The sequence below is a fragment of the Clostridioides sp. ES-S-0123-01 genome (genome assembly GCF_020658415.1).
Lineage (GTDB): Bacteria > Bacillota > Clostridia > Peptostreptococcales > Peptostreptococcaceae > Clostridioides.
On record NZ_JACVWD010000004.1, the window covers coordinates 461,370 to 519,040 of the forward strand.

The window sequence follows — 57,671 nt, forward strand, 5'->3', positions numbered from 1 at the left end:
ATTTCCTTCTGGTGTATCAATATTTTTTATTATGTATGGTTTTGTATAGCTATCCCCATTTTTCTTATAAGTATTAGCTGATAATACATCTATTTTTTGTTTTTCAAAATCAGATATCATATTGTCTAAATGAAATTTATTAAGAGATATAAATTCATGATTACCAAGAACTACAGCATCATAACCGACTTCTTTCATGTCCTTTGAAATAGGAGTTTCAATATAGCTTTCAGTTTTGTTGTTGTTATCTTTAAGCATAGCATTAGAATAATCATCCATACTACTTCCTAAAGCTACTCCACGGTCAAAGAAGTCTCCAGCATCTACTAAAGTTATATTTTTATCTTTTTCTCTTTGTTCCCTTACATAAGAAGTTAACTCATAAGGGATGTTACCATGTAAATCGGTAGTGGCTAGTACATTTATTTCTGTTGTATGTTTTGAAGTACACCCAGACATTAGCAATATAAATAAACAAGTAATGCCTATAATTATTTTGTTTTTCATAAAACCTCCATTTTACTTTTTCTGAATATTTGTTTTAGTGTCATTAACTACATAATCCCCCTGTAATATCAATAGTAATATATTACTATACAAAAATCAACTATATATTTCATAGACATATAAATTGATAGAGATAAAAATAAAGTTCATTAAATAAAAATCAATTAAAAGTAATCTCAAAAGAATTTTAAAGCATTCTATAAGATTGGTTAACTATAGTATCTTTGAGAAAATGATAAACAAATAATATATAGTCTTGCATTTATTTTTTTATATTATTTATAATAAATAAACCCTATGATGGAAAAACTATTCTTATTTAACATGTAAAGGAGTATTTAAAATGAATGAATCGTATTGGATTTTAAATTCAAGTCCCAAAGAATATGAAAAATTAGGCGAGAATATAAAAGTAGAATGTCTAGTCGTAGGAGGAGGAATAACTGGTTTAACAACTGCATATCTATTAGCAAAAGAAGGTAAAAAAGTAGCACTTGTTGAAGCTGATAAAGTAGGATATGGAACTTCAGGCAGAAATACTGGTAAAGTAACTTGTCAACATGATATAGTATATTCTAAAATAGAGAAAAAATATGGATTAGATAAAGCTAAATCATATTATAATGCAAATAATGAAGCTTTAAAATTGATTGAGAAAATAATCAGTGAAAATAATATAAAATGTGATTTTCAAAGGATTCCATCTTTTGTCTTTACAGAAAAGGAAGAATCTATAAAGGATATTAAAGATGAATACCGTACATGTAAAAAAATAGGCATAGATTGCGAATATTATGAAACTATAAATGATATTCCATTAGATGTAAAAGGAGCTATTCATTTTTCTAATCAAGGTCAATTTAATCCAAAACAATATGTTGATGGTTTGGCAGAAGTAGCAGTAAATTTAGGGCTAAAAATATATGAAAACACGCCGATAGTAGACCTAGAAAAAGGAGCTATATGTAGAGTTAAGACTGGAGATAATAATATAATAGAAGCTGAAAATGTTATAATCTCATCTCACAGTCCATGGTATGATGGGTTGAATTTTTATTTTGCAAAGGAATATGCTGAACGTGCCTATTTAATGGTTGCAGTCCTACAAAATGAATTGCCAAAGGGTATATTTATAAGTATAGATGACCCATCAATAACTTTTAGACAATGTAATGATGAAAATAATAACCTATTAATCTTTGGAGGAGGAGACCACAAAGTTGGTCAAGGTGGAACTGAAGAAGAAATATTTGATGATTTAGAGCATTATGGTAAAGAAGTATTTAAGATAAAAGACTTTAAATGTAAATGGTCTGCTCAAGACAATATGAGTTTTGACAATGTTCCTTATATAGGTTATATCAATAAAAGGGAGAATAATATTTATGTAGCTACAGGATTTTCTAAATGGGGAATGACTAATGGAACTGCTGCAGGAATAATAATAAAAGATTTAATAATAAATAAAACTTCTGACTATAAGGACACTTTCAATCCATCGAGATTAGGTAGTTATTTTTCAATGGATTTTATAAAGGAAAATGCAAATGTAGCGATGAATTATGTAACTGGAAAATTAAAAATAGGTAGTGGAGATATGCCTAAAAGTAGTGGTGAAGGAAAGATTGTTAATATTGATGGAAAAAGATATGGTGTTTATAAAGATGATAGAGGAGATTTTTATATTGTAGATACTACATGTACTCATTTAGGATGTGAACTTAATTTTAATAGTGAAGAAAAAACATGGGATTGTCCATGCCATGGTTCAAGATTTGACTATAAAGGAAACATACTTGAAGGCCCAGCACTTAAGCCATTAAAACTTTATGGTTATGGTGATAATGATGTTAATCCTAAGTTATTATAGAATATAGAATGTTTTGGAAAGGTAAATTATTTATGAATAAACTTTTAAAGCCAATAACCATTTTACTTTATATAGTATATGTTTTATGTGCCATATTTTTTGCTACAAATAGAGCTTTTGGAAATGTAGGTTTAGTAGCAATCAGTTTAATTGGTACTTTTATATTAAGTATTTTAAATAGGCAAAATAAAAGACTTTTGAGCAATGAATTATATATTGTACTTGTATTATTTATAATGTTTGCATCATTATTAGGTACTTGTTTTAATTTTTATGACATAAATTATTATGATGATTTTTTACATTTATGGTCGGGTATAATATCATGTATTGTAGCATTTTCTACAATTAAATATTTTTATATACAAAAAGATATAAGTAAGATGAGTAAAATATTTTTAGTTATATTTGTATTTATGTTTAGTATGGGAGTGGCTAGTTTGTGGGAAATAGGTGAATTTCTAATGGATACTTTTATTGGGACTACTACACAAGCTGGAGGACTAGAAGATACTATGATTGATATGGTAGATGCTTTAATAGGTACAATTATAACCATTCCTTTTATAATAAAAAAATCAAATGCATAGTTTAAAGTTGATTGCAATGGATTTAATTAGTCATATGAAGTCTAAGAAATTATATGACAAATTAAATCCATTTTTTATTGTATATACTTGTATAAGAGATTATATAATTTCTTATATCGTGAAAATAAATTTAAAATATTTAAAAGTGTATATGATTATAAAGACAATATTTTTTATTAAATACAGATATTCTACAAAAAGCATAATATAAATTTTATTTTTTTGTTACAAAATGGAGAAATGTATAGGTATATATATAGATAATAAATATTCTTTGACTTTTGCCAAAACAGAGTCTTTTACTACTATAATTTGAAACTCGTATTTAATGATGTAAATTTGAATCAATTAAATAGTGTAGTAGGTAGAATATTTTTTATACAATACTAATTTTAATGGTACAAAAATTAGTCATTGTATACATATATAAAAATAAATATAAGAAGTAAACTTAATAGGGGGGAACAATGTTAAAAAAAATTAATTTAGAGAGCTGTTTTAAACATGCTATGGAAAAGGGATATAATTATTTAGGTGTGGTTGTAAAAATAGATGAAAATCACAAGGAGCTAATAGTAAATACCAAAAATAATTTTCAAAACAAACTTAAGTATTATAAATTAGCTTATGATGAAAATTTGAATCATAATGTAGCAAATGATATGAGTATAACTGATTTTACATATGGAAATACATTAGCAGATATTGAAAGTAAATTACAAAAAAATTTTATATAAAACAAAAAATATGCTTTTTAGTTTAACAAAGTATATCTTATAGAGGGTATATTACATAGTGAATAAGCAAATATGACCCCTCAAAAAATCCGCGTAATACCAACAAATCTAAGAATCCCAAATAAGCTTGTTAGCATTTAAATAATGCTAACAAGCTTAGATATACTAGTCTAAGATATCTCAACTAAGGAAGGAATAATATGGATAAAAGTATAAAGGAAGAGAATATATTGAGTTACAATCCTAATTTAGAAGTAGGGAGATTTGAAAATTTTGAATATACATCAATAGTAAATGAACCTATAACAATTGAGGATTATAAGACTAATATTTTGAAGTCATTTGAAAAGTATCATCCATCAAAAGTAGTATCAAAATTAAATGAACTTATATCATTAATCAAATCCTATTTGAGTTTGATAGAAAATGATGCATATCAAGGTAAGATTACAAAGCAGTATTGTTTTTCTATTACAGAATCTGAACAATATATACTAAAAGAGGAAAATTTTAAAAATTTATATGGAGATTCTAAGTTTGAAAGTTACTTAGAGATATTAAATATAAAAAACGAATTATTAAATATAAGAAAAATCTTTGTAATGGGGATATACACAACTAAAAAAAATGATTATTTATTTGATGATATAGATTCTTCATTTATTAATAAATTGAACCAGTATGAATATGAAAAGAGTAATCATAATATAAATTACTTTTCATTATTTTATGATATTCAAGTTACATTTATTTTATTAGAATACTGTAAGAAAATAGAAAAAATAATTAAAGAATTATTTTTGATTGAAAATAGAAAAAAAGGACAACCAATAAATTCAGAAACACATTTTATTCTAAACAAAAAGTTTAACCTTATAAATAAAACTATGAAAAATGACTTATTTAATGAAAAAAGTATACATGGAAATATAGAGGATTCTTTACATAATCTATTTTTAGCTAAACATGATGTAAATACATTTATAAATAATTTTATTAATTTAAGAGATGAATTTAACTTACTTAATGAGATAAAGGAAGATAATCTAAATGATGTAGAAATTTGCATTGATGAGTTAATAAATGCTTGCATGATGTCTGTAATTTATAAAAAAGATGTTTATAATTCACTATTGAATAAGTCAAAGATAAGAGAATTTTTTACTAAATAATTTACAATAGAGAAAAATGGTTGGTATATTCAGAAAATGAAAAGTATTAATAAGGAGGGTGAATATATGGCTGTTAAGCAAAAAAATATTAAGAAGAAAGATAAAGAGGAGCTTTACTCAAAAGCAGTAAAAATAAAATGCTGTTATTGTAGTAAAAAAGAAGATTGTTTATATCAAGCAAGAAAAGAGTTTAGTGAAAGTATAGGTCATATAACCTATTGTACATTAACTCCAAATATTCCTAAAAAACAACGTAAAAAAATAAAACGTTAGTAAAAGGAGAGCATATATGAAGAACTATTTAAAAAAGAGAGTAGGAAATAGAGGGTTTTGGGTTTCTCTAGCAGCAATGATTCCACTTACAATACAATCTTTTGGATATATTGATATACTACCAAAAAATTATTCTGATATAGTAAATTGTCTTTTAGCCTTACTCACAACACTTGGAATATTGAATGACAATTCTACTGAAAACAAGTGGTATTTAGATGATAAGTAATAGATTTTATTGAATAGCTAACATATTTACATTCTAAAAAAACTTTTCAAAAATATTTATAACAAAAATAAAAAATAAAGGAGATAGTATTATGATTTTTAATGATTTGAAGATACCTAGAGGAAGTTCTTTTGACCCAATGCAAGGAGTTAGATCTGTAGATAATATAGATGGGGATGTCACAGAACTTGTTACAGTTGAAGGTGAAGTCGATGTGAATGCAATTGGGGAATATACTTTGAAATATTCAGCTCCAGATAGATCTGGAAATATAACAACAGCAACTAGAATAATAACAGTTATAGATACAGGTGCTCCTGTAATAAGTGGTGCTGATGATAAGACTATAAATTTATTGGAAGAACTAGATTTAAAAGCTGGAGTTACAGCAATGGATGATATAGATGGAGATTTAACTGATTCGATAGTTATAGAAGGCTCAGTGGATAATACTATACCTGGAGACAATAAGATTGTTTATACTGTGGAAGATAAATCTAAAAATAAAAGTACAGTAAATAGAGTAATAACAGTTGTTGATAATGTAGCTCCTATATTATCTGGTGTTGAAGATTGTACTGTAGAATATGGCTCATCATTTGATTCAAAAGCTGGGGTTACTGCTAATGACAATATAGATGGAGATTTAACTTCTAAGATAGTAATAGAAGGAATAGTTAATACTTCTGTTTTAGGAGAACAAACATTAACATATAGAGTTTCAGATGTTGCAAATAACGAAGCAAGTGTTGTGAGAAAAGTTACTGTTGTTGATACTGTTAAGCCAGTATTTTCAGGCGTAGACAATTTAACATTAAATTTAAATGACACATTCAATGCTTTAGAAGGTGTAACAGCTGTAGATGAAGTTGATGGAGATTTAACAGATTTAATAACTGTTGAAGGTGGAGATTTAGTTGATACATCTGTTGTAAAAGAATATCAAGTTACTTATAAAGTATCTGATAAATCATCAAATGAAGCTGTAGTAGTTAGATTAGTATCTGTAATAGATAATATACCTCCTGTATTAACTGGGGTTGAAGATAAAGAGATAGAAGTAGAGCCAATACCTAAAGAAGAAGTTTAATAAATGATGTAGTAGAGGTGAAATTATGAGTAACTTTAATGTCACTTATAGTGCTGGTGGAAACATAGATAAAATAAAAAAAGTTGGAAATATTGAAGAAATAAATAATATAGAAAACATAGAAAAAATAGATAGTCTATCTGAAGTAGAAAACATAGAAACTCTTAAAAACATTGAAAATTTAGAGCAAGTCAAAAATGTGGCAAAACTTGAATCTGTTTCTAATATAGAGAACCTTAATGAAGTTAATACAGTCAATGAAATAAAAGAGATAGGTAGTATAAGGGGATTTGCATCAAAAACACAACCATATAATTATATGAGATTAATAGAAGTTCCAGCACTTAGAGGAGTGTTTGAAGAAGAAATAGTTTTGTCTCCATCTGAAGTTGAGATTCTTGCTATATCTGTTACATGTAGTGGATATGGAGAAAATGACCACTACAATTTATATTTTAATGAACAATTATGGTTTAAAGATTGGTACTTGGGAGAAGTAAAAGAGGGACTTTTCTTAGGTTCATCAACATATGTATATTCAGCACCTCCAAATTCAAGAGTAATTTTAAAATTTCATAATGATAGCGGAACTTCTAAAAAATTATGGTTTGGTATAAGAATGTTAAAAGACCCAGAACCAATTTAGAGATGGAAAGGAAAATTAAATATGTTAAGTAATGAAATAAAAGACTTTGTCTTCCATGAATTTAAAACAGATGCAGACAGTTTTGTAAAAGATTTAGCAAATGTTTTGGCTTTAGGGAATTATACTAAAGAAGTAAAAGATGTATCTGGAAACTTAATGAGAAAATCATTACCTTCAAAAGAAGATTGTTGGAATATAGTGTATCCTAACCCAAATTTTAAACTTATAAAAGGTAGAGAAGTTTCTTCTTTTGATGAGATAAATGCAAGTGAATATGAAATAATAACTAAGGACCAAATTTCTAAAATAACTGATTCTGTTGTTGTGAGAGCTGTAACAAGACCATCTGATAGAATTACTCAGCAAACAACAAAAGTTGGCTCTGATGAAATTTTAAAATATGGACTTCTGGATAATGATATAGAAGAAAATACAGTTATGTATTTGGAAGTGTATTTTCCAAAATATTTATGTGATACAGAATTGGATGACCCTACTCAACAACGAGATGGAAAAACTGTACCAAAAGTTGTAAATCTAAAAACTGGTGTAAAAGATGCGCAAGCTAGAAACTATCATAACTGCTATATGAGAATTTTTGATAATCCAAATAAGGACTATTCTGGTCCAGCAGAAAATGTTATAGATATGGTAACTGGTGATATAGCTGAATTTAATTCTGCTTCATCTGAATGGTGTAAATTATCTTGGTTTACAGATTTTGATGAAAAGTTTAAATCAGAACTTGGTATAACTGGTTCAGATGCTCTTTTAAGAATACCTATTACATCTTCTTTAAATAATAAGACTAAAATAAGAGTACTTGCTAATATACATCCAAATAGAGTGCTTATAAATGTTACAGGTAATCCAAATGTAGATTATGAGGACAATAGATATTTAGTTGGTCAAGCCTATATAGGTTCTATTGATAGTTTTGATTTTGCTAAGAAAGACATAACTGGTAATTTTGGTATATTTACAACTTCTTCATCTGTACCTTCTATACCAAAGTTTAATATTAAATATAGTGAGCCTTTTAATGGAGTCAATACGCTTGGAACTGATGGAGTAAAAACAACTGGAAAAAATGTTATATCAAATGCAGGAGCTAAGTCAGCTTGGGTAAATATAGGTACATTTCCTTGGTTAAATAATTCATTATTTAATACTAGACCTGCAGATACAATAGTAAAATATACATATAATAGAAGAGATATTCCAAGAGATTTTGGTTCAAATATTGCTGGTGGAAAAACAACTATATATGAACCTAGTTTGCAAGTTACAATAGGAGCTTCTGTAAATAATGAATTTGTGGCTGAGTTTGGATTAATGAATCCAAATATAAAATATAACTCATATGGAGTATCTTATATTACACCTAATGCAAGAACTTCTATATCAAGAGAAAAAGTTACTTTTCCATCTGAGCTACCAATAACTATAGATAAACCAATAGTAAAAGACATGACAGTAGAAGTTCAAGTGACTTATAATGAACAAGATTTATATAACTATATTAGAAAGTATGTAGCACAAAATGATGGAAAAGAGCTTTTAAATGACCTAAGTTATTATATATATGGAGCACAAGATGGAACAGTTGAAAGACCAATTTATTTTTATCTAGGTTTTGATGAAGTTGAAGAAAGAACTACTCAAGAAGGTGGTTCGAATAGAGATAAATACGGAAATCTTGTAGATATAAAATACCATCAAACTTATGGTGTGCATACAGCAAATGGAACAACGGACTTTGCAATGTACAAAACAGACTCTGCTGACTATTTTCAAAGTCACTATTTTATGTTCTCATCAACAGAGCAATTCATGAAAAAACATATGTATGGTAAATCAGTATATACAAACGAATACTTTGCAGATAGGATAAAAATTGTCCATAGTGCAGAAGGTGTTCGTGGAGCTTTATCAGGTATGATAGTGATAGATGCTGAATCACTTTTCCCATTTGATGAATTAATAGTAAACAAATCTTTTGAAAAATATGAAGATAAACCAGAAGAAACATATATATACCTTCCATTAACTACACCTTATACTCCTTTTGCAAATTCTCCAAATGAAAGATATGGTGTTGGAGTATTAAAAGAGCTTAAATATAATGAAAGCAATGATGATTCTAGATGTGAAACTGCATTAAGAGAAATACAAGATATGTATAAAGATATCTATTCTTGTACAAATAATGCTGAATCAGTTTATTTTGCTGATAAAACAGACAATGGATTAGAGATAACATGGCATTCTTCTGATACGAATATAGTAAGTTTTTCTAAAGGAGCAGATGTTGAAGAACCTACAATAGAATTAAAAATATCTCCTGAAAATCCAATTTTAAAAGTTGGAGAAAAAAAAGTTCTTTCTTTACTTGAAGGAGAAGAAATAGTAGAGGATGATAACATAATTTGGATTTCATCAAATGAAAATATAGTTACTGTTTCTCAAAAAGGAGAATTGACAGGGATTAAAATAGGTGGGGCAGTTATAACTGCTAGATATAAAAGTAGAAAAGTTCAAACTGAAGTAAATGTAAATTCTACAGATGAATTGGATGAATCAAATTCACAAGAAGACCCTGTTATATAAAATATAATGAGAAATAGAAAGGATGAATATTAATGTTAGGTATAATTAATAGACCAGATTTCTATGAAGGAGATAAAGAAGTATACTTATCTGCTACTGTAAAGTCTGGAGAAGTCTCTAAAACTAAAAAATTTAAGGTACTTGTAAAAGCATCGAAGCGAACTGATTTACAAAGTGTACTAGAGGATATAGGAAATATATCTATACCAAATATAGTCACAGAAAATCTGACTTTTATACAAAAAGGTAGTTGTGGTTCAACTATAGTATGGTCATCTTCTAGTCCAAATATAATAGGTCAATTAGGAAAAGTAACAAGACCTGTATTTGGTGAACAAGATGCAAAAGTTACTATAAACATTATTGTGTCAAAGGGAAGTGTAAGTAGAAGTAAAGAATTTAAAGTTACAGTACCAGCATGGACTCAAGAAGGTGAAGTTGAATCTGCTGCTAATGCAATAACTTGGGAACTTATTAGAAATAAAAATACTGATATAAATAAGGTTACAAGTGATTTAGTACTTCCAACAACTATAGGAAATGAAATATCAATAACATGGACTACAAGTAATTCTACATGCTTGAGTGATAAAGGGGTAGTTACTAGACCAGCATATAAAGACGGTGATAGCATCGTATCTGTTACAGCAACACTTACTAAAGGTGAACTTATATCTACAAAAACTATAACTAATATTAGAATACTTAAGCAAGAGCCTACTAATCAAGAGAAGGTTGATGATTTTGTAAAAACTTTTGACTTTGTTTCATATATTGCACCAAATAAATCATTAACAGAACTTAGTGATAACTTTACATTGCCTGCTAAAGTTGAAAATATGTCATTGACTTTTTCGGCACTTGATAATGAAGGTGAAGACTTAACATCAACAAATATAAAATTAGAACTTGATAATCAGGCTCTTTCTTATAAAGCCACAATAGTGAGACCTAGTTCTAGCATTGGTGATTTTAGTTTTAATTTAAAAATTGAAGCTAAAATTACTGTCTTGTCAGAAGGAGAAACATCAGAAGAAATTAAGGCTTCTAAGATATATCCAGCTAAAATATTAGCTATGATTGAAGAATAGATGATTGCAACTTTTAAGTTTAGCACTGGCGTTTTCGTCAGTGCTAATTTTAAATATAATCTTTCTGGGGATGAAAACTCTATAGCTTTATTTTATAAGATAGAATGTGAACACACAGAAAGTAATATAGACAATACTTTGTTGATGTTAAAAAATGACAAAAAGTCAATGTATATTAGAGAAAAACAGGTATTTTTTATAAAAAGTAAGAAATCTTTGCAACCAATATCCATAAGTAATATCTATATAAATAAAGTATATAAAAAATTATATGATAAAAACATTAGTGAATATATAAGTAGCTATAAAGATTTTAAGAAATTTAGAAATTTTAATAATATATTAAACTATCTAAGTAGAGAGGAACAATATTTAGATAAATCAATTATAGAACATATGCTGTTCGTAGAATATAGAAATACTAGAGACAAAATACAAATAAATGATAACTACAATACTTTTAAGACCAATCAAAATACTTTGTTCTTTCAAGATAATACAATAGAAGTAAGTAATATTGATAAATATCTAAAAATTTATGACTATGAGGATATGATAGGTCTTCCAAGTAAACAAATTTTTGTAGACTGTAAAAGTACAAATATAAGTGAGACAGAAAATGATACATATATATTTGATTTTGAAAAAAATATTAAAGACTTAGATAAAAAAATAAATGAAAATGATTCTATAGCTGTCAAAAACTCTATAAACAATAAAATATCTATAGAAAAACCAAAATTTGCTGAAAATCATATTAAAAACTTATCTATAAATTTACAAAAAATTATAAAGAATGGAGATTTAAGAAAAGTTTTTGTAGAAGAAAATAAAATGTCTACATCAGATTCATCAGTTAATGTAGATATTAATTTACCTTATTTGATTGATATACCAAATATACCAGAGGTTTTAATCAATAATAATATAAACTTAAGAAACGGTTTTAATAAGCAAATACTTATAGAAGATAAAAAACGTTTAGCAAAGGGATACTCAGATAAAATACAAACATTTTTAGAATCTAAATATAAACTATATAAAGCTAAAAATTATATTGAGTTATACCATTCACTAGATAATATTGAAAAAAACATAGATAGTAGTCTTCATATTGTAGATGATATTAAAGATTTTACACATGAAGGTTCAAATATTCAAATGAATGATATCCTCACTGGATATGATTTTTCAAAAGGGAAACCCACATTTAATTTATATAATCTAAATATAGATGTAGGAAAGGCTGACAATCAAAAAATTTATATTTCTAGTATAGATTTATTCTCAAAATACTATAATCCAAAGTTTGATTTTAAAAATGATGAATATAACTTATTAATATCAAAGTCTAATAATAAGGAAACATCTATAATTGAGCATAAGTTATTTGGAGAATATTATAAAGGGAATCTATCTCTTATTGACTCAACTATATATCCTGATTATCTTTCAAAACCTTCATTATATACCTTTGAATGCTATATATATAAACGACTAGAAAATAGCAAATACAGACTTCTAATAAATAAAGAACTTGAAAAAGGGACAATACAAAAAAATGACTTTAAAACATCTTATGGTTATAGTCTGATAAATTTTTATAAAGAAGGTAGTTTATTAAATATTTCAGACCATATGGATGAGTTATATAAGTACAGTAATAATCTTTATAATATGTATCAAATTCAATTTGGAATCATGAAAAAAATCAAGGATACATCATCTGATGAATCACCAATTAAATTAAAGTTTTCAAAATTACCTACATATAAAAATGATGATGGTTACTTTGGAGTTGCGACAGAATATTTTCCTGACTTTGTGGTGATTGATGGAAGTAAAGATGAATTGATTCTTCCCAAAAGTGGTTTTGATTATAATATATATAAAGATAAGATATTTGGTGACAATCTTATAATAACAGATAAGGATAAGTATGTAAAAAAATACACACAAGCTGGAAATCAAATAATTGAATTACCTATAGAAAATCCAGTTGATTATTTTGCAAATATAGCGATAGATGTTATAAATATTGATGTTTCTGTTATGAAGTATGTTCTTGATACACTATACAATCAATGGAGACATAATATTTATAGATATGCTGGTATAGAGCCTGAAAAAGCTATAAAAGATTTGATAGACTCAACAATGAAGTATATAGGTGGAAAATATTATTGGGATAGATGCAAAATACCACATCTTGAGAGAACCTTAAAACTTTTTTTATGGTATGCAGAAATGAGTATATTGTGTAATTCAGAGTATGAAGTTGTATATATAAGAGAAGATTGTAAGATTGATTATTCTAATAAAACATTAGGAAATTTAGAAAAAAATATATTACATATTGACAATTTAGAATTGACAGATGATTTTGTTCTATCAAGTAAGAAAAAGGGTGTAAGTTCCAAGTTAAAATTTAAAGTCAATCAAGAATTTGATTTACAACTAAAATTTAAAGCATATATGGAAAACCGTGGTGTTTTAGAAATACATATAGGAGAAGAAATTTATACGTTCTTAGGAGATGAAAAACCTTCTTATAATATAGATTTAAGAATTCCAAAAGAAGTTAAAGAAGTAGAGATTTTATTTTTTTATGATAATGAGGAATCTTTTATAGATATAGCTGCTTTTAGAATAAAAGATATGTTCAATAAATCAGTTAAGATAAAATATATTGGAAAACTTGGAAAAACAAATAAAACTGTAGAATATTTGATAAATATGTTAAATATTGCAGGTGAGTCTATAGAAGATACACAAGTTAAGTTAGGAATTCAAAATTCAGTACAAGTTGCATATGCACTTGATACATTTAAAGATTATATGTTTAAACATCATAATAATAAAGAAAAAGGTAAGCGAAGAGTAATTAAAAAATAAAAATTATTTAAAATACTATCAAAGATAATCGAAGGGAAGAAATGTTATGGTAAATTATCAAATTCAATATAAAGAAAAAGTAAATCAAAATGAACTATCTGGACCACCAAATGAAGCAAATGAATTTTGGAGAGTTGTATGTGACATGCCAACTTTACAATCAGCAATATCAACTACCAAATCACTAGTGAAGAAATATGGGTATGAAAATTTTCAGATATGTAAAGTGACTAGTATAAGGGTTGAAGTTCATGCAGAGTAAAAAAAAATTAAATAAAATATCTACAGGATATATATTTAGTGAGGAATTTAATGGTACCATGAATCCTCTGTGGGATGTATTTCCAAGTGATAACAATAGAATCACCTTTACAGGTGATTCTATTAAAATACTTGAAAATGATGATGAAACAGAATTATTGATACCATGTCCCAAAGAATCTGGATATGTATTTCAAACATATATAAGGTATGAACCAAAAGAATCTAATGGTAATGGTGGTTGTATAATAAAGTCTATTACTGAAAATTATGTAGAATGTGAATTATCATCAGAAATCGAATCAATATATTATTCATATTTAAAAGTAATATATTCTGATAATTTTGTATTAAACCTTAGAGCATCAAAAGATGGATTAAATTGGGAAGATTTTGGAAGTACAAAATTGTTAGATTCTAACTCAATAGGATATTATCTAAATGACAGTAAAGATACATTAGAAATATTTAATTGTGAAATGTATAAGAATAACTTTATAACATTTATAGGAATTGATAAAACACAAAATATCAAAATATATGACGAAAATAATAAAGAAATAGTGACAGATGTAGATATGAAATATACTGAAGATTCAGTTATTGTTGATTTATCATCAAAACTTTTTCCAATAAATCATGTAAAGGTAGAAGTTGAAAGTGGAGGAAGATTATCTGATACTATAACTATAGACAAGTTGTATGGTGGAGATGTATATTCATTTGAACCAGAAATTAGATTTATTGTCAATGAAGCTAATATGGATAATGGTGACTTTGATTTAGGACTAGTACAAGGTAAAGATAGAGTTTATGAGTTACAAGTAGTAAATGCAGGTGATTTTACTAAAACTGGAACCTTAAAAATAGTTGGAGTTTCTAGTTATGATAGGGGAGATAGTATGGCTTACTTGATGCCATATGGGGATTCAAGTGGAAGTTCTGAATTATTTAAAGAGTTGGACATTACTTTATTGCCTGGAACTACAAGTAAATTTTTGATTAAGATAATAAAGGACTCTAGTTGTATAACAATTGATGATAAATATAGTTTTAATATTATATTTATGTAAGGTGGTATGGTAGATGGGTGTAAGAATAAAAAGATATGGAAAAACAGAATATTTAAATGACCATAACCAATTAAAGAATACTGATATAGAGGACCAACATCCAATAAAAGCTATTACTGGATTGAATGAAAAACTAGATGATATAGATAACAATATAAGTATTAATATAGATGATATAAGAAATAACAGAAATGATATAGATATTATTAATAAAATGATAGAAAATGGTGAGATTGGTGGGGGTTCTGGTGGTGTATCTGATATAACTCCATTAGTTGAAAGAGTAAAAGTATTAGAGCAAAATGTAGTTATACTAAATAACAATAATTTAGAACTAAAAGAATTTGTGATTAGTGTATTGAATGAAGTAAATCGTTTAGAAGATGAACTTGTGAAAACAAAGCTTATTGTAGACGAATATCATAAAAATACTAATTTAAGTAAAAATAGTTTCACTGATACTTTGATAAATGACGATTACATACAAAATCTAATTGATTGTAAGATTGATATAAATAATGATAATGTTACATAAAGTGAGGTGATGATATGCAAGGAATAGATTTAGGAGAAAAAAAAATAGATGGAAATGAGATATCTTTTCCAAATGCGATAGCCATTTTTGATGGTAATGCATGTGTAAAAATAGAGTATTTAAATGCAAATAACATTGGTGTAACTACAGAATATGAGATAAACAATAACAAAATAAGTAGTAAAGATAAGATAATTTATATAGAAGAGCATAATGAAAGTGTAATAAATGATATACTAAAAACTATAAAAATAAAAATATATAAAAAAATTGAGATTAAAATAACACTAATTAAGAATCTTACTAATTATATGCCTTTAGGTACAGTAGCTACTGCAAATAAGAGTTATCTTGATAATACTCCAGACAAAGCAATAGATACTAATCTAGAAACACATTGGGGAGCTCCAGATTATAAAGGGACATTAATCCTAACATTCAAAGAATCTACAAATATAAATAAAGTACAAGTAAAAGTAGTAGTAAAACCAACTGCAAAAAATACTTATATAATAAAATCTAACGGAAATGAAATAGGTCAAAAAACTTTAGTAATAAAAGAAAGTCTAAATCCTATTATAGTTGATATAGATGTAATAAATGGAAATTATAATGAAATAGAAATAGAATGCAAAAGTGAAGGTGTAGAAGGAAGTATTTCTCCAAATGGGTCTTGGATTAGTATACATGAAGTTCTTTTAAGTGGTAAAGAAGAAGTAGTAGCGTCAGATACTTGTATCATAACTAATTTAGGGGATCATATACAGGTAATAGATGAACATACTTTATTGTACTTAAAAGGAGATTCTTTTAATGATTTAAGTTTAAACCCAAAAACAGTAACTGCTACAGGTGTATCAATTGTTGATGATGATTTATTTGGCAAATCATTTAAATCTAATACGGGGGTAATTTATGTTCCAACAAAAGAAATAACTTTAGATGGGGATACAAGTTTTACAATAGAATGGTTTGAAAATTTAACATCAGGCTATGAGGCTGGTATATTTAGCACCAATGAAAAAATACATCATGGATTGCTTTTAGGATATTACGAATTAGATAATTCAACTATTTATTGTAGCAGTGATGGAAATTCATGGAATGTAATTCATAGAGAGGTTTGTGGAGGAAAAACATTTAATGAATGGATACACAAAGCTTTTTGTTATTCAAAAGAAAATCTAACTTTGTATTGTTTTGAGAATGGCATAAAGACATATGAAAAAAAATTACAGCAAAAACTGTCTATTTACTGTGGAGAAAGACTTTTATTTTTTGACGCTTGGACAAATAAAGTTGATGCATATATATCTAATATTAGAATTTCTAATGTAGCAAGATGGACAGAAAATTTTGAAGTGCCAACAGAACCATATGATTATTTTCCTAATATTGAGATAATAGAACAAACAGAACATCATATAAATTTTAGAGTTTTGATAAATACAACTACTGTAAATAAAGTTAAAGTATATGTAAATAATGAAATAGAAAAAGAGTATATTGATACTTTTGAAAATCTAGTTTTTAATATTATATATGATGAAAAATATATAATAGGAAAAAATGAAATAAAGTTTGTTGTTGAATACAATGAAAATAAAAATATAGAAGAAAAAGTATATCATTATAGGCATAGAATTGATGAAAATACAATGTTCTTTCTAAACGGAACAGACATTGTTGATAGTAGCTATAATCCAAAGGTTATAAATAACAATGGAGTAACAATGTCTGAGGGTGGTAAATTTGGTAAGTTTTATAATATGAAAACTGGATATTTACAAATACAAAATTTTAATCCTCATTTTAGAAACTTTTCAATAGAGTTTTATTTGAAATTTAATGATAATAGTACACAAGATATATTATTTGATACTAGAGTTTCTTCTTATAACAAAGGATATTTAATTTATACAGAATCTAAAAAATTAAGATTCTATCTTAGTGAATATTCATATTCTTCTATAGATTATTCAAACTTCGATAAAAGTGTTTACCATCACTTTGCTTTTGAAATTAAAGACTATAAATATATAAAGATATACCATAATGGTATACTTAAAAAAACAGATACTTTGTCTGAAATACCACAAGAACATGCAAGTAACAACATATATATGTCAAAAAGATGTGATGGAGGTAATTATCGTTTTACCAATGAATTAAGTATGTTTAGAATCTCTAATATGAATATATACAATGAAAATTTTACACCAACAAATATTCTATATTGTTACGAACCTATATTGAAGGCAAACCAAGCATCTGAAAATCAATTAATATTATCAATAAATGATAAATCGAATGTAATGAATAAGCTTGAAATTTTTATAAATGATTCATTAAAAGAAACCATAGTAGATAATTTCAATAATATTTCTTTCAATTTATTGTTAGATAATTATAATGATGGCTTTAATGAATTTGAATTATTAATGACATTTAACAACGTTAGGCGTATTATAAAAAGATTTAAAATTTATAAAGCTGATCAAAGGTTAATACTTGCAAGTAAATGTTTTGAGGTAAATAATATTTTATTTGATAAAATATATACTCATTTTAAACCTTTCTTTTTGGGTCACGGTAGTATTAATATTTTGTACTCAACAGATGATAATGAATTTACCTACTGCGATATCAATACTTTTACACAAATAAATTCAAATAACATAAGATTAATGTTTTTAATGGATTCAGATGCTGTAATTGAAGCTTATAAAATTTATGTAAAGGATTGCATTGATACAACTAATATTAACTTTAATGAAGTTTTACCTCCACCAAATAACATAGATAAATTTCCAGTGACTGGTGGTGAAGGACTTAGTGAAGAATTATTTGATGCAATAAAAAGTAATTTTGATATTTTAAACAATAAAATACTAGAAGAACAAAAATATATAAAATATATAAATGATAGAATTATCTCAGTAGAAGATAAAGTGTATGATATTGAATTTGATGTTGATGAATATCATAAAAATACTAACTTAAAACATAATCAATTAACTGATACTCTTATTAATGATAAGTATATAAAACAGTTAATAGATTGTGAGTTAGATATTAATAATGATAATGTCAAGTAAAAAAAGAAGGTGAATAAATGGCTATAGTTGGTGAACAGTTGTTACAGCCAGAAGCTGGATGGCAAAGAATTGATAACATTGATAATAATTTTAAATATATAGGATTATGGAAAAAAGATACAAGTTCAGGGCTTTATAATAACACAGGTATGTTTATACAAGAAAATGCAACAATAGAAGAAGTAAATTCTAGTTATATTACATTTGCTTTTTATGGTTCAAAAATAAGGATATTCCATACTAGATATGCTAGTCATTCTTCTAATATGAAATGTATTATAGACGATATTGAGTATGAAAATTATAATATTCATGGAGAAACTATAAGACAATATCTTGCCTTTGATAAAATAAATTTAGAAAAGAAGATTCATTTGGTAAAAATTAAAAGTGATGATGGTGTCAGATTTGATTTTGATTGTATAGATATAGATGAAGATGGATATATGATAGATTTAATTGAAACCAAACTAACAAAAAAATCTACATTAGATTCTATGAAAATAGGAGATATAATTCCTTGCAGATATACAGTTCCTATTTCTGGGAAAGTAGGATATTTTTCAGAACTTGGAAGCTGTAATTGTGAAGGAATAGATGTAGATACTTCATCAGATACACCAGATGGAAAGTTTTATTTTATAAAAGTTGATGATAATAAATTTATATCTGATAGAAATGTTCAAGCATCTATTTCATGGAATGAATTAAACAAAAACAAATTAACTTGTAAAATGCTTTCTCCAACTTCTTTAGTATTTAATGGTAAGTCATCATATGTAAGTATACCTATAGAAAAAATTAGGACTACTAAAGAGATAACAATAAAAATAAGAGTATATTTAGAAGACTGGACAGTTGGAGCAGAACATAGGTTTTTTAGTTGCACACAACTTGGAGGTTATGCATGTTGTTATGTTCCAAAAGATAGATATTTTAGAATAGAGATTGCTACAAATCATCCTAATTCTCCAACTTTATATTTTATTTCTGGATTTAATATTGATTCATCTAACAATGGATGGAAGACTTTTTACATACTATATAATGGAGAATCAGTTAAAATATATGATGAAATAACTTTAAAATTGAATGAAAAACGAAATGGTACTATCATATATGGAAGTACAAATCATTTGGTATTAGGTGGAGAAGCAGGAGGAGGTTTTTCTGTAGAGTCAGGTACTCGTTTAACTGGAAAAATATCAGAGTTTGCAATATGGGATAAAGCAATAGAACCAGCAACTATAGAAAATAATCTAACAGGGAATGAAGAAAATCTAATTTGTCTATTTAAATCTACTAATGCAATTGGGGATACACTTTATGATTTATCACCAACTAAAAATAATGCAACTATTTTTAATTGTATAAAAGAATATGACAATAGTAATAAATATCATTACACTATTCCAAGTGGAGGAATAGCATATAATGACGATATAACAATATCTTTTCCAAAGAAAGCTTTAAAGTCAAATGAAGATTATAACTACATTATAAAAGAAAGTGGAGTATTAAATGCAAAATATTTTGGATACTTAGCATTTAATAAAACAACTGTAAATGAAGATGATTGTTGGCATAGTCCTATGGATAATAACCCATATATTACAATATCATCAAAAAAAGAAAAAATAATTTCAAGTGGTTTTAGATTAACTAATAGAAATTGCCCTTCATCTATTATGCCTCCAGCTACTTGCATTGTGTATGGAAGCAATGACAATGAAGAATTTGAAAAAATACATGAGACATCAAGTTTTCCAACAACTAATAGAGCAACTTCTTATCATTATTTTGATTCACAAGTGGAATATTTACACTATAAATTTAGCTTTATTGGTGTAGGAACTTCGGTAGCTATAGGTGAATTAGAACTGTTTAAGGAATATGAATATAAAAATACATCTTCAAGTTTAATTAATAAAAATCAAGGCGGTTGGCCAATAGAAAATGATTGGGATAAATATATAAGAAATAGTGATTTAAAAGGAAAGATAATAGTGGGAGACAATGATATATGGAACTATCGTAATATGATTTCTTTATGTAAAGAGAAAGTTATTACAGGATTAAAAGATATTAACAATGAAAACTTGGATACTCCAAGTGGAAATGTATTAATACCAGTTCGTGGCAAAATTGAAGCTATTGACGATTTGTCAGCAAAAAGATTTAATATATGTTTATCTTCATCTGTTGCTAAAAATATTGGTTTCAGACCTATGTTAATCACAGAGGTAGGTGAACAACATGGCTAATATAGGTAGTACTTTACCACAGCCAGAACAAGGTTGGAAAAGATATGACAACACAGACAGTAGAATAAAATATGTCAATAAGTGGACTATAAATAATAATACTATAACTGCTTATAACAATACAGGATGTATTACAAATTATAGACATGGTGAAAATGGGATATTAGAATTTAGATTTACTGGTACTAAAATAAGATTAATAGTTCCTGGTTCTGATGCTTCTCATACAGATAAGTGTACAGTAGAGATAGATGGTGAAAAATTTATAACTAGTCAATGTACACCAAATTTTATACATCCTAATTATATTTATCAAATGTTATTTTTTGAAAAGCTTGATTTAACAGATAGTGTTCATACTGTTAAGCTATATATAGAAATTGGAACACCGCCACCTTCGAATGCTCCTTATGGAGATAATTATTTAGCCTTAGATGCAATTGATGTAGATGTAAACGAATCTCTATTGCATCATACACTAGAAGAAAATAACTTAATACAAAATATTCAAGTTGGAGAATATATATCTTGTGATTACATCTATGAAGATGGATTTTCAAATTTTGGCGATGGAAAAACATTAAACTTTATCTGTGTTAAAAATAATTTTAATCAACATGTCTTAATTTCTAATACAGTAATCCCAAATTTAAGTTTTGATGAAATAAATGATAAAGGTTTTATTTATGGAAAAGAATTGGATAATCATCCCTATAAAGGTTACTCGTGCACTGTAAAATCAATTACAGACAGCCCATATAATGACAGTTACTTACATTCAGAATACGATAAATATATTTTAAATAGCACTTTAAATCACTTAATTATTGCTGGAGATAAAGATATATGGCATCATAATTTAGCATCTATAACTGATACTTTTTCTGATTCAGATAATACTAAAGTAACAATTAGAGGTGGTACAAGCTCAAATTCATATAATGTAGTAAGGACATCTACTAAAAGTGACACAAGCGGGTTTAGACCAGTTTTAATTATCAATACTATATATTTATATCCAGAGTTTAATATTGATTATACTTTTGGGGAATGGGATGGGATTATAAGTTTAACAGATATATTATTAGATAAAACAATAGAAGTAACAAAAATAAAAGTAAAAGTAACAAATAAAAATAATACAGAAATATTATATACAGATTTATTAAGTGTAAGTGAAGGTAATTTAAATTTAGATATAAGTAATGTCGACTTATCAAATGGATTAAATTTCTTAGAAATAATTATAGAAGATGAAAATGGCTATGTTTCAAATCCTAAAATTATAAATGTCTTTAAACACAATGAAGGACTTATTCAATATTCTAAAATAATCTTGACTGAAAATATATCATTTGATAAAACATATAAAAATATGAAAGTTAAATTAAAATCTACAGGTTCAATTATTGGAATTTATACTATAGATAATATTAATTACAACGTTTTTGACATAAATTCTATTTTTAACATAAATTCTAATAATATTAATTTGTTATTATTAATGGACAAAGATACTATTTTAGATGCATATAAGCTAATTTGTGAAGATATTGAAACCATTAATTTTGATAATATTGAATTAAAGCCACTACCTCCATATAGCGAAGGAGACTCAGAGTCTGTAAACAAAGAAGAGATAGTAAAAATAGTAAATGAAATTATAAATCCGAAGATTGATTTAATAAATAAAAATCTAAATATATCTGATTTAAAAATTCAACTAAAATATGATAAGGAATTAAATCTTCCAGCTAATTATACATCTAATTATTATATAGATGCCAAGCTTGATACAGTAGAAAGAGAAGGTGAATAGTATGACTAGAGTTGGAGATTCACTTCCTCAACCAGAAGCAGGTTGGAGAAGATATGACGATAATTATAAGGATATAATATATTCTGAAAAATATAATAAAATGAGAATACTTACATGTTATGGTGGTGAATGTTCATATGTTGACAATATACCTTATGATGAAACTAGTATTAAATTTGCATTTGTAGGTACAAAAATAAGAATAATATGTGTTAATTATATTGATAGGTCTGATATAGTTGATATTGATATTGATGGAGTAGTTGAACAATTTAGTACAAAAGAAAATATACAAAATACTTCTAAAGTAGATTATGAAAAATTAAATCTAGAAAATAAGATACATAATGTTAAAATATCAGTAAATAAAAACAGTCAAGGTGTTCATTTATTGTTTGATTGTATAGACATAGATGAAGATGGATATATATTATCACCTATAGAAGGGACATTGTTACAACGAACTTCAATAGAAGATATGGAAATTGGAGATATAATATCTTGTAGATATACTGCTTCTACTACTGGTAAAATAGGGGGTTTTTCAGAACTAGGAAAGTGTAACTGTGAGGAAATTCCAAGGGATGTATCAAGTTCAACTCCAGATGGCAAATTCTTTTTTGTTAAAGTAGATGATAATAAATTAATAGCAGATAGAAATATACAAAATAATATTTCTTGGAATGAGATTAATGGTAATTTAGACATGTTTTATAAAGAAAAAATATTTCCTCTAAATATTTGTGAAAGTGATGAAACAGATGAATATGTTTTAAAAGCTAGTAGTGTGTACAATGAGAGATATGCATACAAAGCTTTTGGGAGTAAACTAGGATGGCATAGTAAAGGTGTTGGCTACCCACACACTTTACAAGTTACTTTCAAAACTCAACCTCAAAGAATAAATTTTTATAAATTTCATTTTGGAAATAGTGAACAATTCCCACAATCTGCAACTGAATGGACTATAGAAGCTAGTAATGATGAATTAAATTGGGTTATTTTACATACAGTTAAAGAAAATCCAGCTCCAAAACATGATCAAATTAAAAATTATATATTTAAAAATGAAAACTTTTATGCACATTATAGGATAAAAATAACAAACTCAAATTCAGTTGATAAAAGTGTAGCTATAAAATGTTTAGATTTTTTTTATAAAAAATTCTCTATGTGTTTACCAGATGGTGGAGTGGCTTACAATAATGATATAACAGTATCTTTTCCTAAAAAAGCTTTAAATGCAAATGAGACTGATGAATATATTTTAGAACAAAGTTCAACATACAGTACAGGATTTCTTGCGTATTTAGCTTTCAATAAAACAAACATAGATTCTAATGACTGTTGGCATAGTAATTCTGAACCTAACCCATATATTAAAGTGTCATCAAAAAAAGATAAAATACAAGTTTCTGGATTTAGGCTAACTAACAGAAATTGTCCTGGTTCTATCCAACCTCCATCCTCTTGTACTGTATATGGAAGCAATGATAATACAGTTTTCGAAAAGATATATGAAACATCAAATTTACCTTCAGGAAATAAAGCTACTTCTTATCATTATTTTAATTCACAAGTAGAATATTTACATTATAAATTCAATTTTCAGCATGCAGATTTATATATAGCTGTAGGTGAATTAGAACTGTTTAAAGAATATGAATATAAAGACTCTCCTTCAAGTTTAGTTAACAAAAATCAAGGCGGTTGGCCAACTAATAATGACTGGGATAAATATATATGGAAAAACAACTTAAATGGAAAGATAGATGCAGGCGATAATAACATATGGAATTATAAATATCTTGTATCTTTCACCAAAAATATTGCAATTTTATCAATTCAATCTATATATGGAAATATTCCAGATGGAAATAGAATTGTTGTTAGAGGGTATAATGACCAATATGTAAATGATAATAGTCCCAAAAGACTTGATATATCAATTACAACACATAAATCTTCTACTTTTGGGTTTAGACCTATGTTGATTATAAGAGGTGAAGAATAATGGCTGTTATAGGGGAACAATTACTTCAACCAGAATCAGGATGGAAAAGATATGATGAAGCAAATATACAAGCTATAATAAAAGGAACATTTTGGGGAAAAGAGAATTTCAATGGATTTTATGGAGGGTCAAGTATTTGGCTTAAAAGTATTGATAGTAGCTATAAATTTAAATTTTATGGAAATAAGTTAAGACTTATATCAGATAGAAATACAAATAGACCTCAAAATAATACTAAATTAGTAATAGATGGAGTTGAATACATTTGTAATACATATGGTCAAACAAATGGTCAAATACTTGCCATTGATGTAGGTAATTTAGAAGATTCTATACATGATGTTGTAATATCTCCAGTTAAAGAGGGTCTTGCAACTATTGACTGTATAGATATAAATTCAGATGGATATATTCTTGATTTAGCTTTAGAACGAAACAAAACTATTAATAAGTTAGAAGTTGGAGAATATATTCCATGTAATTACAGTTACTATGATGGATTTTCAAGCTTTTATACTGGTAAAGATATAAATTTTATTTGTGTTAGCCACACTGATAGACAGTCTATATTAATCTGTGACAAAGTTATTCCAGATTTATCATTTGATGAGATAAATCAAAAAGGTTTCATATATGGTAATGAGCTAGAAAATCAATCTTATGAGCATAATATTTTAAAAATACAATCCTTAACTGGAGGTTCCAATAATAATGGTTTATCTGAATATGATAAGTATATTGTAAATTCAGACTTAAATGGACTAATAACACCAGGAGACAAAACTATTTGGAATTGGGATATTTGTAGTATTACAAGTTCTATATCAGCATCTGATAATTCTAAAATAATAACTAGAGGATACTCTAGCCTTACAAACTATTCAACAAACAATACTTTCAACAATAAAGGTCCAACTTTTGGGTTTAGACCAGTATTGATTATTAAACATTTATATGTTTCTCCATCATTTGAAATAAATCAATTTGGAAATTTTGATAATTGTTTTAGTATAGCGAATATAAATTTAGATATATCAATAAAAATTCCTAAAGTAAGTGTTAGTATAATAAATACAACTAATTCCAAAACTTTTATTTCTACTGAATTAATAAATGTTGTAGATAATTATTTAAATATAGATTATACATTTAATAAAGACGATTTTGAATTAAATAAAGTAAATGTACTAAAGATTACTTTAACCGATGAAAATGAGTTTGAAACATCTATAGAAATAAATACATTCCCTATCGAAGATAAGCTGCTTATTTTTAACAATTCAATAACCTCTACTATCATTGAAAACAAACATAATAAAGATAGAATGATTGTCTGCGCTAATATAAAGGATAATTGTATTGTATTATACTTAAATAATAATAATTACATTGAAGCAAACCTTGAAGATTATGTCAGTGTAAATAAAAATACGAAATTAAAATTTTTATTAGATAAAAATTCTGATTTAATATCTTATGGATTATCATTTATATAAAAAATAATTAATACTAAAGCGAATGAAGTATAAAAAAGGAAATCTAAAGTAAAAAATAATTATCGTGATTTGCAAATAAAATATAAATTAAAATCTACAAAATAAATATAAGTGGTAGTATATTAAATAATGTCAAGATATATAGTGTATTTAATTAATCTTGAAGAATTATAAAAAATAAAGATGATTAGAAGGAAAGAAATAATCATGAACATATCAAAAAATTTGCTTAATGAACAAGAATTCTATGGCAAAAATATCTATCTATTGGGAACTTCAGAATTTGGACCAGTAAACACTCCAATAAAAATAAATTCAATTTCTCACATGAATTCAAACTTTGGGAAAAAAGGTTCTTTAGTTGAAGCATATAAAATTATAAAAGAATCCAAATTAGACTGTAAAGTTTATCTATGTAAAGTTACAGGAGCACATGCAGAAATTTATCTGGATGTAAAATGTGCTAATGGAGAAATAATAAAAAACAGTATACACATTAAATCAAAGTATGCAAATGAAATATATAATGATATTGAAATAATGATAAATCAAGATGACTTACGGGTAGTCTATCCAAAAAATTTAGGGGATTATGTATTAAAATATCCATATAAAAATTATCCTACTTTGTATGATTTATCAGAAGCTATAAATAAAGATTCTCAAAAGCTAAAAGGGATGATAATTTGTAGTATTTATTGTGATTCTTATATAGAAACAAAGGATTCTATAATTGAAGTAAATCAAAGTACATATAAACTTAGTGGAGGATATAATGGATTAGATTGCAACAAAAATATAATGTACAATAATTTAGACAGTACATACACTATTTTAGAAGGACTTGATGTAGATATTATTATGCCTTTAGGAGTATATTATGATGATACATTTACAGATGACAGAGAAAAAATAGATAAATATTATGACCTAACAAGAGACTATCTAACTATTAAAAATGGAGAACGATACTTGACTTTTTATGAACAATTGCTTAATTTTTGTAAAGTTCAAATGAAAACAGGTATCATAACTCATGGTGTTATTGGACTTAATCTAACTAATGAGATTTGGATAGATGAGAAAAAATATATTGATATACTGGAATATTTTAAAAAAGTAAATGAAGTATCAAAATTTGATAAAAATTATGAACAATTGGTAAGTGTAGTAGCTGGAGATGTATATACCACATATGGTACTAACATTGTAAATGCAAGTATAGTATATGCTCCACTTGTAGCAAGTTTAGATATTATAGCAAATACTACAAATAAGGAAATTCCAGAATCATTTTCACTATTTAATACCTTTGATACTTCAACAATAGAAAAAATGAATGAACTTGGATATGTATCATTTAGATTTAGTCAGTTACATAGAAGGGTAGTAGTATCAAATGGAATTACAATGAGTGAGCATACAGAATATAAGTATTTATGTAATGTAAGAATGATTCAGTTGACCATGTGTTACATAAAAAAGATGTTATATTCATATATAGGTGAAAATATAGATGCTTTGTTATCATCTGGATATTTAAAAGAAAACTTAACACAATTGTTAGATGAATTAAGGGAGAGAGAACTTATAAGTGAATATATAATAAATGAACTATCTAAACGTAAATCAGGAGAATTATTTTTAGACTTAAGTTTAAAGACAGTATATATGCTAGAGTATGTTAAAACATATAGTGGTTTGAGTATAGGTAGGTGAAAAAGTGAATACAGAATCTATTCAAAATAATAAAAATATATTTATAACTAAAGAATACATTAACAACTTTGAAAAGATAGAAGAAATACTAGAATATATTTTAAAAACAGAATTAGAAGATAATTGGGGAGTAATTTCCTTTGAAACAATAAAAAAAGATGAGACAGATAAAATTATACTGCCACAAATAAATTACTGTGTAAAATTAAGAGAAATATCTAAAGGGAAAAGTTATAAGCCAATGTTGACTGATATAATTGATGAATTAGATGAAAATAAAGAAAAAACAGGTAAAGTAATTAAAGTGTATAGACAAAGTTTTGATTGCATACTAGAATTTAGATTTATAGCTAAAACACAAAAAGAATGTAGAAGACTTATGGAAGCTTTTGAGGACATAATAACATCTTACACAGGATTTCTAAAGAAAAAAGGTCTTGGGGATATTTTCTTTTTAAAAGAAATCTCAACTGAAGATAACATAAGTTTTGATGAAAATACTTCAGTTAAAACATCTGAATATTTTATACGATTAGAAAAAGTAAAAACTTTAAATGTAAATAAACTTAAAAATATAGAAATGAAATTTTCTGTAAAGGATAGAATTTAGCCAAGAATAGTATAAATTCCACTTGGTATAAAGTCTATAATATCTACAAAATTTAAAGGGGGAAAAACCTTTATGGCAAACTTAGGAAATATGTATCCTAATCTTCCAGGAATGTTAGTCGAATTTAAAGATGGTGGTTCTGCACTTAGATTTGGTTTGGATGAATATAACACTGATAGTATGTTGTTACTTGGGACAGCAGTTGATGGCCCAGTAATGGAGCCTGTAGCGATAGATGATTCTTCTATAGAATTACTATTTGGTTCAGACACTAATTTAAATGGAATTCCAAATGGTTCAACATTAGTTCAATCATATAAGCAAGCTAGAGATGCTGGATGTCAAGATATAAGAGTAATGAGAATCTCTGGTACATGCGCAACGTCAAATATAAGTGCACCATCTCAAGTTGTTGAAAAAAATAAAAAGATAGATGAGGACTTATCAGTTACTCAAGGATGTGAGAAAACTGATATAAAACTAAGTGGAAAAGGGATTATTGCAAGTTCAATTAGAGTTTATGTAAAAGGAAAAGAACTACTCTCTGGATTTGTATATAATGAATTTCTTAAAAGCATATCAATAGAAAAAAATGCTTGTGATGCAGGTGTACCTGTTTCAATAGCTTATAATTATAGATATTGGGTTGAACAGAAACCAGAATATTTAACTTTGAATCGTGATAAAAAGATTTTTTTATCTAATATTCCAAATGGCGCTGCTATAGTAGTTACTTATGATGGGAAATCTATAGATGAGTATATTGAAATGAATGATAATGTCATAACAATACCATCTTTAGATGAAGGAGAAAGAGTAGTTGTAAGTTATAGGGTAGAAGTTGTAGGAGAAGAAATAGAAACTCAAGTAGATGGAAATATTTTTATGACTGCAACATCAAATCAAAAGCTACTTTTAAGTAATACTCCAGTAGATGGAACACTTACATTATATATTGGAGGAAGTAAAGTATTAGATTCAAATTCTTTTTCAATAGATAAAAAGTCAAAAACTATAACTCTTAAAAAAGAATGTTTTCAAATGGGACAAGTAGTATCCGTAAGTTATTATATGCCAGTTAAAGAGAAGATAGAAAGAAAGATAAGATTAAAATCTAAGTTTGCTGGAGATATGTATAATTTAGGTCAAGTAAAAGTAGAAGATTTGAGAGACACTTTTGGCAATTATATAGGAAAATATGTAAAAATCATTAAGCCAGAATCTAAAATGAGTATTGGTGAAGAACCTTTAATATTATCAACTCTTGACTACTTAACTTTTGGAGCATTAGTAGATGCAATAAACAATTTACAGACAACATATTTTGCAGAAACGGATACACCAGAAGAACTTACAAAAGATTTAATAAAATCAGCTACATATTTTATAGGCGGTTCTAATGGTTTAGATATGAATAAAGAAGATATGTTTAAGGCATTATCAGGAGAAAGAGATAGAAATGGATACATAGTAAAACAAGGTGCTTATCAATTGCTTGAAAATTATAATGTAGATTGGATAGTTCCTTTAGGTGTTTATGCTGATGATAAACTATTTGACAGACATCAAGATTTTGCATATGAACTTGCTTTATTCTGTGCAGTGTTATCCTATAGAAATAAATCTACATATGGTGTAATAGCAATGAATCCATTAAAAGATACATCTCTATCAGGTGTCCAATCACACTCTAAATATTTAACACAATACAGTAATGAATTTTTAATGAAGGATGATAAAGGTACTATAATTACTGATGGTCAGGGGAACTTTATAGACCTTGGAAAGTTTATATCAGTAGTTGCAGGTCCTACACCTATAGTGGAACATAAGGTAAGTTCGCTTAGAGAAGGAAATCCAGCAGTACTTTATGCTGCGTTCAATACAAGTATTTTACCACATTCATCTCCAACAAATAAGATATTAAGTGGTGTGAAATCACTAAAATATTCTTTTTCAAATGCACAATTGAATGATATAACAGGGAACAAATTGGTTTCATTCAACTCTAAAAAATTAAAGGGTAGAACTTGCTTAAATAAGGTTTTTGTAGTAGATGCTCCAACATCTGCGAAGAAAGATAGTGTATATTCAAAATTATCTACATTAAAAGTTATGAGAGTAGTAACTGATAATATAAGGGAAGTGGCAGACCCATTTATAGGGGAAGCAAATACAATAGAACAGAGAAATGCACTAAGTGCAACAATTGCAAAAAGACTAGATGCATTATTATTACAAGGAGTTATATTAGATTATAGTTTCAATCTAATAGCAACACAACAAGATTTAATATTAGGACAAGCTAAGTTGGAAGTTGGTATAGTAGCACCACAAGAACTTAGAAAAATAACTACTATAGTAGGTCTAAAAAAATAAAAACGGAAGAAAACCATTCGTTTATATTTAATAGTTAGGAGATATCGTTATGTCAAGTCCGAATATAAACACACTAACATCATTTTCTGGTGCTGATTTGGTTGTAAGCTTTGCAAATCAAGTTATTGGAGAATTACAAAAAATATCGTGGAGTATAGAACGTGAAAAAAAACCAGTATACACATTAGGAAGCCCAGATGCAAGAAGTTTTTCAAGAGGTAAAAGAGAGATTAAAGGTTCCTTAGTATTTGCTATGTTTGACCAAGATTCTCTAATTAAATCTATGAAAAGCGTTTTAAAATCATCAGAATCTACAATATTTACAACATCAGGAAAATTAGCTATAACAGAAGAAGAAAACTTTATAAATGCAGTAGAGATGTTGAAGTGGAATATAACAGCACAAGATGCTATAAATTTAAGTAGAAACATGGATAGTAAATCTAAGTATAATGAAAGTAATCCTAAAGTAAGTGACGAAAATTTTGAAATACCTAATGGCTTTAGCCCAATAAGGGATAATAGAATAATTTATTTAGATTCTTTACCACCATTTGATATAACAATGACCTTTGGAAATGAGCAAGGTCAATGTGCATTTCAAAAGATATATGATGTTGATATAATAGATGAATCTAGTGAGGTCTCTATTGATACAATTGTTTTAGAGAAAAAGTTAAATTATAGAGCTAGAAAAATATCACCACTTATACAAGGTGTATATTCAAAAGAAGAAAATTAAAATAAAACATAAAATAAAAGATGTAAATAGATAAAAGAAAAAAATTATAAGGCCTCATGTAGTAAATATTTACAGGTGTATTTTATGTATTTAAAAGCTACATGTGGTTTTTCTAAATATAAATCACAAAAGAGAGGTAAAGTAAAATGGATTTAGATAATACTTTTTACAAAGCATTTTCAAGTACAGATTCTCTCGCATTTGTTTTATTTCCAGAATCTAAGCCCATTCTTTTAGGTAGTTTAACAAGTATATCATACTCAATTCAAAGAAATAAAAAGCCAGTAACATCAATAGGAAATACAAAAGTATCTGGATATACTAGAGGACCTAAGGTGATTTCTGGAAAAATGGAATTTACTTTAATAAATCAGAATCTAATAAGTGATTTGACAAATAAGATTTCAGCTTTATCCAATAAAAAGAAGATTAGTTCAGACGAATTGCCTCTATTTGATGTAATGATAGTATCTCTAAATGAATATAAATATGTCACACAAATGATGATATATGGCATAGATATTATCAATGATAGTCAGATTATTTCTATAAATGATATTTTTATAAAAAATACAATTCACTTTGTAGCAACAGATTTAAATGATTTTATGAGTTTATCAAGTGATAAAACAGTATCAAATAATACAAGTAGTTCAAATGTATTCTCGAATTCAGTGTTTTCTTATGATTTTACTATTGAGGGATATGAATATTCTAAAAAAAGTAATTTGAAAGGCGTTAAATATGACAAATTTAAACTTTGATACTATAAATAAAAAAGAAGTAAATAAGAGAGATTATAGTACATATAAAGAAGAGTTTTATGGAAGTTCTGATGTATTAATTTATATAAATAGAAAACATAATAAACAGATATCTGCAATAAAATTTTATGTCAAAGAGCAAAGTAAACCTATTTATGGATATACATCTAGGGTATTTGATGATATAGCTGTAGGAAATAGAATAGTATTAGGATATATAAAAGTTCCTGTTAGTAATGCTCTCTCAGATACATCTAATTGTTTAGAACAAAATATAAGTATCTGTGATGACTTTATTTTAAATAAAGAAGAAAAAAAAAATATACCAGATTGGATATATGGATATGATTTAAGAAATCTAAATGATAATTATATATGTAAATATGATGATAACTTCTTATATAAAAATAAATGTAATTTAGATGACAATAATGTATCATTTCTTTATGATAAGTCACTATTTTATGTTGATTTTGGAAGTAAATACGATATTAGAGTACACTCTGTACAAACAGCTCTAGTGTATATGGGATATATGTATAAGGAGCTAAGCTTTAGTGAATTAAAATACGGTCATTATTGTGTATGTACATTTGATATGGTTAAGGCTTTTCAAAAAGAAAGTGGAATTATACCCACAGGAAGGTTATGTAAAAAGACTTGGAATTTAATATTTAAAAAATTATATTCTAATTATAACATCATTATTTTGAAGAATAATGAAAAAGAAATCTGTATTAAAGATATGCAAGAAGAAAATCAGTATAAATCAGATTGTAATTTAAAAGCTATAAATTCTTTTGTTTATGATGAATTAGAATGTGATTACAACTTGATAGATAATTTAATAGATGATTACAATTACAAAGAAAATAAGCTGAAATATGACTTAGAAAATTCAGACTATCAACCTTCCTTTAATCCTAATAATATAAATACGCTTAGAAAAAATAATTTTTCGATAAGTCTTATATATGGAGATAAAAAAGAAAAATATAGAAAAATAATAGGAGTATCACCTGTATCAGTAAGTCAAGAAATAGATACAACAGGAAATCCTATATACGATATATACGAATTCATAGCAAAGGATGTAATTGAAACTAATAATTAAATAGTACTTGGAGGTGAGTAAATGAATTATGATGAAAAAGAAATAGAATTATTAGCAAAACAGGCCAAGCTGGACTTAGAATCTCAATATGGAAAAAATATAGACGAAATTGATTTATATGCAGATGTTTTTAGTGAGGACAGTAAAAATGAAGAATTTCAAGGTTTAGGGCTAGAAGACACTCCATTATTTGAAGGAGGACCAGGAACAATTCAAGTACAAGCATGGAAAAAGAAGTGGTCTGGTTATGATATTTATATGATTGATATTTTAAATAAAAGGTTTATATTTAGAACGATTAACAGATTTGAATATAAGCAGTTATTATCTATTCAAAATATTGACACTTTAGAACGTGAAGAAATTATATGTCAAACAGTTACATTATGGCCAGAAGAGTATAATTGGAAAGATACTACTAAGTCCTTAGCAGGTTTACCAACTTCATATTCTGAAGTAATTATGGAAAAATCAGGATTTACAAAAGAATTTACAATAGAGGTAATATAGTATGCTTTTAATAAAAGATATTATAAATATAAAAGAAAAAACAGGATATAAAAAGTTAATTCATATTAAGTTTAGTACACATGAATATATATTTAAATTAATTAATTTAAATATATACATAAAAGCTGGTATTATTTCTGATACATATGAAGAGTTTAATGATTTTATATGCCAATCTGCATTAATATATCCTGATAAATTTGTTTTTTCAAAAAGTCCAATAGCAGGATTGGCAGATGAAATATCTAAAAGAATAGTTTATGAATCTCATATTTTAGATGAAAGTTCAATAATAGATTGTTTTGAGGAAAGTAGAAGTAAGCTTAATTCTTTTTTAGAACAGAGTAAATTATTTGTAAAAGCAGCATTTCCAGAAATTTCTCTTAAAGAAATACGAGACTGGGATTATGAAAAGCTTATGGAAATGACAGCTAAGTCTGAATATATTCTTAAATTAAGAGGCGTAGATGTGAACCTTGAATATGACAAAGATTATCCAAATAATAAGTCTAATAAAGAGTATATGAATAATCAGAATGACATAAATAATTTAAATAAGGAAAACCTAGAAAATAATTACATAAAATCTAAAAATTATCGTTTGGATTCTAATAAATTCTCAAATACAAGATGGGATAATCCAGAAAAGCTAAAAGTATTAAGGTGTAGAAATGTACAAAAATTAAATATAGGAACTAAATATGCAAATTTAGATTTTTTTAAAATAGAGAATAAAAATGATAAGGATAATATTACTAATTCAAAACATATAAAAGATAAAAAGAGAGATTACATAAGAAATAAAGATAATATCATAAATAGTACAAATAGAAAAAATTCTAAGATAAGCGATTTCTATGTTAATGAAAATTTGAAGAATTATAACGACGATATATCAAAACTTCATTTACAAATAAGAGATATTTTAAATGGAGCAGGATATAAAAATATTGATATAGACTATATTCTAGGTGGAAAAGAATCAAATATAGATTTGAATTTTTATGAAAACAGACTTGAAAAATTTAAAATAAAGATGTTAAAAATGATTGGAGATATTATAAATGAATAATTTAAATAATATTGAAGAAGCCTTTTATAAAGAAGAATATGAAAAATTTTTATTAGGGAGAAGAATAAAAGCTAAAGCATCTTTCAATAATATCAACTCTAAATTAAATGATGAATATTGTAACTTAGAAAGTAAAGATAACATAGTAGAAGATGATATTTTTACAAATAATAGTGAAGTATTAAATATGAAAATATCTGCTCAATCTCCTTTAGATACTGATATAGATTATGGTGAAAAAATTATAAAGAATCTATTTAAAAATATAAAAAATTTAAACATAAGAACTACAATACAAGACGATAGAAAAGACATAACAAGCGAGGAAATTGAAAGTGTAATATCTAAAATAATTGAGTGAATTTATAAAAGTGCTTGTGAGTTAAAGAAGGTGAGTTTATGAATAATAAGTCTAATAAGAGTTCAAACCAATCTTATTATGGAGCTATTGCTCAGGAAATAACTGATAAAGATAGTCAAGAAATAGTCAATATGCTATACAAAGAATCAACACTTAGAAACTTAGATGGTGAATATAAACCTTTAAGTTATTACGAATATATTCAATATGAACATAGGCTCAAATATAAAGACAATCTTGATAATATTTTTAGAATAGGAGACTGTTGTTTTAAAATATTACCAGAATATATAAGTATAACTTCTATAAATGATAGTGAGAGTCTTAATGAGAATAGGATGGCAAATATAGAACAATCTAAAAAACAGAATATAAGAAAAGAAATATTTGTGAACTTGACGATAAATGGTATAAATCAAGTTAATGGATATCAAGTAGAATCGCCATTTGACTTCAAATATTATGTAGATGGATTAAGAAATTTAATTTGTCAGTTTAAATATACTCCATTTGTTCCAGTTGAATGTAAAGTTGTAAATGATGCAAATAGTATAAATAATGTAGCCTTAAAGAGTATGTCAGTTGAAACTGTAGAGGGTTTTTCTGAGACTCTAAGAATCAAAATAATTATGGAAGAATTTAATGTAAAGTCTTATTTTAATAAAGATAATATTTCATTAGATAAGCATATAGATTGGGATTTGTATAGATTTTATACTCAAAAAAATCTTGAAAATTCTAACTTATCAAGTCTTAAAAAGATACAGTCACTAAACTTCACTGGTAAATTTACATTTAAAAAATTACATTTAAAAAATATTGATTTTAATAAAATAAAGAGCAAAAACATTATAATGAATGAACAATATTTTGATGAAATATTGAGTAGTGAAGAAAGTGTATATCTTACATATATCAATTTTAGTTTAAGTAATACATTTTCGAACATAGGATTAAATCATGATGAAATACCAACAAAACAATATATGGGATTTAATAAAATTGACTTTGTCTTTATATTTAAAACAAGCGATGAGAGTATAATAAAAAAATTTAACAGATTAAATAATAAAAATACAAGTTTTGAAAATGAAGATAGAGATATTATAAAAGTGGAAAATGAACTTGTAAATCTGACTGGAACAGAGTACATAACCATAAAAGATGTTCAAGTAGACACTGTATTTGGATTTTGTGGATTATACAATATAACTATTAAATGTAGAAGTTATGATATGGATAAAATTCAAAAGATGAAACCAATAGGCTTTAGACCATTTAATAGAGCTATAGAAACATATGAATATAAGTACAATGAAATTCCTGAGGGGAGACTAGGTACAGAAGAGGATTTTATAGATTATACATCTAAAGGAATAGATAATAAAACTATGCAGGATATTTGTGCCTCCAAGAAACTTGTATATTTGGAAATGTATCCAAATCTCAGTCTACCAAAATATAACGAAATAGACAATGCTATACAAAAAGTAAGAAATTTTAGATTTAAAAATGGAATTAAACAAACTTCACTTGTAAAATATCCTAGAACAGATATAGTTATGGGCGAAATAGCGAGAAATGAAAAATATAGTGGTTTTGTTGAACCAGACTTTTATATTATATATCCTACTAAATCTGAATGTAATAAAATTGATACACAGTTAAAAAGCATTAAATCAGATATAGTTGTAGAGCCAGAATATAAATATGGATATGAACCACAAAACATAGGTGAATTGGATGATGAATTTGAAAGAGAATTATCTTCTGACGAACACTTAATATTTAAGAATGAAAACTTTAATAAAATACATGGAAATGAGATTGGAAAATTTAATATCGAACAAGTAAAGCCAACTCAATCCTTTAAAGAGTTTCCTAAAAATAATCGAAATACAGTTGTAGAAAATATGCTAGTTGATGAATTTTTATATTCGCAAAAAGGTACACTCATTAGGGCATTTCCAAATTTTATATTTATGTTATGTGATGAGGGTATAGATTGCTTTGATGGACAAAAAAGTTGGACAAATTACTATATATATAAGTCTATTATAGATATAAAAATATCACAAGAAGTTGATTCTCCTATATCAAGTGCAAAAGTAATTATTACTAATGATTTTAATAATGAAAAAAATTTAGATGGTGATAGTATTGGTATAAAAAATGACACTCTAAATACGTTTAATAAAAATCAATGTATATTATCAAAAGTGTTGGAAGGATATAAAGAAGACTCAAGAGATGAAATTAATTTAGAAATAGTGAAAAAAAGAAATAAATTAGATAGCCAAGACATTTTGAAAGAAGGAACTAGAGTACATATACGAATGGGATATGGTTCAAATCCCTCAAAATATCCAATTGTGTTTAATGGTACTATAATTGAAATGAACACTTCAAAAGACACTATTTTAATAGAGGCAAAGTCAGATGGATTAGAGCTTACAAATAGATATCTAAGTGAAGATATGAATTTTTTAAATGATAATATAGATTTAAAGAAAGATGCAAGTAATATAATATTAGATTTAATGAGTAAGAGAAGTTCTAAAATAGAATACCAAAATATTGAATATAAGGAAAAGAATCTTAAGAGTAAATATGATGTAGAGCATTTTGGCATGTATGATTTTAATTCTATAGAAGCTTACAAAAAAGTTCAGAGTGATATATCTAAAAATATGTATCTAAGTAATTATAATGGGATATACCTTAGTGATATTCACAGTGTTAACTATATAAGTGAATCAATTTATGAGTTTTTACCAATAGGTAAAAAAATATGGGACATATGTAAAATGAGCGAAAAATCTATGCCTGAGTTTGTAGTATATCCAAGACCATTCCTATTTGAACATAGATTATTTTTTGGTTTACCTATTTGGATGTACAAATTTGATATAAATAAGTTTAAAAATGATACCTATGAGTATTCTAAAGCTTTTTCGCAAATGCATATAGTAGACTTTAATGACTCAATTATAGCCAATAATATAAAAATAGATAATAACAATTTAATAACAAATACAAGAGGAATTTATAATGTATTAGGGACTTTAGAATCAACACCATTTATAACGAGTGATTACAATATGAAATGGTCAAATCAAAAAAATAAAGTATTAGACAATTCAATGATACAGAATTTTAATATATTTTCTACTTTAGAGGATGAAAATTTGAAATGCAGAGAATTATATGCAAATAACAGGCATATGTCTATAAGAAACTGTGTATCACAACTTCAAAATTCATGGCAAGAAACTTACAGTGGTGAGTTGATTATTATGGGGAAACCACAAGTGAATGTATATGATTTAATAGCAATTAATGATTTGTTTGGAGGACTATCAGGTGTGTGCTTAGCAAGGAAAGTAACACACTCTATAAATATGAAAACTGGATTTACAACATCAATTACACCAGGTCTATTGACTGCAAACTCATTAAAATATAGTGGCATGAGTAATATGTTAAAATCATGTAATAAAATATTGTTTTCTGTAGCAAATATATTAAACAATGAAAGCTTAGTAAGTTCAAACAATACAACTAATACTTCTAAACTAACGAGACTAGATAATTATAAGAAGCTAAATAGTATATTTACTGCACAATATGAAATGTTTAATTATAAAAACTCTATAATTAGATATCCATTATATAAAGTTTAATTCATATAGTAAGTTTAACCTAGAGTGGGAGGTAATTAATATGAAGCTTAAAGATAAATTAATAGATAACATAATAGATCCATATTCAAAGATACTGTTTACAACTTCTATAGGTAAAGTAATACATTATAATATATGTAAAAATACAGCAGATGTATATGTAGAGAACATAAAAGGCAATAGTACAACTTTTTCAAATGTACCTATTCAAAATATAGGAGAAGGAGTTCATTTATCACCATTAGAAAAAGGAGATAAAGTATATATACAATTTAATAATGGTTCTATATTTCAACCGAAAATAACAGGAGTAGTAGAGAAGTCATACAAATCTCCATCAAAAAAAAGACAAACTCATATTAGAAAAGGATGTTTATTATCAAATATAAAGAGAGATTCAAGAGAAATAACTAAAAAAACGAGCGAAACTTGGCTAGACTATGCTAATAAAGATAAGTCAAAATATAAAGATTTTATGCATAAAAATCCTATTGATAATATTGTAAAAAAAATAGAAAAAAAAGGAATTTTTGTAGGTAAAGAAGTTGGTATATACCATCCTGTAAAATCTTCAATTGTAAAATTAAGAGATGATAGTAGTATAGATATATTTACAGCAACTAATGTTGGATTAAGGATAAATGCTGAAAATAGAACTATAGAAGTTTTTGGAGATTTTTCTACCAAATCAGAAAACTGGTCAGTAATATCAAATAATATAAATATATGTGCTGAAGATAAAATTACTTTATCTGGAAGTGAGATAGTTATTGATACAAAAAAGATAGAGATAAATGGAGTAGATAAGAATGTTTGATTTTTGTATAACAGATAGTGGAGAGCTAATATATGATAATAATTCGAATAATTTTTTATATTTAAATTCAGATGATTTACTTAGACAAAAATGTATTTGTAGAATAAAGTCTGTAACAAAAGATTGGTTCAATGTAGATTATATAGGTTCAGATATAGAAAAGTTTTTAGGCGAATTAAATAATAAAAATACATTAGACTTAATTATAAAATCTATTGAACAAGCATTACTTTATGATGAATTAGTTGGAGAAAATAGTTTGTTTTTTATACCTAAAATATGCAAAAATAGGATAGAATTATTAATTTTCATAAAAGAAAAAAGAAATAATAATCCAATTGTTATTAACATGGAAATTGATGTAGTTAGTGGGGTGAAAATCAAATATGATATTAATACACAATAAAAATTTTGAATCTCTGGTTAAAGAAACGGAAGTCGAACTAAATAAAATTGGATTTGACACAAGCCCTGGTTCTATAGCCAAACTTTTTTCTGATATAATAAATAAAAATATATCAGAATTTTATGATGTACTTACAATGAGCCATCTTCAAGCTTTTGTGACTACTGCTACTGGTAGGTTTTTAAATGCTATAGGTATATTAGTAGGATGCAAGAGATTATTTGAAGAATCAGATGAAGATTATAGAAAAAGAATTACTCATCAAACACTAACTTTGGCTAAAGCAAATGAAACTTCAATAAGATTAGCTGTCTTAAGTATCAAAGGTGTAAAAGATGTAATATTAAAAAGATACTCTCATGGACCAGGTAGTATGACTATTGTGCCAATAACTGAAAATATAAAAGATGAAGATTTACTTTTGAATGTAAGAGAAGCATTATTAGATATAACATCATTTGGAGAAAAGGTCATAGTAAAGTTGCCTAATTTTAAATATGTAAAGCTAAATGTAGGGTTGGTATTTTCTTCATATATAGGCGAAATAGAAAAACAAGCTATAAGAGTATCTGTAAGAGAAGAAATCATAAGCTATATAAATTCTATAAACATAGGAGAATCACTATTTATAAATGAATTGACACAGAGAATAATGCAAGTCAGTGATTCTATACTAAATTATTCTTGTAATAGTATTAAGATAAACAATAAAAATTGTTTGTTAATTAATCAGGAGTGCAGATGGGATGAAAAATTTATCGTATCTCCAGATGGGGATTCTGTAGTAATTATATAGGGGACATAATGACTGAAAACATATATTTGGAATTAATAAAGAGTGTTGTAGCAGTTACAACTGCAATTATCACTGTAGTTGGAGCTTGCTTAGGTAGAAAAAAATATAAAAAAAAGAATAAAGAACAATATAAAGCTATAAATAATCAATTAATGTTATATTCGCATCCAATATTTAAAAAAATAGAACTAAATAAAAATATTATAAAAATACATTTTACACTCGAGAATAAGGGAAAAGAAGCTGTTTTTAGAGAAATATTGATTAATCATATGGATATATTTAAGGTTCATGCTTTAAAACTATGTAAAAAAGTGGACTCTGGAAAGATAGTAGATACAGATGAATTATATACAGAAAGTGTTTATACATTAAATAATATTATTGCCGATTTGAAAAGTTTTTATAATGATAATAATCGTTATTCGCAAGAAGAAGTAAATGTACTTGATATAGTGATGGATAAGTATAATCATTGGAATTCAGATAGACAGCATGAAATAGTTGCTAGGATTCAAGAAATTTGTGTATCTGCTTTTTATCCAGATATATACAATAAGTCTATAACGGTATTTGATACATTTCTGTTTGTTATGAATGACATTATGTTTGATGCAAATAAAACATTAAATAATTTAAATGGAGACTTAGTAGGGCTAAAATTTAGAGGAGTGATTATCTAAATGCAAGAAAGCGATTTTGCAAGATATACAGAAAAAATAAGGTCAATGCTTCCCTTTTGGTTTGAAATGAAGAAAAAACCCAATAAGTCTATTGGGATTGAGTTTTTAAATATATTTGGTATAGAGTTGGATGAAATAGAAGAAATGCTACTTTATGCTTCAAAACAAATGTATATTGAAGCAGCAGATGAAGAGTTTGTTGATTTGGTATATAAAGCTTTACTACCAAGTAACTTTAATATAAATAATATTTCTATGGTGTATACAAATCAACTCATACTTGAAAGAAGTTGTGATTTGTATACTTTTTTTGGAATAAAGAGAAATGAAAAAAATTTAGAAAATAACATAAAGCAGCCAGATTATTATTTTATTGATGAAAAGAAGAAAATAATTTATGTTAGAGAGGCATACGATAAAGAAGAAGATTTACCTTTTGGTAAAATAAAAATAAAGTTTAATAATAAAGAATTTTTATTTGAGCTAAGTCTACATCATGTATGGAACTTTTTTGATGAATTTGGTTCTTTAGTAGGATGCTCTAGGCTTAAAGGTGAGAAGAATCATGATTATAAATTGAGAATTCTTGATGTCTTTAAAAATCCAGCTAATTCAACAAAGCAAGGTCTTGCTAATGGAATTGCAAGAGAGCTTGGAATTAGAGAAGTAAAAGAATGGAAGAATATGGGCGAAGATTTTATTATATCTGAAAAGATGGTATTGATAAATACTATATCAATAGATAACAATATAATAGACTTAAATGATGTCTATATCACTTCTAGAGGAGAAATTCTTTTAAAGGGAAATCCTGATAAAAAAAATCAATCAGCAGTTATTTCTTTTATAAAAAATCTTGAAATGTATCAACTAGTGGATATAAATAATAAAAAATTAAATATAGAATTGTATAATTCAGATGCAACTCCAACAAGTCTATTAATTGATTATGTAACAAAGATAAAAGATGATACTTCAACTTTCTGGAATGATTTTAGATATGATGAAGATATTTGGGTAAGAAAAGATGAAGATTATGATAATAGTTTTTCATTTTTACCAACGTTTCTTGATTCCAGTATAAAAGGTTTTTCAAAATATGGATATTATAAAAAGTAGATTGGGGGTGAAAAAATGGATTTGAACTTTGAAATTAAACTTATTATAGAGAATACTGAAATAAATAAGTTGATAAGCTTTAATAAACATATAATTAAAAAAAATCTAAAGCTATACCCACACGAAGAACTTGAAGTTGATTCAAAAGAAATAACCAAGTATTTTGCTAAAGAGTTAGATAGATATAGTATTGAAAATAATATACATATAAGTAAATTAATGGTTGATGGATATGAAATAGAGTCGTTAACAGAGGGTGTATATATTTTTTTTAAAACAGAAAATACAGAATCATTCTCGCTATCTCCATCTATAGTTGCCGTATTGGAAGAAGAAAAAAATGTAATTATAAAAGAAAATAAAGTGCTAAGCTATACTAAGTTTAAATTGCCAGAAAGAGTGGAAATAGTTCCATATATGAATATTAACATAGCAAGTAGAATGAAAGCATTTCAGTCTGGGATAGGAGATTATAATGATTGTAAGTTATATAAATCAGAAGATACTACATATAAAAAGACATTTAAACTACTAAATAAAATATATGGAATAAGAGCAAGTAACAAGGTAAAATATAACACTATAAAATTTTATTATAGATATAAGATGGAAGCTAAAACTAATTACATTACTTATGATTCTAAAGTAAGTATTAGAGTAAGTGCAAGAGAGGTATCCCAAATTAGAGAAAAAATTGAAGGAGAACCATTTGGGCCAACATATAAATCTGAACTAGATTTAGACTATGTATTTGATGAGCATACTCAAGTAGCAGATATTTATTTATATAGTTTGATACCAGAATTAAAAAATAAAGATTATTCAAAGAGATATAAATTTGATATAGAAGTTTACAATATAAAAGGACCAGTAAGAATATATTCATATACACATGGATATAGGGATTTTTTAGAAGACAATAAAGCTGATGCCAACGTTAAATTTAGTGAATATGGTTATTTTGACCATAAAGTGTGTATAAAAGCTGTAGAAGTTATAAGACAAAAAGAATATATTGAAATATTTCCACCACTAGAATATGATTCGCTTGTTGGAGCCATAAATGGAGATTTTGAAGTATCAGAAAATGGAAAGAAGGATATGGTAGATACAGCTCCAGTTTTTGAAGCTTCTCTTGATGTCTATGATAGAAAATATTATTGTATAATAGAAAAATTTAGTCCAGAAGAAGCATATGTTTTATATGAGTTTGATAATCAAGTAGATGAAGAAGACTATACATTAATTAATGGAGACAAAATAAAATTTTATTCTGATTCTATAATTTCAGATTCAACTGAGTATAAGGAATTTTTAGGACAAGTTGATAGAGGAGAGTTCATAATTGATGATAATAGAAAGCATACCTATGTTTATGGTCTTACAGAATTTAGTTTAAATTCAAATGAATATAAAAGGTTTGAGCTTGTAGTAGAAGCTAGTATAAGTGATGTGATGATTTTAGATTATCCAAAAGTGCTTACTATAAGATATGGATATATTGATGATATTATAATTGTATCCTTGAGAACATTACAAAATGCTTTAGCACGTTGGTGTCCAAGTATACATAATGGATATTATTATTATAATCAAGATGAGTATTATTTATATAATAAATGTAATATGAATGGTCAAGAAAAAATATTACAGGATACCTTTAATAAATTTAGAATACTAATTAAGATTACTTTGAATGTATCAGAGCCAACAGGGCAATTTGAAAGGTATGATATTAGAAAATTTAATAAAAAAGACTTATTACTGGATAGTTCAAAATTTGTATATAAAGATAATATGTTATGGCCAAAACCAATAAAATACTATAACGATTATTATTACGATTTTCTGGAAGAATATATTTATGAAACAACACCTTTTTTATTTAACAAAAAACCTACATCCATTCAAGAAATATCATGGATACAAAAATCCAATGAATTTAGTACTGTAGATGTATTTTATGTAGGTCATAATGATATTTATGGAGAATGGATGCAACCAGTTAAATTGATTTATGGAGAGTCCATTCCTTCAAATTTAATATTGTGTAAAGTCTTTAAATTAAGGTTTATACTTAAACCTTCTAAAATGCCCAAACTACAACATAGAGAGTTAATTTATGAATGTGAATCTGATTGGAGAAACTTTATTGATTCTTTCCTTAGTTTTAATTTTTATTATAGAGAAGAAGTATTGATGCCGTTATCAGATAATTCCATATCCATATCAATAACTAACATAATTGATTTAGGGGATACAATAGAAACCACAGAGAATTTAAAATATATAATGCCATCAATGAAGTTTGATGGAGAAGTAGAATTTTATATACAAGATGATAATGTATTGCTTAATTTAGAAGGAAAACTAAATTCAGATAAATGGATTCAAGTAGAAAATAATACCAAGATTGAAGCTAAAAGATTTGTGAGATTTAAAATTGTTTTAAAAGAGGGAGCAAAACTATATAGTTTAAACCTAAAAGTTGGAAGATATGAGTATACAGGAATGAATTTAGAGACTTTTTTACCCTCAATAGGGGATATAAAAGTTAAAGCCACTTACAATCCTACAGAATACTCATCTAAATATGAAAATATAATATCTTATAATCTACCATATGATACTCAACCATATACAATTATAAAAAATATTGAAGAATATGCAGAAACAGTTGCAAAAGCTAATAATTTTAAATTAGAAAATATAAAAAGTATAAAATTTACTAAGGTAGATGTATATTCTGAAGAATATAATATTTTATATGATGGAGATGATAAAGTAACTAAAAAACCAGTAAAAGCACAATCATTATATTTATCTGAAAGTGATTTTATAGTAGAATCAGAGCAAGATGGAATAATATTTAAAGTTCCTTACACTAAAACAATAAGAATGTCTCCAATACCACAACAATATTCACCTATTATCATATATGAAATTGGAATAGAAGAACCATATACTCAAGTATTTTTTTTGAGTGAAACAGGAGAATATTCACTTGAAAGTGAAGAAAAATTTGAATCTCTTGGGTTTAAAACTTTATACTTACAAAACATAGATATAGATGAGACAACAATAGTGATTACAATAAATGAGGTATTAATGAAGGACTATACTATTGAAAATAATGTTATAGTTTTTGAAAAAGAGGTTCCTAAAGGAAAGATAATAAATGTTAGATACAAGATTAAGAACTCTTTTATAGCTTTGTATGACTATGAAAAAGATGAAGTTGAAATAAAATTACATAAATTTGAAGAAAAGTATCCAAATAAAGTGAAGGTCTATTTTGAAACTCATAAAACATCTTCACTAAAAGAATTAAAGCATATATCACTAAATCCAATCTACAATACCCTATACAATGGATATATATACATATCAGATTATACCTTAGAACCATACTTTTTAAGGATATATTTAGAAACCAACTTTGTGTTTGCAAATGGAAAAGATGATATAAGCATCTTAATATCAGTAACAGATGTGTATAATAATCCAGTTGAAGGTGCTTTTGTAAATATAGAATCTGCTCTTGGAACAATTGAAAAATTAAATGATAGAACTGATATTAATGGAATAATTCCATGTATTTATACAAGTTGGACAGGAGATTGTATAGATGTTATAAAGGCAATTGCTAATGAAAATGCTAAAGATGAAATCACTATAGTAAATAGAAAAATATAGATAAGCTACAAAAGGGGTATGTTTTATGGATATTAATAAGTTGAAAACATTAAATTATAAGATAACAAATGGGTCTAATCTTCAAGGCGTTATTTTAATAAAAGAAGGAAACATAAATTCTCTAGGAGAAGCATATAGAAAAGGTTCTATTGAAGAAGAAACTTTTTTAAAATTATCAGGAAATGTTAATTTTAGTATTTTAAATAATATAATATATTTTAATTATTATGCAAATGATTTATATATTGGAGAAGACTCTTTTGATTTTATTGTGACATTAGAAAATGGAATGACATACATTCAAACAATAGGTATTTTAATTGAACAAAAAATAGTGAGTGTAAATACAAAAGAAAGATTTATAGAAATATATTTTGATAATGAACAAGATAATAGAGTAGCTGTAAATATATCAAGTAATATTAACCAATCTATAGAATTACCAACGACAATAGTTTATAGTTCAACTGATAAAGAATTTAATATTGATAAATGTGTTGAAACTAATGATGCTATAAATAATTTTAGTGAAATAGCGTATCCTTTATATGATTGTAAGGTTGAGATAGTAACTAAAGCTACTAATGAAACCGTAAATAATGGGGCAAGTATAAAAGTCATTAATAACGCAAATATATCATTTATAAAGAGTAAGAAATTTTTAGGTGATGAATACGGGAAAATTGTATTTAAAAACTTTGTAAATAGAGAATATAATATTGATTCACCTACAAAAGAAATTGTTTATATAGTTTGGCATGCAAGAACAATTGTAACTGAATATAAACCCAAAGATGATATTATAGTAAGTCAAAGACCTGATGTAAGTATACCTAATTTCAAGTTACCTATTATGGACTATCCACAAGCACCAAAAGATGAATCTATTTTAGAAAAAGAAGAATATGTATCTGGAGATTTATTTTCTAATACAAAAGTACATAAAGAATTTGATAATAAAGGAAATAAATCTATTAAACTTGGAAGAAATGTTCCAAATGGAGCAGTAAATTTAGCTTATTATTATAATACAACAGCCTCACTAGATGATACTGTTTCTGTAATAGAGACTAATACAAATAATGTAACATTGCATTTTGTTGAAGATTGGATTCACAGAAGAGATTTAGCTACAAAAAATGATGATTACTTTCCAGAAACTATTGAATTTACTGGTGAAAAAGGCACAGAATTAGAAGGGTATTGGGGTGTTTTATATAGAGATTTTGTTATGTGGGATGAATCTACAGTTACTGATTTTAAACCAGAGCATAAAGTTCAACATGAGGAATTTAAAGGTCTATTAGCTAAAAGAGTGCCTATAGACAAGATATACAATGATGGTGATAAGTATGGTGTTTTAAATTTGACAAACTCTATATTTGAAGCTGTAAGCTTTGTGGAAACTGAGAATGAACTTATTGATTATAACCCTAAAACTTATAATGCATATACACGATATGAAGGTTTGGTTAGAAAGTTAAAAGTATTGTATAATGGGTCAGCTAAATATAGTGGTGTTGTAAATAAAAAAGATGAAATATCAAATATACATCCAGAACAGGAAAGAGAAATAATAATGTATCCAGATGAAAGTGGTCTTTTACATAGAATTGATGGAGAATATTTGATAGATGACGATTTATTTTATATTACAAATAAATTTAAGGACAACATACCACTGTATTACAGATATAAGTTAAAGTATAAAATTTATGATAATGTCGGATTAGATATAAATGGTTTGTATAATTCAGAAAATATAAATCTCATTTCAGAAAATAATTATCCAATAGATGAAAATGAGTTTAAGTACAAGGTCTTTATAGAAAAAACTAAATATGAAAATGTCTATGATGCATATCTATATACATCATTTGTACCAACTGTAGAAAATCCTATATATGTTATGTATGATGGATTGACAGAAGAAGCTTATGGAAAAGATAGTGTAAATCCTTTAGAAACTAAAGCAGGTATACTTGAAAAGATAAGTCCAATTCAATGTTGCGATTTAGATTCATATAGAGTAAATAGGTTTCAAGATATAACAAATAAGTCTTCTATAGAGGTATTTGAATATGAAATATTGGAAGACAAAAGAAGTAAAATACAAATTGAATACATTATAATGGCGGATGAGTTAGAAATAGCTCCTATTACAAAGGAAATAATAAATAAAAAATATGCGTTATACTCAGAACTTGCTAGTTTTAAGAATGAGGACATGATTATATCTGAAAAGGATACAAATGGATATATGACAGCAAGAGAGATGTTTATGAAGTACTCATCAGTTGAAGACAGAGATAAAATAAATGAAAACTCAACTTTTAGAGTTAAATATAATCTTCAAAATTTAGATACTATGTATTCAAAAGATAAGACTTTGATATATACAGCATCAGATGGAAATGGATTTATATATGGAAGAACATATGAAGATACTGGATTTCCAGAACAAGATTCAACTACTCTTGGAGATATTAAAAATACTAATATGTTAGATAAAGATTCTATATATAAATCAGCGAATGGAAAAGTTTATAAAGGATATTCAGTAGTGTGTAGAAATATAAATCAAATTGTTGTGGGAACTCCTCTAGAAAAAGAGCCCCTAAAAGGTTGGTTTCCAACTATTAAATATGCTTATTTTAGTAAAAAATATGAAAGAATCGATAAAACAATAGAAATTATATATTCCATACCAGAATATGATTTACAGATATTTGGAAAGTATGGCAAACCATATATTGACATATCTGGAGAAAAAGGAAGTTTTGTTGGAAATAGTACTATTAAGGTAAAAAATACTCCAATGTATATAGAAGTTGATAATAGCTGGAAGCCAACTAATTTAAAAGTTTATAAAATGTTAAATGATAAAGATAAAAAAGAACTTGAAATAAAAGGATTTAATTTTAAGTATGGATTTATAGAGATTAATGATTCAGTAAGTGATAATGATAAGATATTAGTAGATTATACTTATGAAGAAAAGAATCTTCATTACAGAGGCTATTATAAAAACCAAGATAAAGATAGCAAAATTATAGATTTAAATTTAAATCCAAATATGTATAGTTTTTATACAGACACTTCTAATGAACTAAATGAGATGAGAAATTCTTATGATTTATTTAATAGAACAATTCACTTTTTTTTAAAACCCATGAGAATAATAGACAGAGGCACAGGTGAGATTTTAAAGGACAACTATTTTTGTGTATACCATAAATTTGATGATCAAGAAGCTTTAGAACCATTTGACTTACATATAGGTAGAATTTTTGTGAGGCATCATACTTCATTAAAATCCACAAATTTAATAGATACTAGATTGAGAGGCGGAGGTATTATCAAAGAAATGGAAGATATACTTCGTCGAGATTTAGAGCCTGAAAGTGATTATTATTTAGATATTGGTACACTTGATGGTAAACCATATCAAGAAAACTCTGTAATTATAATAAGAATAGATAGTAAGCTTCTTTATAAAAATGGAGGAAGATTTTCTGAAGAAGATATAAAAAAAGCTGTTCAAAAGTGGGCTGCTTATGGTAGCTATCCTATTATTGAATTTGTAGATGTAATAAGTGATGACGAGTTACCTCAGACTAGCATAGAAGTCAGTAAAAACATAGATAATCAAAAACATGTAAGACCAAGTATATGGATAGAAAATGTAAACTATAATATATAACTGTATTTTAATAATTATACAAAATATATTTAAATGAAACTCGTTATAAACAATTAAATTAAAAGATTAATAACTATAATTTTAAAAATATACTACTAGATTAAATGAGGTGATTTTATTGGGTGTTTTACCTTCAGCAACATTGCTTACAAATGAATTGAAATTGCATGATTTCAAAGGTGTTAAGTTATCTGTTACATTTGGAGATGCTGATTTAAATGATGGATATTCATATGCAAAAATGAATTTTAGAGCAAGTGACATTAAATTTGATTGGTGGATAGATAAACCAAGATTAAATATTATAACAAGTGAACTGACTTTAAATGATAAAAAAGTTTGGAGTGAGTTAAATCATGGTCCTAATAGTGGATTAAATGCAGATTGCCTAGATGGGTATCATGCTGTTGATTTTAAAGATAGATTGGGATACAACCATTTTAAACATGCTGCATTGGTGTCCCATAAAAGATATATTAAAATAGCCACATTTACTCCAAGAAGAGTTGGAAATGTACCTGATTTTTCTACAGATGGTAAACTTCCATATCAGGGGATATTTGCAAATAGTCTAGTGGCTAAAATGAAAAATGAAGATTACATTGATGAATTTGTTAAATCTACATCTAATTATATCGATTACACAAAACCGAATATAGGAAAATTCGACCACACTGATATGATGACAGAAGGAATTTACAACTCCATATTTAGAGGGTCTATAACTTTTCTTAAAGAAAACAGTCCAACTACTATGGATATTCATATTGGTTTATTTGAAGACCCTACAAATACAAATAAAGATGGATGGACTTGTACAAACAAGTTTTTTTATGTATCATTACATGATGAAAAATTACCATTTTTAAATGAAGATTTGTCTTCTGAAGAAAATTTAATAAAAGAAGATGAATTTAGAGAACAAAAAAACAATGGTGGAAAAATTAATTTTGATAAAACTATAGCTGATAAAATAGAAGATTCTATAGAAAAATCAAATTTAGAAAAAGAAAATATCTCAATGTATGCAAGTGTAACTTCACCAAGCGAAAATCATGCACATGAAAGACCTCTTGATTTAAGTGGATATAAGACTCCTCCAGACCCTAGTAAAAATGACTATAAAGCTGAACAATTTCCACCATATAAACATGAAGGGGATAGCTATCAAAAAGAGATAGATATACTAAGGTTATATCATGTGAAGTCAGATTCTACTACAGTTGATGGTGTGGAAATAGTTACTCACAAATTTGAATTATACTTAGCTATAGATGAAAAAACAGAAGTACATATACAGCCATATATGTCCAGTTCTTGTATAGTTCATCAATATCAAAGCCCAGCTACAATATCTGGACTTCCTGAGACAAATCATTTTATAAAGCCAAAGTCAATTTACGATAATAGATATTCCCATATTAGACATAGACATTATGATTATGAAGCTAGAATGGATAAGATTGATAGCGAAGTAGAGGAAATTTGGGATACTTTTGACTATTATGTTGTAATAGCTCAAGGAAGTGATAATGCTAGAAAAATTCTTATGACAGATGATAATGGAAATGTTTTTTGTTCAAATGATAATATGGAAAGGCACACGGATTATAGGAGAAATGGTTCAAGAGTTTTAGTTAGTGATACAAATAAGTGTATTAGTGAAAGTTCTGTTACAACTAGGGAACTTGCTCAACTTAAAGAGGTAAGAGCCAATGTTCAAGAACAGTTAGACGAACTAAGAGATGATATTGATGATATAAAAAGAGACATAATCAATATAGAAAATGAAATTAAAAATATTAAAAAAGATTATGTCAAAAGACGAGGGGATTCTATGTATGGAGATTTAACTATGATTCAAAATTCTAAGATAGTTATAACTGATGAAGGAAATAGAAAAATATCATTACGTGGAGATATGGAAGGTGCTCTAAATGCTGATAGTGATGGAGAGATTGACCATTTTTGTTTATATGATGAAGCTATTAAGTACACAGATCATAATAAAAAGGAGAGGGTAGGTAGACGAATATTATCATATAGGCCTCAAGATGGAAATGGTGGATGTGTGTGGTTTTTTAATAATTCTATCCGTCTTGGAGATGGATTTGGTCTACCAGGTCCTAAATTTTCATTATCTTATTGTCCTCCTGGAGACTATCCTCCATTTAAAAAACCTAAAGTAGGTGATATATGGATAAAGCATATATTGGATACAATATCAGAAAGTAAAAAAGAAGATAATGATAAATACCCTATAGGTCTTTATGTTTGTACTAAAAGTGATGATGATGGAAGTAGTGGTAAGAAATATAAAGCAGAATGGACTCCAATAGCACAAAAAAAATAGTAAGTATACTAGATAAAGGGATTGTTTTAATTAAAATTGAAACAATCCCTTTTATAGTAATCACATATCTTATTTTCGGCAAACTTAAATTGCAATATTTATTTATATAAAAAATTATTAATATAATTTAAAAAATGTTAAACAAATTGCTATATAGATAAGGTATATTAAAAATAAAAGTAAGTTTACAAAAGTAAAATGATATGCAAAAGAGGTGAGTTTATTTGGAACATCCCAAGATAAATATATGTAAATCTACAGAAGGAAATTTATTACACTATATTTATAGATTTAAAAATATTTCATCAGAAACAGAAATAGAAGAATATATAAATAATCAAGACCCAATTATAGAAATATTAGAAGAAAATGCTGATATAGAATCGACTAACATCAAAGATTTTTTACTTAGTAGAAATGATTTTCCAAAAGGATATGATGGGTATACTGAATTTACGCTACCATTTGAAATAGTAATTCCTTTTAAAAAATTAATTGTGAATTTAAAAAATGATTTATCATCAGCACCTCAAGAAAAAATAGAAATACAATTAAGTTCATATCAAACTATAGCAAAAATTTTATTTAAGAAAAGAAATAATTATAATGAATATGAAACATATAGGATTATAACAGAACAATATGAGATTGACGATACAATAAAGATTAGAAATAACAATGGATTTCTAATAAAAAAATCTAATGTGGAATATAATAAAATCACCTTAGATTTTTCCATAGATATAGTTACACATATAGATATACATGCACATGGAGTGTTTGATCCAGTAGTAGCTACTATAGAAGGAAAAAATTACACATTATTTTATCAAATGAAAGAAAAGCAAAAGAATAAATATGAATATAGAGTCATTAGTAAATTTCCTAGTGGAGATATAACGGAATTATCAAATCTAGCAATTTGTGAATTATCTGAAAGTCCAGATAAAATAACTCAAATATTAGAAGTAAAAGAAGATGACCCTAAAATAACAAAATGGAAAGAGATAAAAAGAGAAAAAGCATCAAAGGATATAAATATTAATAAAGAGGATTTATACAGCAAAGTAATAAATACAATAACTAGCCAAGAAGTACATTCAGATGATTCTACACTAATAACTGATGGGATAAGATATGTAAAGTTGCCAAATATATGGCATAAAGATAAAAGAGAATTATTTTATAGAAAATCTAGAGTTTTTAGAATGAAAAACATATATAAAAACATATCAACAGACTACTGTAAGCCAATAATATTTCAAGATAAATTTGAAGTATTAATTGATAAAATGGTTATCTATAGAAAAGATGTAACGAATTTAAATGAAAACGATCAGAAAAAGCCAGTTGATATAACAGATGAAAAAGTCACCATATTTAAAACATATATAAGACAAGGTGGTAAGTACTATAATGATTATATAAATAATATAGAAGATAATGGTACAGTTGAGATGGTTGTGTTAAATTCTAGATATCCACTTTTATCAATAAAAGATTACTGTTTGTACTCAAATAAGTACAACTATACTATATATTTATATGATGAGAAAGGAAATATATCAGACCCAGTAGTGGCTGTATTATAGGTGTACATATGTATGATAATATCAATAGTCTTTCAAAAATATATACAGAAAATACAATAACTTTTTCAAGGATAAAAAATCTAAAATGTATAAGTTATAAATTGTATGTAAATGAAAAGATAGGAGAAAGATGGCAAAGTTATTTATTAGCAGAAATACCAAATCCAAAGGTTGAAGTGCTGTTGAATGAAAATAAGGTGCTAGAGTACAATTCGAATCAAAAGTGGGATGTATCTAAGGCTATAAGTGGGACAGTAAGCAAGTCTATAAAAGTGAGTGTAAATAACATAGAGCTAAATAATAGGAATTATACATTTAATTCTAAGTTTAAAATTTTATATATTCATATAGAACTTTCTCCTACAGACTTTGTTGAGATACAATATCAAGTTGATAAGATAAAATACGTGCATAAGACTTTAAATAAATGTGAATACAGTGTAGTACCTGTTTTTGATAAACAATATTTAACAGGGCAGCACTCTTTATTATAGGTGAGTTATGAGTGAAAAATTTACTAAGATTTCAAGAAAAAATATAATAGATAAACTGTATACTGATGAAGATATGATTGAAAATTCATTTGAAAAGGATATATCTTATTATTCAGATAATTTATTTTTTGATAGAGCTTTATTTAATTTTGATAATAATAGATATGCAAATTCCTTATTTATAAATGAATTTAAAAATAAGGAGTATTCTGATGTCCAAAATAGTAGTGATATAAAGTTTGATTTTGATAAAACTTGTATATATTTAAATGAAGGTAGCAGTTTTGGAGAATATAATTCAGTTGATATTTATACTCATGAACATAAAAGTTCTTCATTAAATAATTTTTTTCTGATTGTAGACCAAACTATACCAAATGGTTCAGAAGTAATCTATTATCTAGTAACTGATAAAAAAGAAGTGCTTCAGATAAGAGCAAATAATACTGTACCATATACTATACAAAAAGAAGAAGATATACCTAAAACAGTAAAAGTAAGAGCTAAGATATGGTCAAATTTAGCAGGAGAATCACCTAAAATTAATGCAATAGCACTTCTCTATAGTGATGATTTTACAGAAGCTCAAATGGGGCTAATTAATCCTGATTTAGGAAGACTCCCAGATACTGAATATCCAGAATTAAATGATGTAACAACTATATTAAGAGATTCTAAAAATGATGATAAATTGATAAAAGTAAGTAATGCAACTGAAGACATAGTACTTAATTATGCTGAAGAAGGAAATTTAGATACAATAAATATTTATGAAACTGTATCAGGAGATAAAAAAGAAGATATTTATCTTATATATGATGATTACGAAAATAGTGATAAAGAGGTTGAAAAAGTCTTGATGCAGATCATAAGTAAGAAAAAATAGTAATGTATATAGACAATATGGTGAGTTGGTGAAATATGAGAATACAACAGAAAAAAGATAACATTTATGTAAAAGGTTTAGATAAAGTTGATGCGTACTTAATAAATATAATTCAAAGATATTTTGAATATGATGGTAAAAAAATATTAGGGTCTAAAGAGCAAATCATAGATGAGGTTATACAAAGAGTTAAAGAAGATTTAATATTACCTGAAATTCAAAATTTATTTGAAGAGTTTTTGTTAAAAAAAGGAATATCATTTGAGGAAAATAAAGTGATAATAACTAATAAAGATTTAATAATTATCAATGGTCAAATAAAAGAAGAAAAAAATAATGAAGGAACATAAAATCATAATATAAACATAAGGAGGAAACTTTATGCACAGTTTTGAAAGAGATAAGTATTTCATTTCAAAAGAAAGTTTAGAAGGATATACTATGGAAAGTGGTATTATCATAGGAAAACAATTAACTAGAGAATTAGAATTAATGGATGAAAATATGTATGAAGTTCATAAATTATCTCTGTGGACTAAGTTGCTAAAAGAAGGAATTAGACCTATTAAATGGAATAAATCAGAATGGAATGGCACTAAGATAGAGTTTGAAGTAATGAAAACTAAAGAAGATGTAAAAATGGCTGTAAATGAGTTAATTAATCTATCTAATAAATGTCATGAAAAGTATAAATTAAAGGCTGGAATGTAATATGCCAAATACTTCATTGAATATAAGTAAAATAAAAGATGAGATTATAGAAGCTGTTGTAAGAGAAATAACATCCAATTGTTCTACTGATGAGGAAAGAGAAATTTTAGAAAATGAATTTGAGACAAAAATTAAAAATAATACATTGATAACGAGCTTAGATGAGCATGAAATAAGTATTAATTCTCAATCAATTAATAAGACTATGAACGAACTGTATATAGATTTACTGACTAGTTTTGGTGTAGTTAACTCAATGAGTGAGTTGATATCAAAGTATGATAGTATGAGTACATCATATATAAATAGTATAGCGACAAAGATAAATCAAATAAAAGATAAACTAGAGAGTTGTAGATATTCTACCTCATTTAAACATATGTCTAAATTTATAATAGAGAGATTTAGAAACTCAAACAATTTCGATAAAAGTAGAAGTATTCAAAAAGATAGATATGGTCAATGGATACCAGAAAAGTGCTATGTTAATTTTGATGAAAAGGAAAACATATTAACATTACCATTTTTAAAACGAGATAACATGTTAAGATATGATAATAAAGTCTCAACAGCATCTTTAAATTATAAGTTTCAGCTTGGTGAAGGATTTATACAATCTTACAATAATGGAACATCTCTTGAAAATGCTATAGATGGAAATCCAACATCATTTTGGAGTGATACTATACTGTCAGATGCTCCATTAAGTGTTTCGTTTGAAAATAATAAACCAAAAGCTCTATATGTAAGAGATAATTATTTTTATGGAATAGACTCTGGGGCAGTTTGTGACCTTGAACTTAATTTTGAATCTATTAATAAAATAAACGAAATAAACATAACTCCATTTACAAAATATCCTATTGATATAGTTGCTATAAGATATAAAATGACAGATGATGAAGATGAAGTGTTGATAGAGTTAGTAACACCAGATAATAAAGACAAAACACTAAAAAGTGTTTTTACTAGAGATAAAGTTACATTTAGATTTCCAGAAATAATATGTAAGAGGATATACATATTATTTACACAGAAACATTATATAAGAGAAACATATGTATATAATCCAACTGAGGTAAATAAAAATTTACTTTGGTTTAATAATGAAAATGATAGAAAAGAAAAAGTAAGTAAAGCTGTATTTAAACCAGTGTACTATGATAGAGAAATGGTTAATTCTCTATGGCA

The 57,671-nt window shown here is 26.3% G+C and carries 44 protein-coding genes (2 of these 44 cut by a window edge); 43 read left to right on the top strand and 1 reads right to left on the bottom strand.

Features of this window, described 5'->3' with window-relative positions; translation table 11 throughout:
- A protein-coding gene (locus IC175_RS12010; RefSeq protein ID WP_227851557.1) for a metallophosphoesterase crosses the window boundary here: on the bottom strand, positions 1–507 show its 5' portion. The gene continues 888 nt to the left of window position 1, outside the view; the window shows 507 of its 1,395 coding nt (coding positions 1–507); it begins with the start codon at positions 505–507; its stop codon lies beyond the left edge, outside the window.
- Between the two features lie 343 nt (positions 508–850).
- Here IC175_RS12010 and IC175_RS12015 point away from each other — a divergent pair, with 343 nt between their 5' ends.
- The 43 genes from IC175_RS12015 to IC175_RS12225 all read left to right on the top strand — a co-directional run.
- Positions 851–2,377, top strand: a complete 1,527-nt coding sequence (locus IC175_RS12015; protein ID WP_227851558.1) for an FAD-dependent oxidoreductase — start codon at positions 851–853, stop codon at positions 2,375–2,377.
- Between the two features lie 32 nt (positions 2,378–2,409).
- Positions 2,410–2,967, top strand: coding sequence for a hypothetical protein (locus IC175_RS12020; RefSeq protein ID WP_227824106.1), 558 nt, complete (start codon positions 2,410–2,412; stop codon positions 2,965–2,967).
- Between the two features lie 467 nt (positions 2,968–3,434).
- Positions 3,435–3,704 (top strand): hypothetical protein, encoded by a 270-nt coding sequence (locus tag IC175_RS12025; RefSeq protein ID WP_227824105.1) that lies wholly within the window; start codon positions 3,435–3,437, stop codon positions 3,702–3,704.
- Between the two features lie 200 nt (positions 3,705–3,904).
- A complete protein-coding gene (locus tag IC175_RS12030) occupies positions 3,905–4,876 on the top strand; it encodes a hypothetical protein (RefSeq protein WP_227851559.1) in 972 nt (323 codons plus the stop codon).
- A 66-nt stretch (positions 4,877–4,942) separates the two neighbouring features.
- Positions 4,943–5,149: a hypothetical protein gene (locus IC175_RS12035; RefSeq protein ID WP_227824103.1), complete on the top strand. Its 207-nt coding sequence runs from the start codon at positions 4,943–4,945 to the stop codon at positions 5,147–5,149.
- A 16-nt stretch (positions 5,150–5,165) separates the two neighbouring features.
- On the top strand, positions 5,166–5,378 hold the full coding sequence (locus tag IC175_RS12040) for a phage holin (protein ID WP_227824102.1): 213 nt from the start codon (positions 5,166–5,168) through the stop codon (positions 5,376–5,378).
- Between the two features lie 91 nt (positions 5,379–5,469).
- Complete coding sequence (locus IC175_RS12045; RefSeq protein WP_227835383.1) at positions 5,470–6,468, top strand: immunoglobulin-like domain-containing protein; 999 nt, start codon at positions 5,470–5,472, stop codon at positions 6,466–6,468.
- Positions 6,469–6,493: 25 nt separating this feature from the next.
- On the top strand, positions 6,494–7,114 hold the full coding sequence (locus IC175_RS12050) for a hypothetical protein (protein ID WP_227830684.1): 621 nt from the start codon (positions 6,494–6,496) through the stop codon (positions 7,112–7,114).
- A gap of 21 nt (positions 7,115–7,135) precedes the next feature.
- On the top strand, positions 7,136–9,724 hold the full coding sequence (locus IC175_RS12055; RefSeq protein WP_227835384.1) for an Ig-like domain-containing protein: 2,589 nt from the start codon (positions 7,136–7,138) through the stop codon (positions 9,722–9,724).
- A 32-nt stretch (positions 9,725–9,756) separates the two neighbouring features.
- Positions 9,757–10,815 carry an immunoglobulin-like domain-containing protein gene (locus IC175_RS12060; protein ID WP_227830682.1) on the top strand — a complete coding sequence of 353 codons (1,059 nt, stop codon included), beginning with the start codon at positions 9,757–9,759 and terminating at the stop codon, positions 10,813–10,815.
- Positions 10,816–13,710 (top strand): hypothetical protein, encoded by a 2,895-nt coding sequence (locus tag IC175_RS12065; RefSeq protein WP_227851560.1) that lies wholly within the window; start codon positions 10,816–10,818, stop codon positions 13,708–13,710.
- Positions 13,711–13,756: 46 nt separating this feature from the next.
- Positions 13,757–13,972, top strand: a complete 216-nt coding sequence (locus tag IC175_RS12070; protein WP_227824096.1) for a hypothetical protein — start codon at positions 13,757–13,759, stop codon at positions 13,970–13,972.
- Positions 13,962–15,044, top strand: a complete 1,083-nt coding sequence (locus tag IC175_RS12075) for a hypothetical protein (RefSeq protein WP_227851561.1) — start codon at positions 13,962–13,964, stop codon at positions 15,042–15,044. The genes IC175_RS12070 and IC175_RS12075 overlap by 11 nt, the downstream gene beginning before the upstream one ends.
- A 13-nt stretch (positions 15,045–15,057) precedes the next feature.
- A complete protein-coding gene (locus IC175_RS12080) occupies positions 15,058–15,579 on the top strand; it encodes a hypothetical protein (protein ID WP_227830679.1) in 522 nt (173 codons plus the stop codon).
- A gap of 14 nt (positions 15,580–15,593) precedes the next feature.
- Positions 15,594–18,677 (top strand): LamG domain-containing protein, encoded by a 3,084-nt coding sequence (locus IC175_RS12085; protein ID WP_227851562.1) that lies wholly within the window; start codon positions 15,594–15,596, stop codon positions 18,675–18,677.
- Between the two features lie 17 nt (positions 18,678–18,694).
- Positions 18,695–20,941 carry a LamG domain-containing protein gene (locus tag IC175_RS12090; RefSeq protein ID WP_227851563.1) on the top strand — a complete coding sequence of 749 codons (2,247 nt, stop codon included), beginning with the start codon at positions 18,695–18,697 and terminating at the stop codon, positions 20,939–20,941.
- Positions 20,934–22,760 (top strand): hypothetical protein, encoded by a 1,827-nt coding sequence (locus IC175_RS12095; RefSeq protein WP_227830676.1) that lies wholly within the window; start codon positions 20,934–20,936, stop codon positions 22,758–22,760. The genes IC175_RS12090 and IC175_RS12095 overlap by 8 nt, the downstream gene beginning before the upstream one ends.
- Before the next feature lies 1 nt (position 22,761).
- Positions 22,762–24,774 carry a discoidin domain-containing protein gene (locus IC175_RS12100; protein ID WP_227851564.1) on the top strand — a complete coding sequence of 671 codons (2,013 nt, stop codon included), beginning with the start codon at positions 22,762–22,764 and terminating at the stop codon, positions 24,772–24,774.
- Entirely contained in the window at positions 24,774–26,270 is a 1,497-nt protein-coding gene (locus IC175_RS12105; RefSeq protein ID WP_227830674.1) for a hypothetical protein, read from the top strand. Before IC175_RS12100 ends, IC175_RS12105 begins: the two co-directional genes overlap by 1 nt.
- A 207-nt stretch (positions 26,271–26,477) precedes the next feature.
- The gene (locus IC175_RS12110; RefSeq protein ID WP_227835749.1) at positions 26,478–27,989 is read left to right on the top strand and encodes a hypothetical protein; all 1,512 of its coding nucleotides are present in this window, start codon (positions 26,478–26,480) and stop codon (positions 27,987–27,989) included.
- A 4-nt stretch (positions 27,990–27,993) separates the two neighbouring features.
- Positions 27,994–28,599 carry a hypothetical protein gene (locus tag IC175_RS12115; protein WP_227824087.1) on the top strand — a complete coding sequence of 202 codons (606 nt, stop codon included), beginning with the start codon at positions 27,994–27,996 and terminating at the stop codon, positions 28,597–28,599.
- A 72-nt stretch (positions 28,600–28,671) separates the two neighbouring features.
- Complete coding sequence (locus tag IC175_RS12120) at positions 28,672–30,978, top strand: phage tail protein (RefSeq protein WP_227835748.1); 2,307 nt, start codon at positions 28,672–28,674, stop codon at positions 30,976–30,978.
- Between the two features lie 49 nt (positions 30,979–31,027).
- A complete protein-coding gene (locus IC175_RS12125; RefSeq protein ID WP_227824085.1) occupies positions 31,028–31,720 on the top strand; it encodes a hypothetical protein in 693 nt (230 codons plus the stop codon).
- Between the two features lie 146 nt (positions 31,721–31,866).
- Entirely contained in the window at positions 31,867–32,484 is a 618-nt protein-coding gene (locus IC175_RS12130; RefSeq protein WP_227824084.1) for a hypothetical protein, read from the top strand.
- Positions 32,465–33,598: a hypothetical protein gene (locus IC175_RS12135; RefSeq protein WP_227851565.1), complete on the top strand. Its 1,134-nt coding sequence runs from the start codon at positions 32,465–32,467 to the stop codon at positions 33,596–33,598. The genes IC175_RS12130 and IC175_RS12135 overlap by 20 nt, the downstream gene beginning before the upstream one ends.
- 21 nt (positions 33,599–33,619) lie before the next feature.
- Complete coding sequence (locus IC175_RS12140; RefSeq protein WP_227824082.1) at positions 33,620–34,108, top strand: hypothetical protein; 489 nt, start codon at positions 33,620–33,622, stop codon at positions 34,106–34,108.
- A 1-nt stretch (position 34,109) separates the two neighbouring features.
- Positions 34,110–35,180, top strand: coding sequence for a hypothetical protein (locus tag IC175_RS12145; protein ID WP_227851566.1), 1,071 nt, complete (start codon positions 34,110–34,112; stop codon positions 35,178–35,180).
- Complete coding sequence (locus IC175_RS12150; protein WP_227851567.1) at positions 35,173–35,541, top strand: hypothetical protein; 369 nt, start codon at positions 35,173–35,175, stop codon at positions 35,539–35,541. The genes IC175_RS12145 and IC175_RS12150 overlap by 8 nt, the downstream gene beginning before the upstream one ends.
- 38 nt (positions 35,542–35,579) lie before the next feature.
- Complete coding sequence (locus tag IC175_RS12155) at positions 35,580–39,224, top strand: hypothetical protein (protein ID WP_227851568.1); 3,645 nt, start codon at positions 35,580–35,582, stop codon at positions 39,222–39,224.
- Positions 39,225–39,264: 40 nt separating this feature from the next.
- Positions 39,265–40,041, top strand: coding sequence for a hypothetical protein (locus IC175_RS12160; RefSeq protein ID WP_227851569.1), 777 nt, complete (start codon positions 39,265–39,267; stop codon positions 40,039–40,041).
- Positions 40,034–40,447 (top strand): hypothetical protein, encoded by a 414-nt coding sequence (locus IC175_RS12165; protein WP_227824077.1) that lies wholly within the window; start codon positions 40,034–40,036, stop codon positions 40,445–40,447. Before IC175_RS12160 ends, IC175_RS12165 begins: the two co-directional genes overlap by 8 nt.
- Positions 40,428–41,243, top strand: a complete 816-nt coding sequence (locus tag IC175_RS12170; RefSeq protein ID WP_227824076.1) for a baseplate J/gp47 family protein — start codon at positions 40,428–40,430, stop codon at positions 41,241–41,243. Before IC175_RS12165 ends, IC175_RS12170 begins: the two co-directional genes overlap by 20 nt.
- A gap of 8 nt (positions 41,244–41,251) precedes the next feature.
- A complete protein-coding gene (locus IC175_RS12175; protein WP_227824075.1) occupies positions 41,252–41,926 on the top strand; it encodes a hypothetical protein in 675 nt (224 codons plus the stop codon).
- On the top strand, positions 41,927–43,045 hold the full coding sequence (locus IC175_RS12180; RefSeq protein ID WP_227851570.1) for a Low copy number virion structural protein: 1,119 nt from the start codon (positions 41,927–41,929) through the stop codon (positions 43,043–43,045). It abuts the gene before it with no gap.
- 15 nt (positions 43,046–43,060) lie between these two features.
- Positions 43,061–46,741 (top strand): Ig-like domain-containing protein, encoded by a 3,681-nt coding sequence (locus IC175_RS12185; RefSeq protein WP_227851571.1) that lies wholly within the window; start codon positions 43,061–43,063, stop codon positions 46,739–46,741.
- A gap of 25 nt (positions 46,742–46,766) precedes the next feature.
- Positions 46,767–50,444: a virion structural protein gene (locus IC175_RS12190; RefSeq protein WP_227851572.1), complete on the top strand. Its 3,678-nt coding sequence runs from the start codon at positions 46,767–46,769 to the stop codon at positions 50,442–50,444.
- 118 nt (positions 50,445–50,562) lie between these two features.
- On the top strand, positions 50,563–52,797 hold the full coding sequence (locus tag IC175_RS12195) for a hypothetical protein (RefSeq protein WP_227830662.1): 2,235 nt from the start codon (positions 50,563–50,565) through the stop codon (positions 52,795–52,797).
- Positions 52,798–53,021: 224 nt separating this feature from the next.
- Complete coding sequence (locus IC175_RS12200; RefSeq protein WP_227851573.1) at positions 53,022–54,389, top strand: hypothetical protein; 1,368 nt, start codon at positions 53,022–53,024, stop codon at positions 54,387–54,389.
- Positions 54,390–54,397: 8 nt separating this feature from the next.
- Positions 54,398–54,883, top strand: coding sequence for a hypothetical protein (locus tag IC175_RS12205; RefSeq protein WP_227824069.1), 486 nt, complete (start codon positions 54,398–54,400; stop codon positions 54,881–54,883).
- Between the two features lie 7 nt (positions 54,884–54,890).
- Positions 54,891–55,769, top strand: coding sequence for a hypothetical protein (locus IC175_RS12210; RefSeq protein WP_227830660.1), 879 nt, complete (start codon positions 54,891–54,893; stop codon positions 55,767–55,769).
- Between the two features lie 35 nt (positions 55,770–55,804).
- Complete coding sequence (locus IC175_RS12215) at positions 55,805–56,119, top strand: hypothetical protein (protein WP_227845671.1); 315 nt, start codon at positions 55,805–55,807, stop codon at positions 56,117–56,119.
- A 31-nt stretch (positions 56,120–56,150) separates the two neighbouring features.
- On the top strand, positions 56,151–56,480 hold the full coding sequence (locus IC175_RS12220; protein WP_227830658.1) for a hypothetical protein: 330 nt from the start codon (positions 56,151–56,153) through the stop codon (positions 56,478–56,480).
- A 1-nt stretch (position 56,481) separates the two neighbouring features.
- Positions 56,482–57,671, top strand: partial view of a virion structural protein gene (locus tag IC175_RS12225; RefSeq protein WP_227851574.1) — the 5' portion only. 991 nt of this gene lie beyond the right edge of the window; only the first 1,190 of its 2,181 coding nucleotides appear in the window; it begins with the start codon at positions 56,482–56,484; its stop codon lies beyond the right edge, outside the window.

Excerpts from the sequence above, each read along its gene's own strand:
- IC175_RS12015 (WP_227851558.1), top strand. The coding sequence starts at position 851 with ATGAATGAATCGTATTGGATTTTAAATTCAAGTCCCAAAGAATATGAA.
- IC175_RS12020 (WP_227824106.1), top strand. The coding sequence starts at position 2,410 with ATGAATAAACTTTTAAAGCCAATAACCATTTTACTTTATATAGTATAT.
- IC175_RS12025 (WP_227824105.1), top strand. The coding sequence starts at position 3,435 with ATGTTAAAAAAAATTAATTTAGAGAGCTGTTTTAAACATGCTATGGAA.
- IC175_RS12030 (WP_227851559.1), top strand. The coding sequence starts at position 3,905 with ATGGATAAAAGTATAAAGGAAGAGAATATATTGAGTTACAATCCTAAT.
- IC175_RS12035 (WP_227824103.1), top strand. The coding sequence starts at position 4,943 with ATGGCTGTTAAGCAAAAAAATATTAAGAAGAAAGATAAAGAGGAGCTT.
- IC175_RS12040 (WP_227824102.1), top strand. The coding sequence starts at position 5,166 with ATGAAGAACTATTTAAAAAAGAGAGTAGGAAATAGAGGGTTTTGGGTT.
- IC175_RS12045 (WP_227835383.1), top strand. The coding sequence starts at position 5,470 with ATGATTTTTAATGATTTGAAGATACCTAGAGGAAGTTCTTTTGACCCA.
- IC175_RS12050 (WP_227830684.1), top strand. The coding sequence starts at position 6,494 with ATGAGTAACTTTAATGTCACTTATAGTGCTGGTGGAAACATAGATAAA.
- IC175_RS12055 (WP_227835384.1), top strand. The coding sequence starts at position 7,136 with ATGTTAAGTAATGAAATAAAAGACTTTGTCTTCCATGAATTTAAAACA.
- IC175_RS12060 (WP_227830682.1), top strand. The coding sequence starts at position 9,757 with ATGTTAGGTATAATTAATAGACCAGATTTCTATGAAGGAGATAAAGAA.
- IC175_RS12065 (WP_227851560.1), top strand. The coding sequence starts at position 10,816 with ATGATTGCAACTTTTAAGTTTAGCACTGGCGTTTTCGTCAGTGCTAAT.
- IC175_RS12070 (WP_227824096.1), top strand. The coding sequence starts at position 13,757 with ATGGTAAATTATCAAATTCAATATAAAGAAAAAGTAAATCAAAATGAA.
- IC175_RS12075 (WP_227851561.1), top strand. The coding sequence starts at position 13,962 with ATGCAGAGTAAAAAAAAATTAAATAAAATATCTACAGGATATATATTT.
- IC175_RS12080 (WP_227830679.1), top strand. The coding sequence starts at position 15,058 with ATGGGTGTAAGAATAAAAAGATATGGAAAAACAGAATATTTAAATGAC.
- IC175_RS12085 (WP_227851562.1), top strand. The coding sequence starts at position 15,594 with ATGCAAGGAATAGATTTAGGAGAAAAAAAAATAGATGGAAATGAGATA.
- IC175_RS12090 (WP_227851563.1), top strand. The coding sequence starts at position 18,695 with ATGGCTATAGTTGGTGAACAGTTGTTACAGCCAGAAGCTGGATGGCAA.
- IC175_RS12095 (WP_227830676.1), top strand. The coding sequence starts at position 20,934 with ATGGCTAATATAGGTAGTACTTTACCACAGCCAGAACAAGGTTGGAAA.
- IC175_RS12100 (WP_227851564.1), top strand. The coding sequence starts at position 22,762 with ATGACTAGAGTTGGAGATTCACTTCCTCAACCAGAAGCAGGTTGGAGA.
- IC175_RS12105 (WP_227830674.1), top strand. The coding sequence starts at position 24,774 with ATGGCTGTTATAGGGGAACAATTACTTCAACCAGAATCAGGATGGAAA.
- IC175_RS12110 (WP_227835749.1), top strand. The coding sequence starts at position 26,478 with ATGAACATATCAAAAAATTTGCTTAATGAACAAGAATTCTATGGCAAA.
- IC175_RS12120 (WP_227835748.1), top strand. The coding sequence starts at position 28,672 with ATGGCAAACTTAGGAAATATGTATCCTAATCTTCCAGGAATGTTAGTC.
- IC175_RS12125 (WP_227824085.1), top strand. The coding sequence starts at position 31,028 with ATGTCAAGTCCGAATATAAACACACTAACATCATTTTCTGGTGCTGAT.
- IC175_RS12130 (WP_227824084.1), top strand. The coding sequence starts at position 31,867 with ATGGATTTAGATAATACTTTTTACAAAGCATTTTCAAGTACAGATTCT.
- IC175_RS12135 (WP_227851565.1), top strand. The coding sequence starts at position 32,465 with ATGACAAATTTAAACTTTGATACTATAAATAAAAAAGAAGTAAATAAG.
- IC175_RS12140 (WP_227824082.1), top strand. The coding sequence starts at position 33,620 with ATGAATTATGATGAAAAAGAAATAGAATTATTAGCAAAACAGGCCAAG.
- IC175_RS12145 (WP_227851566.1), top strand. The coding sequence starts at position 34,110 with ATGCTTTTAATAAAAGATATTATAAATATAAAAGAAAAAACAGGATAT.
- IC175_RS12150 (WP_227851567.1), top strand. The coding sequence starts at position 35,173 with ATGAATAATTTAAATAATATTGAAGAAGCCTTTTATAAAGAAGAATAT.
- IC175_RS12155 (WP_227851568.1), top strand. The coding sequence starts at position 35,580 with ATGAATAATAAGTCTAATAAGAGTTCAAACCAATCTTATTATGGAGCT.
- IC175_RS12160 (WP_227851569.1), top strand. The coding sequence starts at position 39,265 with ATGAAGCTTAAAGATAAATTAATAGATAACATAATAGATCCATATTCA.
- IC175_RS12165 (WP_227824077.1), top strand. The coding sequence starts at position 40,034 with ATGTTTGATTTTTGTATAACAGATAGTGGAGAGCTAATATATGATAAT.
- IC175_RS12170 (WP_227824076.1), top strand. The coding sequence starts at position 40,428 with ATGATATTAATACACAATAAAAATTTTGAATCTCTGGTTAAAGAAACG.
- IC175_RS12175 (WP_227824075.1), top strand. The coding sequence starts at position 41,252 with ATGACTGAAAACATATATTTGGAATTAATAAAGAGTGTTGTAGCAGTT.
- IC175_RS12180 (WP_227851570.1), top strand. The coding sequence starts at position 41,927 with ATGCAAGAAAGCGATTTTGCAAGATATACAGAAAAAATAAGGTCAATG.
- IC175_RS12185 (WP_227851571.1), top strand. The coding sequence starts at position 43,061 with ATGGATTTGAACTTTGAAATTAAACTTATTATAGAGAATACTGAAATA.
- IC175_RS12190 (WP_227851572.1), top strand. The coding sequence starts at position 46,767 with ATGGATATTAATAAGTTGAAAACATTAAATTATAAGATAACAAATGGG.
- IC175_RS12205 (WP_227824069.1), top strand. The coding sequence starts at position 54,398 with ATGTATGATAATATCAATAGTCTTTCAAAAATATATACAGAAAATACA.
- IC175_RS12210 (WP_227830660.1), top strand. The coding sequence starts at position 54,891 with ATGAGTGAAAAATTTACTAAGATTTCAAGAAAAAATATAATAGATAAA.
- IC175_RS12215 (WP_227845671.1), top strand. The coding sequence starts at position 55,805 with ATGAGAATACAACAGAAAAAAGATAACATTTATGTAAAAGGTTTAGAT.
- IC175_RS12220 (WP_227830658.1), top strand. The coding sequence starts at position 56,151 with ATGCACAGTTTTGAAAGAGATAAGTATTTCATTTCAAAAGAAAGTTTA.